The sequence below is a fragment of the Streptomyces sp. ME19-01-6 genome (assembly GCF_033793745.1).
GTDB lineage: Bacteria > Actinomycetota > Actinomycetes > Streptomycetales > Streptomycetaceae > Streptomyces.
Genome location: NZ_JARAXF010000024.1, coordinates 57,513 through 113,938 on the forward strand (window position 1 = coordinate 57,513; position 56,426 = coordinate 113,938).

Here is a 56,426-nt window from a genome sequence, read left to right on the forward strand (position 1 = left end):
CCAGGATCGGCAGGTGGGGGGCGAGATCGGCGCGCTCGCCACTGGCCGTGACCTCGGCCGCCTCGACCGCCTCGGACCAGTCCAGGCGGCCCGTGGCGAGGCGGATCCAGGTCAGCGGGGCCATCTCCACGACGTTCGGGGGCGTGCCGCGGGTGTGCCGCGGGCCCTCGACGCACTGCACGACCGCGTACGGCGGGACGCGGACCTCGACCGAGCCCCCGGGCGCCTTCGCCGCGAGCGCGTCGGCGAGCAGGCGCGTGGCGGCGGCCAGGGCCTGGCGGTCGTACGGGAGGGAGGCGCCGAGCGCGGCCGCCAGGTCGTCGGTGTGTACGACCAGCTCGACACAGCGTGTGACGAGGAAGTCGTCGAGCCGTATCGCCCCCACCCGGGCCGCCAGCAGCCGGTCGCCGGGGGCCTCGGGCACGAGCTCGGCGAAGCGCACGGCGGCCCGGTCCAGCAGCTCGGCCGGCTCGGCGCTCGCCGCCAGCGCGCGGGTGTCCTCATCGATGTCCTCGCCGAGCGCGGCCGTCGCGGCCGCCCAGCCGGTGGCGGTGACCTCCCGCGCGGGCGGCGGGGGCTGCTCCAGGTGGCGGCCGACCGCCCCCACGGCCATCGACAGATGCGCGACCAGCTCGCGGACCGTCCAGCTCCCGAGCCGGGTCGGCGCGCCCAGCCGCTCCTCGTCCAGGCCGCGCACCGCGTCCCGTACGTGCTCGAACTGCGCGGTCACGGCCGCGCGCGTCTTGGCCAGGTCATAGGTGCGGGCGCGGGCACGGGAAGGCATGCGGCGAGCTTACCGAGGAGCCCCGAGAAGCCCCGAGAAGCCCCGAGAAGCATGGACAGCCCGGGGGCGGCGGCACAGGATGGAAGGAAGGCAAGACAAGTCAGCACGAAAGGCGTGAAACGCCATGGCTGAGCACCCGGATTGCACTCTGGTCCGCCGTGCGTACGACAGGTTCACGCGCGGCGACATGGACGCCTTGGCGGAGCTGATGACCGGCGACGTGACGCACCACGTCCCGGGTGAGAGCTCCATATCCGGCCATCACAAGGGCCGTGAGGCCTGCATCCAGCTGTACCGCCGTAACTACGACGACACCGGCGGCACGCTGCGGGTCGAACTGGACACACTGCTGGCCGACGGGCGCGGGCACGTGATCTCCGCCCACCGGTGCCGTGCGGAGCGTGAAGGCCGCAGCCTCGACATGAAGGAAGGCCTGTTCTTCACCATCGTCGGCGGGAAGATCAGCGACATCGACGAGTGCCACGAGGACATCGACGTCGCGAACGAGTTCTGGCGCTGAACGAGACGGCCCCGCTCCCTGTGTGACGGCAGGGAACGGGGTCCAGTTCGTACGGGTCAGGCGAGCAGACCCGGGATCGTCGCCTCGTGGGCCTCCTTGAGCTCCGTCAGCGGGATGCTGAACTGGCCCTGGACGTCGATCGCGTCCCCGTCCACCACACCGATCCGGGCCGCCGGAAGCCCCCGCGCCCCGCACATGTCGTTGAAGCGGACCTCCTCGCTGCGCGGAACGGCCACCACGGCCCGGCCCGCCGACTCCGACAGCAGGAAGACGAAGGGGTCCATCCCGTCGGGCACAACGATCCGGGCGCCCGTGCCGCCGCGCAGGCACGACTCGACGAGGGCCTGGATCAGACCGCCGTCGGACAGGTCGTGCGCCGCGTCGACCATGCCGTCGCGCGAGGCCGAGATCAGGATCTCGCCCAGCAGCCGCTCACGCTCCAGGTCCACCCGCGGCGGCAGCCCGCCGAGGTGGTCATGGACGGTCTGCGACCAGGCCGAGCCGCCGAACTCCTCCTCGGTGTCGCCGAGCAGGTACAGCAGATGGCCCTCGTCCGCGAAGCCGATCGGGGTGCGGCGCGCCACATCGTCGATCACGCCGAGGACGGCGACGACCGGCGTCGGGTGGATGGCCACGTCCCCGGTCTGGTTGTAGAGGGAGACATTGCCGCCGGTGACCGGGGTGCCCAGGGTCAGACAGCCGTCGGCCAGCCCACGGGTGGCCTCCGCGAACTGCCACATGACCCCCGGGTCCTCGGGCGAGCCGAAGTTCAGGCAGTCGGAGATCGCCAGCGGCTTGGCGCCGGAGGCGGCGACATTCCGGTACGCCTCGGCGAGCGCGAGCTGCGCGCCCGCGTACGGGTCGAGCTTGGCGTAGCGGCCGTTGCCGTCCGTGGCGATCGCGACGCCGAGACCGGTCTCCTCGTCGATGCGGACCATGCCGGCATCCTCGGGCTGGGCGAGGACCGTGTTGCCCTGGACGAAGCGGTCGTACTGGTCGGTGATCCACGACTTCGACGCCTGGTTCGGGGACGAGACGACCTTGAGGACCTGCTCGCGCAGTTCCGCGGGGGTCGCCGGGCGCGGCAGCTTGCCCGCGTCGTCGGCCTGGAGGGCGTCCTGCCACTCCGGCCTGGCGTACGGGCGCTCGTACACCGGGCCCTCATGGGCGACCGTGCGCGGCGGGACGTCGACGATCTGCTCGCCGTGCCAGAAGATCTCCAGCCGCTCGCCGTCGGTGACCTCACCGATGACGGTGGCGATGACGTCCCACTTCTCGCAGATCTCCAGGAAGCGGTCGACCTTGCCGGGCTCGACGATCGCGCACATGCGTTCCTGCGACTCGCTCATGAGGATCTCCTCGGGCGAAAGGGTCGCGTCGCGCAGCGGCACGGTGTCCAGCTCGACCCGCATGCCGCCGGAGCCGGCCGAGGCCAGTTCGCTGGTGGCACAGGAGAGCCCGGCGCCGCCGAGGTCCTGGATGCCGGCGACCAGGTCCTCCTTGAAGATCTCCAGGGTGCACTCGATGAGCAGCTTCTCCTGGAAGGGGTCGCCGACCTGGACGGCGGGGCGCTTCGTCGGCTTTGTATCGTCGAAGGTCTCGGAGGCCAGTACAGATACGCCGCCGATGCCGTCGCCGCCGGTGCGTGCGCCGTAGAGGATGACCTTGTTGCCCGCGCCCGAGGCCTTGGCGAGGTGGATGTCCTCGTGCTTCATGACACCCACGCAGCCCGCGTTGACCAGCGGGTTGCCCTGGTAGCAGGCGTCGAAGACGACCTCGCCGCCGATGTTGGGCAGGCCCAGGCAGTTGCCGTAGCCGCCGATGCCCGCGACCACGCCGGGCAGCACCCGCTTGGTGTCGGGGTGGTCGGCGGCGCCGAAGCGCAGCGGGTCCACCACGGCGACCGGGCGGGCGCCCATGGCGAGGATGTCGCGGACGATGCCGCCCACGCCGGTGGCCGCGCCCTGGTAGGGCTCGATGTAGGAGGGGTGGTTGTGCGACTCGACCTTGAAGGTGACCGCATAGCCCTGGCCGACGTCGACCACGCCCGCGTTCTCGCCGATGCCGACGAGCAGCGCGTCGTTCGCGGGGGCCTTCTCGCCGAACTGCCGCAGATGGACCTTGCTCGACTTGTACGAGCAGTGCTCGGACCACATGACGGAGTACATGGCCAGCTCGGCGCCGGTCGGGCGGCGGCCGAGGATGGCGCGGACGCGCTCGTACTCGTCCTGCTTGAGGCCGAGCTCGGCCCAGGGCTGCTGGACGTCCGGGGTCTGCGCGGCGTGCTTGACTGTGTCGAGGGTCACGCTCGGTCGCTCCTTCGCGCGATGTGGATCTGTGGTCGCGTGCTGGGGCGCTCAGTCGCTCCCTCGGCTGTTCCGGTATCGAGGCTCATGCGTCGACCAGCTTCTTGAGGATCGAGGTGAAGAATCCGAGCCCGTCGGTGCGGCCGGTGCCGATCAGCGGCTCGACGGCGTGCTCGGGGTGCGGCATGAGGCCGACGACATTGCCCGCCTCGTTGGTGATCCCGGCGATGTCGCGCAGCGAGCCATTCGGATTGAAGCCGACGTAACGGAAGACCACACGGCCCTCCGCTTCGAGTTCATCGAGAACCCGCTCGTCGGCCACATAGCGGCCGTCGATGTTCTTGAGCGGGATGTTGATCTCCTGACCCTGCTCGTAGGAGCGGGTCCAGGCGGTCTCGGCGTTTTCCACTCGCAACTTCTGATCACGGCAGATGAAGTGCAGATGGTTGTTCCGCAGCATCGCACCGGGCAGAAGATGAGTCTCGGTGAGAACCTGGAAACCATTGCAGATGCCAAGTACGGGCATGCCCGCCTTCGCCTGCTCGATCACCGACTCCATTACCGGGGAGAAGCGGGAGATCGCTCCGGCCCGCAGATAGTCGCCATAGGAGAAGCCCCCCGGCAGCACGACCGCGTCGACCTGCTTGAGGTCCTTGTCGCGGTGCCACAGCGGCACGGCCTCCAGCCCGGCGACCCGGACCGCGCGCTGGGTGTCGCGGTCGTCGAGCGTGCCGGGGAAGGTGATGACTCCGACGCGTGCGGTCACGACTCCGCCTTCGCGGCGAGCGCGGCCTCGGCGGCCCGGTCGGCCTCGACGCGCACGGTGAAGTCCTCGATCACGGTGTTGGCGAGGAAGGTCTCCGCGATCTCGCGGATGCGGGCGAGGGCGGCGTCGTCGACCGGGCCCTCCACCTCGAGTTCAAAGCGCTTGCCCTGACGGACGTCGGCGATCCCCTCGAAACCGAGACGGGGCAGCGCGCGCTGCACCGCCTGTCCCTGGGGGTCGAGGATCTCCGGCTTGAGCATGACGTCGACTACGACGCGTGCCACTGGCACTCCCGGTGGTGTGGTGCTGGTGCGTAAGGCGGTGACGCCAGCGTACCCCGCAGAAAAGTCTACGCGGGTAGATAAGGCACGCCTTGCGTCACGTTTAAGCATCGGCGGCAGCATCCACTGGGGAAAGTTCCAGGAAAAACGTATGGTCCCGATTGTGGCGTGACACGCGGGCAGAATTAGCGGGGCTTCACAATGCATTGCCCGCCGCTGTACAAATGAAAAAGCATTGTTCACTAACAACAGGACAGCTGCCATCTTTGCACGTCAACGCATCGATGCAGCCCGAAAGGACCGATATCCCGTGGCGCAGCGCGTAGTAGTCACGCTCTCCGACGACATCGACGGCGGTCAGGCGCAGGAGACGGTCTCGTTCGGACTTGACGGCAAGGCGTACGAGATCGACCTCAACGCTGCCAATGCGACGAAACTCCGCGGCCTTCTCGAACCCTACGTGGAAGCGGGCCGCAAGCGGTCCCGCTCCGGCAAGGCCTACCGCCGCACCTCCATCGCCCCCGACCCGGCCGCGGTCCGCGCCTGGGCGCGGTCGCACGGCATGGAGGTCCCGCCGCGCGGCCGGATCCCCAAGAAGGTCTACGAGGCGTTCAACGCATCGAACTGAGCGGTCCCCACCACCGAGTTGCATACCCACCCTGGTGATCCGCTAGAGTCTGGATCACGCCGAGGGGCGAGGCCGAGAGGCAAAACCCCGAGGAACACGCGGGTGTAGCTCAGTAGTAGAGCGCCCTCTTTCCAAGAGGGAGGCGCAGTGTGCAATCCCTGTCACCCGCTCTCATCCCCTTGCCGAACCACTCCAGTGGATCGAGTAGGGTGATGGACACGCCGATCGGCGCGAGTCGATCGGATGCCACGCGGGTGTAGCTCAGTAGTAGAGCGCCCCCTTTCCAAGGGGGAGGCGCAGTGTGCGATCCCTGTCACCCGCTCTCATCGTCATCTCGACCACTCCGGTGGATGAGGTAGAGTGATGGTCGCGCCGGTTGGTGAAAGCCAGTCGGATGCATGCGGACGTGGCTCAGTTGGTAGAGCATCACCTTGCCAAGGTGAGGGTCGCGAGTTCGAATCTCGTCGTCCGCTCCATAGCCTGAAGGCGCCGGTCGAATCGACCGGCGCCTTCAGGCTTTTGTGGCCTTATGGTCGCGCGGCCCCGTCCTGCTGACATTTGTCATCCGGGCCCATGACAGCCCGCACTACCCGCGCCCCGCGGACGCCGGAAGCCTGGAGACATGGATCTCGGGGACAGTGCGCTGCGCGACAGCGCGATAGACGTCACAGAACTTCGGCGCAGGTACGGCCCCTCGTCGGCCCAGGGCTTCGAGGCCGTGCGCGGCGTCTCCTTCTCGGTGGAGCACGGCGAGCTGTTCGCCCTGCTGGGCACGAACGGCGCCGGGAAGACCTCCACCGTCGAGCTGCTGGAAGGCCTGGCCGCCCCGACCGGCGGCCGGGTGCGGGTGCTGGGCCGTGACCCGTACCGCGAGCGGGCCGAGGTCCGGCCGCGGATCGGGGTGATGCTGCAGGAGGGGGGCTTCCCGTCCGAGCTGACCGTGAGCGAGACCGTACGGCTGTGGGCCGGGTGCACCAGCGGGGCGCGGCCCGTCGGCGAGGCCCTGGCGCTGGTGGGCCTCGCCCGGCGCCGGGACGTACGGGTCAAGATGCTCTCCGGCGGGGAGCGGCGCCGCCTGGACCTGGCGCTCGCGCTGCTCGGCCGCCCGGATGTGCTCTTCCTCGACGAGCCGACGACCGGCCTTGACGCGGAGGGGCGGCGCGAGACCTGGGAGCTGGTGCGCGCGCTGCGCGACCAGGGCACCACGGTGCTGCTGACCACGCACTACCTGGAAGAGGCCGAGGCGCTGGCCGACCGGCTCGCGATCATGCACGAGGGGCGGATCGCCGCCTCCGGGCGGGTCGCGGACATCGTGGCCGAGCGACCCTCGCAGCTCTCCTTCGCGCTCCCGGCCCCCTTCTCGGCCACCGACCTGCCCTCGCTCGCAGCGCTCGGCGCCGCCGAGCGCGAGACGGACGGGCGGACGGTACGGCTGCGCACCCGGGACCTGCAGCGCACAGCGACCGAGGTGCTGATGTGGGCGCGGGACAAGGGGCTCGAACTCGGCGGGCTCGACGCCCGGTCGGCGTCGCTGGAGGAGGCGTTTCTGCATATCGCCCAGGGCCTGGAGAAGACCGAAACGGCGGAGGGGAACGCCCGATGACCACGACGCACACCACCAGCGCCACGACGACCGCCAAGCCCGGCACCACGACCGCGCGCGCCCGCGTCGCCTCCCTCGCCCGGGCCGAACTGACGCTGCTCGTACGGAACAAGGCCGCGCTGACCTACGCCCTGCTGCTGCCCGGCTCGCTCACCCTCAGCATGACCACCTTCACCAGCGACATCGACCTCGACCAGGCCGGTCTGTCCCTGGCCACGCTGGTCCTCCCCGGCTCGATCGGCCTGGCGCTGGTCCTCGCCGTCTATATGAATCTGGTGGGCGTCTACGTCATCCGGCGCGAGGAGCTGGTCCTCAAGCGGCTGCGCGCCGGGGAGCTGACCGACCCGGAGATCCTCGCCGGGGCGGCGCTCCCCGCCGTGCTGATGGGGCTGGTGCAGTGTGTGCTGATGGTCGCCGCGGTGGGCCCGACGCTTAACGCGCCGGTGCCCGAGGCGCCGCATCTGGCCGTGCTCGGGGTGGCGGCCGGTCTGGTCCTGATGGCCGCGCTGGCCGCCGCGACCGCTGCCTTCACCAAAACCGCCGAGTCAGCCCAGCTCACCCCCATGCCGATGATGCTGGTGTCGATGCTGGCCTCGGGTCTGTTCGTGCCGCTCGACGTCATGCCGGACCGGGTGGCGGCGGTGTGCGAATGGGCGCCGCTGACCCCGGTGGTCGACCTCGTACGGGCCGGGTGGACCGGCGGGATGGGCGCGGGCGAGGCGCTGAAGGCCCTGGCCACGGCGGCGGCCTGGACGGCCCTGGCAGGGTGGACCGTACGCCGGCGGTTCCCCTGGGAACCGCGGCGCTGACCGGTCTCCAGGGACCGAGGGGGAGGGACGGGGTTGGTGATACGCCGATGGAAGCGGCGCAGTCGGCAGGTGCGCGTGGAGCTGTCCACGCGCTGGACGCTGTACGCGCTGCCCTGGATCATGCTGTCCGCCATGGCGGGCCAGCTGCCCAGCAGGCTGCGGCTGGCCCCGCCGGCGAACGGACTGGCCTGGACGCACCTCGGCCTGGCGCTCGCCGCGTGCGCGCTGTCGGTGCCGCTGCTGCGGCGGGGGCTCGACCACCGGCTGCGCGGGGGCGGGCTGCCGCGGGGGCTGATGGCGCTCTCCGCGGTACTGCTGGCCGCCGGACTGGGCATCGCGGTGGCGCTCCTCATCCTGGCCGAGCAGCCCCGGGACCGGGCGTCGGTCGTCACGGCCGCGACGATGAACACGCTGCCGTTCTCCGTCGGCTGGTCCCTGCTGTTGTCCATTCGCGCGTTCTCCCTGGTGCACGCGGGGCTTGGCGCCGCGCTGTTCGGGGCGCCTGCCGTCGCGGGGGTGGACCCCTTCACATCGGTGGCGTCCGTCGCGGCGGTGTTCCTGATGGCGGCCCTGTCCCTGTTCTCGGTCCGCAGCTCGGTGTGGATGCTGGCGGTGATGTGGGAGCTGGACGCGACCCGCGAGGTGCAGGCGCGGCTCGCGGTCGCGGAGGAGCGGCTGCGGTTCGGCCGAGATCTGCACGATGTGATGGGCCGGAACCTGGCGGTGATCGCGCTCAAGAGTGAGCTCGCGGTGCAACTGGCGCGGCGCGGACGGCCCGAGGCCGCCGAGCAGATGGTGGAGGTGCAGCGGATCGCGCAGGAGTCGCAGCACGAGATCCGGGACGTGGTGCGCGGCTACCGGGAGGCGGATCTGCAAGTGGAGCTGGCCGGAGCCCGGTCGGTGCTGCGGGCGGCCCGGGTCGACTGCCGCATCGACTACCGGCTCCCGGAGGAGGGCGAGGGCGCGGAGCCGTCGCCGGCGGTGCGGTCGGCGCTGGGGTGGGTGGTGCGCGAGGGCACGACCAATGTGCTGCGCCACGCGGAGGCGGCCCGCTGCACGGTGCGGGTCCAGGTGAGGCGGGCGGCGGACGGGGCCCGTACGGCGGTACTGCTCATGGAGAATGACGGGGTGCCGGATCGGGGTGGAGCTGGTGGGCGCGGTACTGCCGGTACGTCGGGCAACGGGCTCAAGGGGCTGCGGGAGCGGCTGGCGCCGCTGGGCGGCACGCTGTGGTCGGGCCCCGGGGAGGGCGGGACGTACCGGCTGCGGGCGGAGCTCCCGCTGAACGGACACGACAAGCATCAGAGATATGAGGGGGACGGCGTATGAGCGGGGCGTCCGTGATCCGGGTGCTGCTCGCGGATGACGAGCATCTGATCCGGGGAGCCCTCGCCGCCCTGCTGGCCCTCGAAGAGGATCTGCTGGTGGTCGCGGAGGCCGCGACCGGGCCCGAGGCGCTGGCGATGGCCCGGGCGCACCGGCCCGATGTGGCGGTGCTGGATCTGCAGATGCCGGGGGCGGACGGGGTGTCGGTGGCCGCCTCGCTCCGGTCCGAGCTGCCCGGCTGCCGGTCCATGATCGTGACCAGCCACGGCCGCCCGGGCCATCTCAAGCGGGCGCTGGAGGCCGGGGTACGGGGCTTCCTGCCCAAGACCGCGTCGGCGCGGCGGCTCGCCGAGATCATCCGCACGGTGCACGGCGGCAACCGCTATATCGACCCCGACCTGGCGGCCGACGCGATCAGCGCGGGCGACTCCCCGCTGACCGCGCGGGAGGCGGAGCTGCTGGAGCTGGCGGCGGACGGCGCGTCCATAGCGGAGATCGCCCAGCGGGCCGCGCTGTCGCAGGGGACCGTCCGCAACTACCTGTCCTCGGCCGCCTCCAAGATCCCGGCCGAGAACCGACACGCGGCGGCCCGCATGGCCCGCGAGCGCGGCTGGATCTAGCGGGCAGCCGCCTCGCACAGGATCCGGGCCAGCTCCTGGGGCCGGGAGAACATCGGCCAGTGGCCGGTGTCCATCTCGACCAGCCGCCACCGCTCGCTCTTCAGCAGTTCGACCACGTCGTCGCTCGGCCGGGGCCAGTCGAGCAGGCACTTGACGTACGTCGTCGGCAGCTCGCCGAGCGGGCGCGACAGCCGGGCGGGTTCGGTCAGGGGGGCGCCCGGGTGCGGGGTCGAGCGGTCGAGGAAGTGGGCGATCTGCTCGTCGGTGAGGTCCTGGCCCGCGAAGTCGGCCGCGGCGGGCACCGCCCAGAAGCCGCCGTTCTCGGCTATCGCCGCCTCGACCGCCCGGCTCGCGAACGACTCCCCGTCGACCGGCACATTGGAGTCGACGAACACCACATGGGCCAGCCGGTCGCCGATCCGCTCGGCGGCCTGGCCGACCGGGACGCCGGAGTAGCTGTGCCCGACCAGGACGACATCGCGCAGATCGAGACGCTCGACCTCGCCGACGATGTCCGCCACGTGCGTCTGCTGCCCGGCGGGCACGCCCCGCTTCTCCGCGAGCCCGGACAGCGTCAGCGCATGGGCGCCGTGCCCGCCCGCCCGCAGCTCCGGCACCACCTCGTCCCAGGCCCATGAGCCCAGCCACGCACCCGCCACCAGTACGAATTCAGCCATGCGGGGAAACGTAACGCAGGGGTCCGACGGCCCGCAGCCGAACCATCAAATCGCACAAACATTCGGTAAGTCGGTTACCCTTGACCCATGCCCCCGTACCTCCAGGGCTCACTCTTCGACCAGGCCGACGACATCCGTCTCGGCCCGCTGGGCGATATGCGCAGGACGGTGCTCGGCGACGGGGCCTGGATCGATCTGCTGCCCGGGTGGCTGAGCGGGGCCGTCGCCCTGTTCGCGCGGCTCGCCGACGAGGTGCCCTGGCGGGCGGAGCGGCGGCATATGTACGACCAGGTCGTGGCCGTGCCGCGGCTGCTCGCCTACTACGGCGCCGACGACCCGCTGCCGCATCCCGCCCTGAACGAGGCGCGGACCGCGCTCTCCGTGTACTACGCCGACGAGCTGGGCGAGCCGTTCACCACGGCCGGGCTCTGCTACTACCGGGACGGCCGGGACAGCGTGGCCTGGCACGGCGACCGGATCGGCCGGGGCGCGCACGAGGACACCATGGTCGCGATCCTGTCCGTGGGCGCGCCGCGCGACCTCGTGCTGCGACCGCGCCGCGGCGGGGCCACCGTGCGGCAGCCGCTGGGACACGGCGATCTGATCGTGATGGGCGGCTCCTGCCAGCGGACCTGGGAGCACGCGATCCCCAAGAGCAGCCGGGCCACGGGGCCGCGGATCAGCGTCCAGTTCCGGCCGCACAACGTCGGCTGATGGCGGGAACCGGGCCCGCGCGAGGAACGAGGTAGTTCCGTCGTCTCGGGTTTGGTTATAGTGGAGGCGCGCCGGACGGAATTCGTCCCGAACCCGGACGGAAGAGAACGGCGCATGCGGACGTAGCTCAGTTGGTAGAGCGCAACCTTGCCAAGGTTGAGGTCGCGAGTTCGAGCCTCGTCGTCCGCTCGTGTGAGGAAGGCCCTGGCCATATCGGCCAGGGCCTTCGTCGTGCCGGGCCCGGCTGTGAGCCGTCAGCTCCAGCGGACGCCGGTCAGGCGCTCGTACGCCTCCACGTACTTCGCCCGCGTCCGCTCCACGACCTCCTCCGGCAGCGGGGGCGGCGGCTGCTCGCCGTGGCGGTCCCAGCCGGAGGCCGGGGAGGTCAGCCAGTCGCGGACGAACTGCTTGTCGAAGGACGGCTGCGGGCGCCCCGGCTGCCACTGGTCGGCGGGCCAGAAGCGGGAGGAGTCGGGGGTCAGCACCTCGTCGGCGAGGACCAGCTCGTGCCCGTCCTCGCCGTCCTCGGGGCCCGCGTGGCCGAACTCGAACTTGGTGTCGGCGAGGATGATCCCCCGGTCGCGCGCGATGTCACGGCCCCGGTTGTAGACCGCGAGCGTGGCCTGGCGCAGCTGGGCGGCGGTCTCGGCGCCGACCCGGCGGGCCACCTCCTCGTACGGCACGTTCTCGTCGTGCTCGCCGACCTCGGCCTTGGTGGCGGGGGTGAAGATCGGGGAGGGCAGCTCGGAGCCGTCGGCCAGCCCCTCGGGCAGGGCGATCCCGCAGACCGTGCGGCTCTCCCGGTACTCGGCCAGGCCCGAGCCGGTCAGATAGCCGCGGGCCACGCACTCCACCGGGAGCATGCTCAGCGACCGGCACACCAGCGTGCGGCCCGCCCAGTCGGCCGGGGCGCCCTCGGGCACCTCGGTGGCCAGGACGTGGTGGGGCACGAGGTCGCTCAGCTGGTCGAACCACCACAGGGAGAGCTGGGTGAGGACCTTGCCCTTGTCGGGGATCTCGGTCGGCAGTACCCAGTCGTAGGCGGACATCCGGTCGCTGGCGACCATGACGAGGTCGCCGTTCTCGTTCCGGTAGAGGTCGCGCACCTTGCCTGTGTGCAGATGCACAAGGCCCGGCACCTCCACCGGCTCGGGCTTCTCCACGAATCCGGACACGGTTCCTCCTGGTGGGTTTGTCCAAGACCCCCACGATTCTGCCCCACGCCCCGCCGCCCGGCCGAAGCGGGGCGCACCGGGCGTGGCCTGGGACTTCAGTCCCGTTTGCAGATGCGGTCCAGAAGGTTGGCGGTGGCCCGCTGCACTCGAAGGTCGGTGTGGCCGGGCCGGTCCAGCGCCGGGGTCCAGGCGAAGGTCCCGGAGGCGAAGACCAGGGCTCCGCTGGGCGCGCGGTACAGCGAGGTGTCCTGGTGCCGGACGCTCCCCTCGGCGTCCCGGTACGGGGAGTGGGCGAGCAGGATCCGGCGCAGGTGGGCGGGCAGGCAGGTGCGCGGGAAGTAGCGGTCGGCCTCGCCCGCGACCAGGCCGGGCAGCTCGTCGCCCTCGTCCGCGCCGGTCGCCTCCCACAGCCAGTGGCTCGCGTTCCGCACGATCAGCGGGGCCGGCTCGGGCACCGGGCCCGCGTACTGGATACCCAGCAGCTGCTGCTCGGGCGCCGTCTCCCGCCACAGCGCGGAGCGGCCGGGGCCGCGGCGCTTGCGGCAGGTCAGCAGGCGGTCCGGGCCTGAGGGCGAGGCCACGAGGCCCACCTGCCAGTACATGGTGTTGGCGGAGAGGAAGACGAGCGAGGTGCCGCCGTCGCGGGCCGCCTCGACGGTGCGCCGCAGCGGGGCCGACCAGTACTCGTCGTGGCCGGGGAAGACCAGGCCGCGGTAGCGGGTCGGGTCGATGCGGCCCGCGTGCAGATCGCGGGTCTCGGCGTACGCGAGGTCGTAGCCCATCCGCTCGGCCCAGCGGATGAAGTCGTACGCGTGGCCCACGTGCAGCGGCAGCCCGGCGCCCGCGTACGGCCGGTCGAAGGAGACCGTGACCGCCGCCCCCGACTCGCCGAGCAGCCGGCCGCGCTCGTCCCACGCGTGGTAGAGGCTGGCGCCGGTCCGGCCGTCCTCCGGGTAGAGGTTGTAGGCCTGCCAGGTGATGTCCGGGAGGACGAGGAGGAGATCGGCGGGGTGGGTGTCGCGGACGGTGAAGGGGATGTGGTTGCGGTAGCCGTCGGCGGTGGTCAGCACGGCGACATACGCGCCGGGGTTCCAGTACGAGGGAATCTGGAGCCGCCAGGACAGCCACCAGTGGTGACAGGAGACGGTGCGGTCGGCGGCCAGCGGGAGCGGCTGGACGATGCCGGCCAGCCGCGGGCTGCTGGTCATCTTGGCGGCGCCGTCGCCGCCGTAGTGGCCGATGCGGTAGACGTCCACGCTGAACTGCTGGGGCGGGTCGACGGTGATCCGGAAGTCGATGGCCTCGCCGGGGGCGGCGGCGGAGGCGGAGGTGAAGCCCTTGATCTGGCGGCGTACGTCGTCGGCGGTGCGGGCGGGCGGGATATGGCCGGGGCCCGGGTCGGCGGCCTCGGCGGCTGCCCTGAACTCCCTGAAGTCCCTTAACTCCCCGGCCTCCCTGGCCATCCTGGCCGTCCTGGCCGTCCTGGTGGTGGCCGTGGTGGCCGTGGTGGCCCCCATGGCCCCCGTCGCCGGGTCGTGGTCCACGTACCACGGGACCAGGCGGCCCGTCTCGCTGAAGTAGGTCTGCCTGCCCCGCAGCCAGGGCAGCGGGCCCTGGCCGAAAGGGTCCGTCACCGCGTGTGCGAGCGCTCCCGACTCCCAGCGCCGGACCGGTTCCGTGGCGTCGTCCACGACTGGCTCCCCTCCCTGCCTCCCCTGGCGACATGTCGCCACCAGCCCCAGCAGATCACATTACGCACTCAATTCATCACCGAACGTCGCGAATTTGCCGAACCCAGACGAACCAAGACCTAGGGTGTTCACGCCCCGTGTCAGCGCCGGGCGGCGCGACAGCGTCGGCGTCACACCAGCCTGACCGGCTTCTCCGGCCGTACCCCCATCTCGCCGAGCCAGGCCCGCAGCGGCTCGGCGTCCCCGTCCTCGACCAGGCTCAGCACGGGGTGCGCCAGATCCGCCCGCCGTCGCCCGCCGAACAGCAGCGCGGGCCCGTCCAGCCAGTCGAGCCCCGGCGCGGCGCCCGCGGTGTCTATGGCGGCGCAGCACACCATGGCCGTGACATGGTCGGCCAGCAGCTCACGGCCGGTACGGGGCGGCTGCAGCGGGAACAGCGGCGCGAAGCCGTCGATCCACGGGTCACCGCCCCCGGGCCCGGCCCCCGGGTCCGTACGGGCACCGGCCGGGCCGTGTGCCCGGGTGGCCGCCTGATGGACGGCCTCCTCGCGGGCCACCTCCACGCTGAGCCGGGCCGCGACCTCCTCGCCCAGCTCCCCGGTCGGGGCGAGGCCGGGGGCGGCGGTGAGCCGGTCCATGACGCGGGCGAGGGTGGGCGCGACGGGCTCGGGCTCCAGGACCGGCCCTTCCTCGACGGACGGCGCGGGGCCGGGGCCGCCGGGGCGGGTCTGCTCATCGAGCACGCGGTGGAGGCGGGCCGCCTCCACGCGCCACTTGCGGTCCACGACCTCCTCCGGATACTCACCCCAGTCGACCGGGGACCAGTCCGGGCCCGGCTCGCTCGGGCCGCCGTGGAACAGCCGGGCGGCCAGCAGGGACGTCGCCTCGTCGATCAGCCCCGGCTCCTCCAGCAGGTCGCAGGCGGGCCGCTCGCTGAGCCGGGAGGCGAACCCCTCGGCCAGCCGGTCGCGGCGGGAGAGCTCGGTGAGGGCCGCGACCACGCCCGCGTCCAGGCGGGACGGCCAGCGGCCCATCCGCCACGCGGGCAGCGCGACGCGGGTCAGCAGCCGGTCCCACCCCGCGTACGCCAGGCCGACCTGCTCCTGGGCCACGATCCGCAGGCCGTAGTCGACGGCCTGGGCGCGCTCGGAGGCGGCCGCGGCGACGGCCCGCTCCATCTCGGCGGCGTGGTCCCGGCAGCTGCGCAGCAGCAGCCGGGCGATCCAGCCGAGGAAGGCGAGGGCGGGGCGGCGGACCGCCCGGCCGAGGCCCGTGACGAGAGCCGCGCCGGGGGCCGTACGGCCCGTATCACCCGCGGGGCCGACGCCCCCAGCGCCCCGGGAGGCGACGGCGACGGCGGCGTCCAGGCCACGGACGAAGCGGCGGGCTGCCGCTATGTCGGGGTGCACGGAGGGGCCGGTGCCCGCTACGACGGGCGCGAGCAGGGCGCGCAGCTCGGCGACCCGCATCCACCACAGGAACGGCGAGCCGATGACCAGCACGGGGGCCTGCGGGACTCGCCGCTCGGCTCTCCCCACGACCGAAGCACCGGCGGGCGCGCCCCCCGCCGTACCCCTGCTCCTGGCACCGTGCGCCCGATGCGTACGGTCCTCCAGCCAGCTGTCGCAGTCCGGAGTGAGCGCTATCGCGGACGGGGCGGGCACCTCCAGGCGATCGGCCAGGTCACGCACGAGGCGGTAGAGGTCGGGGGCCGTCTCCTCGGCGATGGGCACCGTGGGGCTGAGCGCCGGTCTGGCCCGGACCACCACGGCGGCCACGGCCGCCGCCAGCAGCAGAACCACCACGGCCCCGCCGACCACCGCCCAGCGCAGGGCCGTCCAGCTCTCGCCATGGGAGCCGCCGAGCCGCCCCGTGGCGCCGCCGACCAGCAGCACGACGGCGACCGCCGCCGGGAGAAGCGCGACCGCGAGCGCGGTGCTCCGGATCCGCAGCACCGCGAGAGCGCGGGCGCGCGCTGAAAGCGCGCCTGCTTCCGGACCTGCCACGGTTCCATCACCCCCTGCTGTCCAGCCGATGAATGAACAGCGGACGACGGTGGTGTTGTGCCCTTACTCCCCCCACTGTCGCACCGGCCGCCCGCGCCGCAATGCCGGTGGGCCAGTTGCCGCACCGTGCCTGGCGGCACACTAGTTGGGGCCCGCGCGTGCGTCAGCAGGATGCCGGGAGGGCTCACCCGATGGAATGGCCTTGGCCAGAACCGGGAACTTCTCGAGGAACTTTCTGGACCCTTACAGGCCCTTCTCGACCGCTTCTCGACCCGTTCTCGACCCCTGTTTCGACGCCTGTTTCGACCAAGCCTCTCCTCGACCGGACCTCAGGTTGAGGTCACCCCGGGTCCGGCCTCCTCAGCCGCCTTGGCGGCGATGTCCGAGCGGTGGTGGGAACCGTCCAGCCCGATGCGGGTGACCGCGCGGTACGCCCGCTCGCGCGCCTTCCCCAGATCGGAGCCGGTCGCGGTCACGGACAGCACCCGGCCCCCCGCGCTCACCACGTCACCCGACGCAACGTCCCGCTTGGTGCCCGCGTGCAGCACGTACGCCTTCGGCGCGTCCTGCTCGGTCACCTCAGCCAGGCCCGTGATCGGGTCGCCCGTACGAGGCGTGCCCGGGTAGTTGTTCGAGGCGATCACGACGGTCACCGCCGCGCCCTCGCTCCAGCGCAGCGGCGGCAGCGCGTCGAGCCGCCCCGTCGCGGCCGCCAGCAGCACGCCGGCCAGCGGGGTCTTCAGCCGGGCCAGCACCACCTGGGTCTCCGGGTCCCCGAAGCGCGCGTTGAACTCGATCACCCGCACCCCGCGCGAGGTGATCGCCAGTCCCGCGTAGAGCAGCCCGGAGAACGGTGTCCCCCGGCGGCGCAGCTCGTCCACGGTCGGCTGCAGCACGGTCTCCAGCACCTCGTCGACCAGCTTGGGGTCCGCCCACGGCAGCGGGGAGTACGCACCCATGCCGCCCGTGTTCGGGCCCTCGTCGCCGTCGTAGGCGCGCTTGAAGTCCTGAGCGGGCTGGAGCGGGACGACGGTCTCGCCGTCGGTGATCGCGAAGAGCGACACCTCCGGGCCGTCCAGGAACTCCTCGATCACGACGCGACCGCAGGCCAGCGCGTGCTCCCGGGCGGCCTCGATGTCGCTGGTCACGACGACGCCCTTGCCGGCGGCCAGCCCGTCGTCCTTGACGACGTACGGCGCGCCGAAGGCGTCCAGCGCCTCGTCGATCTCGGCCTCGTTCGTACAGACGTAGGCACGGGCCGTGGGCACGGCCGCCGCCGCCATCACGTCCTTCGCGAACGCCTTCGACCCCTCCAGCTGCGCCGCCTCGGCGGACGGCCCGAACACCGGGATCCCCCGCTCCCGCAACGCATCGGCCACCCCCGCCACGAGCGGAGCCTCCGGGCCGACCACCACGAGCTCCGCCTCCAGCGAGGCGGCGAGCTCGGCGACGGCCGCGCCGTCGAGCGCGTCGACCGTGTGCAGCTCGGCGACCTCCGCGATGCCGGCGTTGCCGGGCGCGCAGTGCAGCGCGCTCACATCGGGGTCGAGGGACAGTGCGCGGCACAGGGCGTGTTCGCGGGCGCCGCTGCCGATGACGAGGACGTTCACGGTGTGCAGCCTATTGCCTTACCCCCGGCCCACTCCGCGCCGGGGGCCCGGCCGCGCCCACCGAGCGGCCGGGCGGGCGTGATCAGAGCTCGCCGGAGAGGACGCCCTTACGGAAGGCGTCCCACTCGGCGGCGGTGTAGCGCAGGGCCGGGAAGGCGGGGTTCTTCGAGTCGCGGATGGCGACGCCGCCGCCGGGGAGATCGGTGATCTCGACGCACTGGTTGCCGCCACTGCTGAACCGCGACTTGCGCCACTGCGCAGCGCTCAGGTCTATGGCGTAAAGGTCATCCTTGCGGCCAGGGGTGCTCACGTCATGTCCTTTCGAGCAGGGCCTTGATGGTCTCCAGGGAATCATCCACGGAAAGCGCCGCCGCGACGATACGTTCGAACGCCATCTCGAAGAGTCTCGCGTCCTCTGCGCCCTCCAGGAAGTAGCCGCCCTGGATGTTCTCGATGTTGACCACCGTGGGCCAGGGCTGCGGGAACCGCACCACCTCGAAGATCCCGAGCATCCCCGGGTGCGGGGTCGAGTTCAGCGGCATGATCTGGATGGTGATGTTCGGGAGCTCCGACATGTCCAGCAGATGCCGCAGCTGCTCCCGCATGAGCGCCGGGTACGAGGCGAAGCGCTGATACAGCGCGGCCTCGTGGATCACGGCCCACAGCTTCATCGGCTTGTCCGGCCGGGTGAGGATGGCCTGCCGCATCTTGCGGACCTCGGCGAGGGCCATCACCTCTTCCGTGGTGTGTGTCATGGCGGTGGCGGCGATGATCTCGCGCGCATAGGCACCGGTCTGCAGCAGACCGTGGATCAGGCCCGGGGCGTAGACGTGCATGCTCTCCGCGTCGGACTCCAGGGTCAGGAGGTCCTTGTACGACAGGCCCACCACATCCCCGTACGCCCGCCACCAGCCCTGCTTCCCCGCGTCCCGCGCCAGATCGATCAGCGCGGCGACGACTTCCGGGTCCGTCACCCCGTACTGCCTCAGCAGCTTCGCCACGTAATGCGGAGGCATCCGCGCCTTGGCGTTCTCGATACGGGACAGCTTGCTCTCGTCCCAGTCCATCCCCTCTGCGGCCTGTTCCAGGCTCAGGGACGCGCCGCGACGATAGGTTCGCAGAGCGTCACCGAGGCGGCGCCTGCGCAGGGTGGGCATGGCCCGAACATTCGGCATGGTGCTTATTTCCCCTCCAAGGTGCGCCAGAAGGCGACTTGGGTGCACCTTGGCATAACTGCGGTTTGCAATTCCATGGAACAGCTGTTCTTCATCCTGCGAATTTGGGTCTCAACCTTGCTCATCCCACTGCGACCAGGGCATTCTTCCTGAACGCTACGAGCAAACTCATGCCGCTGGAGCCGCCATGCCTGCGCCGCTGAACCCCCAACTCCCCACCCCCGGCACGGTCATCAGCAGCGCCATAGCGTCCGGGACCGGCCACCCCGCCTACAGCCAGACCCTCCCCTGCGAACCCGAATCCGCCCGCCGGGCCCGCCTCCTCGTGCGCACCGCCTGCGACACCTGGCACCTGCCCGAACTCGCCGACGCCGCGTCGCTGGTGATCTCGGAGCTGGTGAGCAACGCCGTGGCGCACAGCGGGAGTCGCCTCATGCGCGTGACCGTCTCCCGCCCCGCGCCCGGCCGCGTGCGGCTGTCCGTCGTCGACAGGTCACACGCCAAGCCCGCCGCCCGCGCGGCGTCCGAGGACGACGAGCACGGACGCGGGCTGGCAATCGTCGAGGCGGTCTCCGACCGCTGGGGCACGGACCCGCTCCGCTGGGGCAAGCGGGTCTGGTCGGAGCTGTGCACTGTGCATGCGAGCGTGCGCGAGCCACAGTGATTGCGGTGCCGACCTATTCCCTCGCTGCCGGCGTCAGGGAGATCTTCCAGAAGTCGGCGTAGCGGCCACCGCGGCGCAGCAGCTCGTCGTGGCTGCCTTCCTCCACGATCCGGCCGCCGTCCAGGAAGACGATGCGATCGGCGCGCTGGACGGTGCGCAGCCGGTGCGCGATCATCACCACGGTCCGGCCCGCCATCAGGCGCTCGATGCCTTCGTGGACGGCTGCCTCGTTGACCGGGTCGAGCGCGGAGGTGACCTCGTCCAGCAGCACGATGGGGGCGTTCTTCAACAGGGCTCGTGCGATCGAGACACGCTGGCGTTCGCCGCCCGACAGCAGTGCGCCGCCCTCGCCGACGTTCGTCGCCCATCCGCCGGGCAGTCGCTCGATCACCTCGTCCAATCGCGCCGCGGTCGCTGCCGCCCGCACTTCGGCTTCGTCGGCGTCGGGGCGGCCGAGGCGTACGTTCTCCTCGATGGTGCCGTCGAAGAGGTAGACGTCCTGGAAGACGATGGCGGTCCGCGCCATCAGCGCCTCGGTGTTGATGGCGCGCACGTCCACGCCGCCCACGCGCACCTCGCCCGCGTCCACGTCGTAGAAGCGTGCGAGAAGCTGCAGCAAGGTGGACTTGCCCGCACCCGAGGGTCCGACCACGGCAAGCCGCTGTCCCTGGGGCACGGACAGCGACACGTTGTCGATCACCGTGCGGTCGCCGTGCCGGAAGGTGACGGAGTCGAACTCCAGGTGATGGCGGTGCGGTTGGACCGGTTCGGGAGCTTCCGGCAGGGGCTCGGTGCGCAGGACCGTGTCGAGCTGGGCCAGCACGGAGCGCGCGGCGCGGAGTTTGCCGCCGATGTCCGTCAGCGACAGCAGAGGGTCCGCGCAGCGGGCGGCCAGCACCAGGATCGCCAGGACTTCTGCCGCGCCGATGTTCCCGTCGAGCGCGAGGTAGGCGCCCAGGGCCAGCAGCACGGTGAACATCGTCTGCACGGTGAGGGTCAAGCCCACCGCCCCGGGCAGTGCCGCCAGGGTGGAGCGGCGGGAGGTGCGCTGGACTTCGCGCAGCGAGTCGTCGAGCAGCCGGAAGCGTTCGACGGTCCGGCCGCCGGCCCGCAGCACCGGCTGGGCCTGCAGGTATTCGATGACCCGCCCGGTGGCCTCATGGTCGCGTTCGTGGCGCTCCGCATCACCTGCGGCCGTCGAGCGTCCCGTCCGGATCTGGACCGCTGCCACGACCGGTACGGCAACCAGCGCGGCCAGTCCCATCTGCCAGTTGTAGGCGAGCATCACGGCAACGATGGTCAGGGGAGTGACGCAGGCGGAGACGAAGGGTGCCAGCAGGTGTGCGATCACGCTCATGGCCTGCAGGACGCCGCGGCCGGCCAGGACGGACACCTCCCCGACGCGGCCCGTGCTGTACCAGCCCAGCGGCAGCCGAGCCAGGTGATCGCCGAGCCGGTGGTACATGCCACGCAGCAGCCCGGCCCCGACGCGGAAACCGGACAGGTCGCTGAGGTAGCGCAGCACGGCGTAGAGGGCGACCGCGGCCCCGAACGCGGCCAGCCAGGGCCAGGCGTCCCCTGGCGTGTCCCCGAACAGCGCCCGCAGCACGGGAACCAGCAGTGCGTAGGACAGACCCTCGGCTATCGCGGTGGTCGTCATCAGGGCCACGGTGCGGCGCATCGGCTGGGCGTACTCGCGTCCCAGCACGCGCAGCAGCATGCGGATCATCGCGGCTCGCTCTCGGTCTCGTCGGCCATCGCCGAGGTGTGGATTTGCCAGTACGCGGCGAACTTTCCGCCCTGTGCCAGCAGCTCGGCGGGGCTGCCGCGCTCGACGATCGACCCGTTCTCCAGCATCACGACGGTGTCGGCGTCGGCGACCGTCTCCAGACGGTGGGCGATGACCACGATCGTCCGATCGCCCTCCAGGGTCGCCAGGGCCCGGCGCACCGCCTGTTCGGTCTGCGGGTCGGCGAAGGCGGTCGCCTCGTCGAGGACCAGAACGGGCGCGTCGGCGAGCAGTGCGCGGGCGATCGCGATCCGCTGTGCTTCGCCACCCGACAGTCCGGCGTCTTCGCCGATCACCGACTCGTATCCGCGCGGCAGTTCCATAATCCGGTGGTGAATGTTCGCCAGTTGGGCGGCGCGCACCACGTCGTCGCGGTCCGCGTGCGGTACCGCCAGCGCGATGTTGTCCGCGACCGACGCGCGCAGCAGGCACACGTCCTGGAAGACGAAGGAGACCATCCGGTACAGCTGCCGGCTGCCGAGCTCGCGCAGATCGACACCGCCCAGGAGAACGGAACCGTGGGTGGGGTCGAAGAACCGCGGCAACAGCTGGACCAGCGTGGACTTTCCGCTTCCCGACGGCCCGACGATCGCGGTGACCGTCCCCGGCTCCAGCACCAGGTCGATCCCGCGCAGCACCTCGTGATCGTCTTCGTAACCGAATCGGACCTCACGCAGTTCCACCCGGTGCCCCTGGGGCGCGGCCGGGTGCGCGGGCTCCGGCACCGACTCCACCTGGAGGACGTCCCGGATCCGGCCGACCGCGCGGCGGGCGGCCTGCAGGTCGTCGAAGCCGTGGCCCAGGGCCGCCACCGGAGCGGTCAGACCCAGTCCCAGCAGCACAAAGGGCAGCAGGTCGGCCGAGGCCAGGCCACCGTTCGTGATCAGGGCCGTGCCGCCGGTCAGCACGACCAGCAGCACGAACGGCGGCGACAGCACCAGCTGCATCCCCGCCGCGATCCCGGAGATACCGCGCACCCACCGGTGGAAGACGCCGACGAAATCGTCCGCGGCCGTGAGGAATCTACGGTGGGCGCGCCCGGATCCGCCGAACGCCTTCACCACGGAGATGCCCTGCACGAACTCCACGACCGAACTGGAGATCCGTCCCATGGCCGCGTCGAACTCCTCCTGCTCGCGCAGCCGGACCGGAGTCATCATCAGCGGGACCAGCGCCACGGCCAGCACCACCGGTATCAGCGTGATCAGCGTGAGCCGCCAGTCGATGGTGAACAGGTAGATCAGCGACACCAGCGGCACCACGAACGCGGAGACGAGCTCGCCGGGGGCATGGGCGATGAACGGGTGCACGGCACTGACGTCCTCCCCCACCACCTTGGCCAGCTCACCGGTCCGACGCCGGGAGAACCAGCCGATCGGCACCCGCCCCAGCCGCGCGGCCAGATGCCGGCGAAACGCCAGCTGCACCTGGCCGTCGAGAAGATGCCCGATCCCGGACGACGCGGCCGTGAACAGCAGCCGGACGAACAGGCCGACCGCACCCGCGATCACCACGACCTGGACATGACCGTGATCGACCGGCCCGGGCGCGAGCAGAGCCCGGCCCAGTTCGACGACCGCCAGCAGCGGCGCCAGACCCGCGACAGCGCCGATCACCTGCAGGACGACAACGGCGGCGAAACGCCATACGTAAGGGCGCAGCAGCCCCGCCATGCTCTCGGTGGCGTTCATCGCCCTCCCGCCTTCGCCAAGAGGTCATCGGTGTGCTCGGCCGGTGACGGTGGGCCGGTCCGGCGCAGGACGGTGAGGGCGATGACGGCGGCGGCGGCCAGGAGCGCGGCGCCGAGGGTGAGGCCGAGCGCGTATCCGTCGTTGAGGGTCTCGGGTGTGGTGGTCCGGCCGGTGCGGTGCTGCGCAGCGGTGCCGAGGGCGGCGAGTCCGAGTGAGGCGCCGATCTGGCGTGAGCTGTTGAGCAGGCCGGAGGCGGTGCCGGTCTCGTGGGGCGCGACGCCGGCGGTGGCGGTGGAGACGACGGGTGCGAGGCAGAGCCCGAAGCCGACGCTGGTGACGATCGAGGGCCCGAGGACGTCGGTGGTGAAGGCGCCGTCGGGGCTGATCAGGCCGAACCAGGCGAGCCCGGTCGCGGTGAGGAGTCCGCCGATGATCAGCAGGGTGCGGGGGGCGAGACGGTAGCCGAGCTTGATGGCGAGCACGGAGCCGGCGACCACTCCGAGGGCGAACGGCAGGAACATGATCCCGGTCAGCGCCGGCCCGGTCCCGAGGACCCGTTGGAGGTAGAGGGACACGAAGTAGAAGGCCGAGGCCATGGCCGCGCCGACCAGGAGGTTGTAGGCGTTCGCGCCCGCGACCGAGCGGTTGGTGAACAGGCCGAGCCTGAGGAGCGGTTCGCGGGCGGTGGTCCGCTCGACGTGGACGAAGGCGGCCAGCAGCGCGGCGGCGACCACCAGGGTCGTCAGGGTGACCGGCGAGGTCCACGCGTACTGGTCGGTGCGGACGACGCCGAACACCAGCAGGGTCATGCCCGCCGTGGCCAGGACGGCACCGAGCACGTCCGGACGGCCGCCGCGAGCGGTCGGCGGGTCGGCGGCGATGCCGCGCCGGGCCAGGGCCAGCGCGCACGCGGCCATCGGCACGTTCACGAACATCACCCAGCGCCAGCTGGCGTATTCGGTGAGCAGGCCGCCCATCAGGACGCCGAGGGCGCCTCCCGCGGCGTTCATCGCGCTCCATATTCCGAAGGCCCGGACGCGGGCCCTGCCCGTGGGGAACGTCGCGGTCAGCAGCGCCAGCGCGGCCGGAGCCAGCGCGGCGGCCCCGACGCCCTGCGCGGCTCGGGCGGCGACGAGATGGCCGGGTTCCCGGGCGAAGCCGCCGAGGAGCGAGGCGAGGCCGAACAGGCCGAGCCCGAGCAGCAGGACCCTCTTGCGGCCGTACCGGTCGGCGGCCTTGCCGCCCAGCAGGAGCAGCCCGCCGAAGGTGAGGGCGTAGGCGTGGATCACCCAGGTCAGGCCCACCGCGCTGAAGCCGAGACCGGCGGCGATCTGCGGGAGTCCGACGTTCACGACCGACAGGTCCAGCGACACCATGAACTGCACGACGGCCACCACGGCGAGGGTGAGCCCTGGCCGAGCACCCGAACCATTCGTCATCGCGAACTCCCGTCCCCGACACTGACTCTCGACTTTCGGAACATGTTCCGAAAGTAGCATCGAGACCAGCCGCTGTCGAACAAGAAAGGCTGTCGAGGGAGAAAGGCCGCCCCGCACCGGTTTCGCGGCGGAGGACGGCGGGACGGCATGATGGGGCCATGTCCCGACCGCCCGCACCGCACGGCCGCACCGGCCGGCCACCCGTGACCTCACGTGCGCAGATCCTGGCGGCGGCCCGCAGGCTCATCGACCGGGACGGCTGGGAGAAACTGACCATCCGCCGGCTGGCCGCCGAGCTGGGCATCGGGGCGACGACCCTGTACCACCACGTTCAGGGCAAGGATGACCTGCTGATCCTCCTGCTCAACCACTACATCAACGAGACCGAGCGCCCCCCGCTGCCCAGTGACCCCCGGGACCGCATCGTCGCGGCCGCCACCGCGATGCACGACGCCCTCGCGGCCTGGCCATGGGCCGCGGAGGTTCTCTCGGCCGACGGGTTCGTCGGTCTCCTCGACGAATCGGCGATGTGGATGGTCGAAGCCATCGTGGCCGGCGCCAACGACTGCGGATGCACACCCGAACAGAGCGTCGACGTCTTCCGCAACATCTGGTACTACACCGTCGGCGAGGTCCTCGTCCGCGCCCACTCCGCCCGCCGACGGGACGAAGGCCGGCCCTTCGCCTACCGCGACGACCTGGACCCGTCCCATGTGCCCCACCTGGCCACCATCGGCGTCCGGTGGGCCGCGCTGGCCGCACGGGACATCTACCCCCATGGACTCCGCACGTTCGTCGACGGGCTGCTCGCCCAAGCCACGTCGGCTCGTGGCGCCGGCTGAGGCGCCTGCCACGCCCAGCCGCCGGTCGCCGGCTGTGGTCGGCGATGACCGGTCGGCTGTCGGTGCCGGGTGAAAGGCTGCGCCGCATGCTGGAATCGAACGCGAAAGCCAATCTTCACCGCTACCTGGGCACCGCCCGCGAAACCCTGCTGTGGAAGCTCGACGGGCTCTCCGAGTACGACATCCGCCGCCCTCTGACACCGACAGGCACCAACCTGCTGGGGCTGGTCAAACACGCTTCCGGTGTGGAGAAGGTCTACTTCGGCGATGTGTTCGGACGGCCGTTCGACGAGCCCCTGCCCTGGATGGCGCTCGACGCCGAACCCAACGCGGACATGTGGGCGACCGCCGACGAGTCGCGTGAGGACATCGTCGGGCTGTACCACCGCGTGTGGAAGCACTCGGACGCCACGATCGAAGCGCTGCCGCTCGATGCGACCGGCCACGTGTCGTGGTGGCCGGAGGAGCGGAGCGAGGTGACACTGCACCAGATCCTGGTGCATGTGATCGCCGACCTCCAGCGCCACGCGGGTCACGCCGATATCGTCCGGGAGCTCATCGACGGGGCCGTCGGGATGCGGGCCGGCAACGAGAACATGCCGTCGGGCGATCAGTCGTGGTGGGAGGACCACCGGAACCGGCTGGAGCGCGTGGCCGAGAAGGTCGGCACCCTGATGCAGGTGACGCTGCGAGAAGTGGAAGACGGCGACCTCTCCGCCTTCTGGGCTCAGTCCAACGAGCCCGAGGGGATTCACATGGCGGCCTTCACCGCCGAGGACCCATCGGACCGCGCCGCTTTCGACGCCCACTGGGCGCGCATCCGCCAGGACCCGGCGGTCGTCATGCGTACCGTCGTCGGCGAGAGCGGTGAGATCGTCGGGCACGCCGCCGTGTTCGGCCCGCCGGAGGAGCGCGAGGTCACGTACTGGATCGGGCGGCAGTACTGGGGCCGTGGAGCGGCCACCGCCGCACTGCGCGCGCTGCTCGCCGCCGTACCGGAGCGGCCGCTGCACGCCCGGGCGGCGGCGGACAACGGCGGCTCCGTCCGGGTCCTGGAGAAGTGCGGCTTCGTGGTGACCGGCAGGGAGCGTGGTTTCGCGAACGCGCGGGGTGAGGAGATCGACGAAGTGGTGTTCACCTTGGCCGACTGACGCGATCGCCACAGAGCGCACCGCAACGGGTACGTTCGCCGGTCATGGAAGAGACCTGGGACACCGTCCGCCGGCTCGTCGCATGGCTGGACGCGGAGAGCCGCCCCATGGCCCCGGAGGTCACGCGGCTGCTGCGGGTGCTGAAGATCAGCGAGGAGGCGGGGGAGGTGGCCGAGGCGATCCATGGCGTGATGGGTGGCAATCCCCGCAAGGGGGACAGCCACACCTGGGCGGATGTGGAGCGGGAGTTGTGCGATGTCATCCTGACCGCCATGGTCGCGCTGGCGAGCCTGACCCCGGAGGCGCGGAAGCGGTTCGAGGAGCATGTGTCGTCCGTCGCCGACCGTTCGCTGGGGTGAGAGCGCCGTCGGCCGCCCCGGCACTCTTTCGGGTGAGGGGCTGGACGCCCCTATATCCGATGACGCATCTCGTACGGGCGGATATTCTGCGATCTTCGCGGCGTGGCCAGCCGTTCAGCGGTAGGTATCGTGGTTGCGCATCAGCCGCGCGCCAGGAGAGATGCAGCGAGCACGCACATGCAAGCCGCAGAGGGAGATCACGGGTGAGTCAGCCGGAGATGCAGCCCGAGGGGCTTCCTCGGCAGGAAGGCGCGAAGAAGCAGGGGGACCTGCTCGGCCGGCCCTTCCCGCACGGCGACTGGGGGGAGCCCGCCGAGCGTCTCGACGAGCTCTACCGGTGGGTTGAGGAAGGCGCGTTGCAGGTCGCTCGGTGGTATCTCACCGACCGCGTGTGGAAGCGGCGGGTCGCGCGGGCACTGCGGGTCGGGGCTGCGGTCACGGGGGTCGTAGGGGCCATACTGCCGCTGCTGGATCTGAACGGGGTACTGAGCGGCGGGGCCGGTTGGGGCTGTCTGATGCTGCTGATCGCCGCCGCGTGTGTGGCGTGCGACCGGTTCTTCGGGCTGACGTCGGGGTGGATGCGGGACGTGGCGACGGCCCAGGCCGTGCAGCGGCGGCTGGAGACGCTCCAGTTCGACTGGGCGTCGGAGAGCGTGCGCGAGGTGCTCGGCCCGACCGAGGGCACCGCGGCCGAGGCCGTGGAGCGCTGCCTCGCCGTGCTGCGCCGCTTCTGCGAGGACGTGTCGGAGCTCGTACGGACCGAGACCGCGGGCTGGATGGTGGACTTCGGCTCCGGCTCGGCGCCGCTGTTCACCCAGGCCCTGGTGGCCCAGGGCTCCCGCCCGGAGGGCGGCAGCCCCGCCGGGCGCTTCCCGTTGCCGCCGACCACCCGCCCCAACATGCCGCGCCAGCGCCCGCCGGAGCCGCCGCGGTAGTGCTGTGAGTCCCGTCGGCGCGCGGCCGCTTTGACCGCGCCGAGGGCATTGGCCACCTCACTGGCCGGCCGAGACCACTCGCCCACTGCGTACGCTCTCGACCCGGCCGGCCCTGCTCCAGCGTCGACACAGCGCGCGACAGGCAGGCTGGGAACCGCGCTTCCGGTACCACCCACGCGGTGCACACCTCCGCGGCCAATGCCGCGCGATCGGCCCACACGTCGGACCGCGCTCGATTCAAGAGGCCGCCTCCGTGCGGGCGCGGGCCGCTCGCCACGCCTCGCGGAAGCGTTTCAACACCAGACGTGTACTGGTCGGCGAGACGGCAAGCTCGAGACGCGCGTCAGCGAGGCGTTGCAGATCTCCGTCAGTCCCTGCGTTCTTAAATTCCTCATGGCTTGGAAAGGGTTCTTTGCCGGCGAAGAAGTCGAGAAGCGTCAGGACGAAGTCGCCGTATGCACCAAGCTCGTCCCGATGCTGCCGTCCGCCGTCAGTCTGACTGGCCGTGGTGGTCTCTGTGGGTGCGGTGGTCGCCTCGATCAGGCGCTGGATGGCATCGCGTGCCAGCGACGCACGGTCGTTCTCTGAGCGTTCTTGCGGGAGCAGGAGGGCCAGGCGGGCGTCGTCCAGATTCGGCGCCCAGTCGATTAGGCTTTCTGTCCTGCTCAGCAGCGTCCGGAACCCCGATAGCGTCTCCTGGAATTCATCCAGGAGCAATTCACGTGCGACCTCCGTCAATCGCCCTTCCCCGAGACCCCGCCGATCAGGAATGGCAACCAGCTGACGCGTGTATCGAATCAGATCCCGCGTGATGCCACCAGAGAGGCAGTGCGCAAGCGCGATGAAGGGGGCAGTCAGTCCGGGTACCCGGTTCTGTAGTACGACTTGTGACTCGCTCAACGTCCGAGGCTTGAGATGGATGACGTCGTCCAGCGAACTGTCGAAGACATCCCGATCCGGGAGTCCCCGGCGCACGAATTCCGCACCGACGTCCTCGGCAACGGAAATAAGGAAATATACGTTCGGGATTCCGAATACAGCTTTCACTTCGGCAAGCAATGACCGCGCCTGCTCTGCCGTCCCAATTCGGTCGATCTCGTCAATGATGATGAAGATTCGACGATCATTACCATGATTCCCGTCCTCAGCTCTGCCCCATTCGGCCATCCGCTCCAGCAGATGCCGGAAATGGACTACGAGCTCGGGAAAGTTAAGCGTGCGCGACGAGAGCGTAGTGGTGCGACCGGCTCCCGCGGTGCCGGCGGCAAAGGGGGTCACTGCCGCACTGGTCGCAAGGCTTGTGCTCTGCGCGGTTCGAAGGAGGTAGAGATAGTTGATGCACTCCTTGAGCAGTGGTGACCTCCTCTGCCACCTCGGCAGCGAAGCCAACACGCCAAGGCCAAGCAGCACGAGGGGCATGCGCGTCAACCAGAGGTGGTGCTCCCACAGCCGCACGGCGAATCCGCTGGCGTCATCCCATGAACGCGTCAGCCACTCCTGAACGTCACCCTTCAGCGCCCGGTGCAGTGCCCGCGCCACCGGTGCCAGGGCGACGGACAGAAGAACCATGCCGACGAGAAGGCGGGCCCAGAACGGTGCCACTCCGCGCAGCCGTATGAGGACGTGCTTCCGCGGTTTGACCAGGAAGAGAGAGGAAGAATCGGCCGCGCGTCCGTGCCGTTCGATAAATCTCTCACACACCTGCTGGAACAAGGAGAGCAGGAATTCTTGAGGAATATAAGCGGCAGGGATCTGGACCGGGACCACGAGATGCCCGGCCGCCCATCGCTGCGCTTGTGTCCTCAGTAGAGTGGACTTCCCCACCCCGCGCGGACCCGAGATCGCAATGGTCCCACCGGCCATCAACTCCATCTTCGTGATGAGGCTCTGCTGTTCCCGGTACGGAACCACGTAGCGCAGGTCGTGCACGTCGATGAGCCCCAGGAGATCGGGAGTGATCAGCAGGGTGTCGTGATCGTCTCCAATGAGGCGTCTGAGCATCGGCGCCACCTGGGTGGGGAGGGCGGTCTGCAGAGACTTCTCCCATTGGCGACGCATGAACACGACTTGCAAGTGCAGAGTGGCCAGTAGGACCAACAAGAGGAGTCGTCTGGGCAATAACCGCGCCCGCTCATGCCGCCGGGCTGTGAGGTCACGCTGTTCCACTGCAGCCTGGTAATCGTCGTACTCCCGGAACCCTGAGACCAGCAACTCACTGATGAACCGAACCCCATGGAATTCCGCCATTACCTGTTGCTCGTTCACTCCGGTCACAAGGTGCCGTGCTAGGTAGCCCCCGAGCACGACGTCCTCCGAACGGAGCCTACGAACGGCGTTCCGGTAGATCGCCTCGTCCTCGGGACGGCTCCAGACCCACGGCGCCGGCTCCGGCTCCACCACTGCGCCTCCACCGCGTCGTCGGGCCATTGCAGGCACAAGGATCCCATCCGCCGTGCCGGCAACGACCGTAGGTCAGCGCCCCGGTTCAGCCGCCCGCACCCGCCTGCTGGATCGCGCACCGGACCGCCGCCACGGTCTCGGTGCGGTGCGCGATGTTGTGCCGCAACCACACCGGCATCCGCCAGCCGACAACACTGCTGCACTGGACACAGCAGTGATAGATGCAGTCGTCTTGCGATCAGTGGTCCTGGCCAAGCTGCGCGAGCAGCTGGACGACGATGTCCGCACAGCCATGACACCATCCGTCGGCGAAAAGCTCCCTTACGGCCGGGTGAAGCGCCTTCAGCTCCTCTTCGGCTATGAGGACAACAGCAACCTGTACCGGATGCGAGACCGCAGCATCCAACGTGCTGAGAAGTCGTTCACCGAGAACTCCGACAAGGACGACGACACAAAGCCATCGGTCGGGGATGATCAGAACGCCACCCCCGATCGGATGAAGCTAGCAGCAGCCTGACCGCGCCGCTGAAGGAACCCGCGCTCATGACCACCGCCAGCATCACAGGGGCCACCGTCCCCCCCATGCCCGAGAAGACGCCCAAGGCACTCCGCGCCGCCATCGCCCAGCACGCCCCGAAACTCCTCGTCGACTTCGAACGGCACTGGCGCCGGGACATCATGGACACCTACGACCTCGCCCCCGTCCCTGCCTTCATGGCCCGCTGGTGGGGCGAGTACGCGCTAGCCCGCGACCCCAGCCTCGAGGCGGAAGTTCACCGCTTGGAGGACGAGGCTGCCCTGGAACCCGACTACGCCCGCGCCAAGGCCATGATCGAAGAGGCCGGACGACTCCGCCGCGAAGCCGCAAAGGCGGAACCCGGCCAGTGACAAGCGAATTCATGGGGCCACCCTGGCAAACCGATTGGACTAAGGAAGCCGAGAAGAATCACAACGCCCTCCCCGAGGAGGCCCGCGCCCTGGTCCACGCCGCCCGCGCGGCGAACACGTCCTCTACTTCGACCACGGGCGCGGCTGGCTCCGGTACCACTTCGTACCCCGCACCACCGACCCGCAGATCGTGATCGATGAGTGCTACTGGCAATAGGCCCCCATGACCGTGCCCCCACAGACGGCCTTCCGTTCTGGTGGTCGTCGCAACAGCCCAGGCCAAGGGGGAGCGATGGACTTCGAGATAAACGGGCACCACTCACCCGGCCGGGCCGCGAGCTGCTTCCCGTTGCCGCCGGCCACCCGCCCCAACATGCCGCGCCAGCGCCCGCCGGAGCCACCCCGCTGAAGCTGGGCTCTCGACCCGTCCGTCAGCGCTTGGTTTTCGCGCTCATGCGCTTGCGGAGCAGGGCCTGGTAGTAGCGGGACCGCTCGTCGTCCAGGTCGATGCACTCGCAGATGTCCGCCGCCGTCTCGGCGTCGTCCGCGCTGCCGGCGAGCCCGATCCGCGCGATCAGCCAGTAGCCCTCGCGTGCCTTGAGGCGGCACTCGTCGCCGAGCCGTGTCCGTCCCCGTGCCTGCTCGGTGGCGTGGGAGTCACCGCTGACCAGGTGGCACAGCGTGTCCAGGAGGTGGTCTCGGGCCAGCGGGGACGGGTCTCCCGCCAGCGCGGCGAGGATCACGCCGACGGCGGGCACGGCTGCCTCGAAGAGGTTGGTGCCGATCTCGAGGTGGTTGTCGAGGGTGTACCCGATCATGTCCTGCGGTGTCCCGGCGGTGAGGATCGCCTCGAACATCAAGGGCACATGTTCCGCGGAATCACCGCAACCGCATCTCAGCGCCGCCCAGTCGTGGCGCATCAGCTCGGCTCGCACCAGCTCACTGACGCTCAACCGCGCGCCATCGACCGGTGATCGGCGCCCAGGAGCCGGTACACGACACTCCGGCGCAGCGGCCCCTCGGGCACGGTCAGGTCGTCGAAGTCGTCGGCCGGGTCGCGCGTCATACCGACGCGGCGCATCACCGCCTGCGAACGGAGGTTGGCGGCCGTCGTCAGCGCGAGGATCTCCGGGAGGCGGAGTGTGTCGAAGCCGTGGGCCAGCGCCGCGAGGGCGGCCTCGGTGGCGTAGCCGTGTCCCCAGTACGGACGGGCCAGGCGCCAGCCGATCTCCACTCCGGTGACCGGCATGTCCTCCTCCACCGGATCCAGCCCGGTGAAGCCGATGAACTCGCCGGTGGCCCGTACCTCCACCGCCCACCATCCCCAGCCCCGCTGGTCGAGGTCGGCCTGGAAGCGGGCCACGGACGCGTCGCTCTGCTCCCGCGTGAGGATGCCCGGGAAGTGCTCCCGGACCTCGGGATCGGCGTTCATCGCCGCCCACGGTGCGAGGTCGGACTCCCGCCATCCGCGGAGCACAAGACGATCGGTTCGCAGCTCTGACATCGCGCCAACCTAACGTGGCGCGCGAGCGCGGAGCGATCGAATAAATCAAGTGGGCGGCAACCTTCGGCGTGTTCGGCGCGACTATTCAGCGCCTGAGGAAAGGCGCTCGCCCCAGCACCCATGCCCGTAAGGACGCGAAAGCCCGAAGGGAGCCCCTGATGTCCGCATCACCCCCGCCCCCGCTCAGCCGCCGACGCCTGCTCACCGGCGCCGCCGCCACATCAACCGCACTGCTCGTGGGCGGCTCGCCCGCCTCCGCCGGGCAGCGAGCCGCCGTGGCCGCCGCGGGGCCCGACGGCTACGCCGGGATCAACGCGCTCGGCCAGAACGGCACGACCGGCGGGGTCGGCGGGCCCGTCGTCACGGTCAGCGACGCGGAGACGTTCCTGGACTACTGCGACCGCAACGAGCCGTACGTCATCCAGGTCTCGGGCACCATCCGCATCTCCAGCAAGCAGGGTGTCCGCTCGAACAAGACCATCGTCGGGCTCGGCAAGGGCGCGGAGATCACCGGCGGCGGTCTTGACATGTACCGCCGGCAGAACGTCATCATCCGCAATCTGCGGTTCACCGGCGCCGACGACGACGCCATCAGCATCCAGCAGTCCTCGCACCACATCTGGATCGACCACTGCGAGTTCTCCACGGGCGCCGACGGCCTCATCGACATCGTGCGCGGGGCGACCTACATCACGGTGTCGTGGAACCACTTCCACGACCACAGCAAGAACATGCTCCTCGGCCACTCCGATGCCAACGGCTCCCAGGACACCGGCGCGCTCCGGGTCAGCTTCCACCACAACTTCTTCGACGGCACCACCCAGCGCAACCCGCGTGTCCGCTTCGGCGAGCCGGTGCACGTCTACAACAACTACTTCCGGAACAACACCCTGTACGGCGTGGCCTCCACGATGGACGCCGGGGTGCTGGTGGAGGGCAACTACTTCGAGAACGTGCCGCACCCCATCTACTCGGGCTACGACGAGAGCGGGCCGGGCCGGGTGGTGGAGCGCAACAACGTGTACGTGAACAGCGGCACGCCGCAGACGCTGGGCACCGTGCAGGAGCCGTCCACGTACTACGCGTACACCCTGGACAACCCGTCGAGCCTGCCCAGCACCGTCCCCGCCGGGGCCGGGGTCGGCAAGATCTGAACCGGACCTCCGTGCCGGTCCGACCCGGTGGGCGGGACCGGCCGGGGGACGGGCGCCTAGCTGAAGACGATCATCGAGCCCTGGCCCAGGCTGCGCGTCGCCGCCGCGTGCAGGCCCAGCCAGACATGGCGCTCACGGGCGAAGGGACTGTCCTCGTACGGGATCGGCGCCGCCGGTTCCTCCAGGGTGGTGGGGCGGGCCGGGGGCGCGGGGGTGGCCGGGGGGTTGGCGGGGTCGATGCCGAGCGCCGGGGCGACCGCCTCCAGCTCTCTCAGCAGGCCGTGGCTCGACCCCAGGGGGCCACCGCCTTCGAGGAGTTCATCGTTGGACAGCGGATGTTCGAAGTCGACGGGGACATAGGCGCCGGCGTGGTCGTAGTGCCACACCAGGTGCGACTGCTGGGCCGTGGGCTCGAACATCTCCAGCAACTGTTCGTAGTCCCCGCCGAGTTCGTCCACCGGCGTGACCGCCAGCCCGCAGACCTGCAGCAGATGGGCGCGGCGCAGGAAGTGCAGCGCGTCGTAGTCGAAGGCCGCGACCGGGGCGACGTCCCCGGACAGGCCCGGCATATAGCCGAAGACGGGCACGGGCGGCAGTCCGGCTTCACCGAGCGCCTTGTCGTACGCCGCGATCTCCTCCGCGAAGGGGTTGTCGGGGCTGTGACACAGCACATCGACGAGGGGGACCAGCCAGAGGTCACATGCCACGCGATCTCACTCTCGTATCCGTACGGTCGATGGTCGGCCCAGCGTAATGCTCCCCGTACGCCGCGCGAAGAGCCCTGTACGTCAGGGGGGCGCGGTGGTGGTGGATGTCGTCCAGGACGGGCTCGCCGGGGACGTGAACGCGCCCGTCTGCGCGCCCGTTGGCACCCCCGTCGGCGTGTTCGGCGATCCGCTCGGCGGCTTGGTGGTCGGCGTGCTCGGCGATCCGCTCGGCGATCCGCTCGGCGATCCGCTCGGCGACGATTGAGCCGACCCCGTCGGGTCGGTGTCCTGGGACGAGGTCTCGGTGGGGCTCTGGTCCACGGTCGTCGTCGGCACGGGGCGGGGCGGGCCCGGGTCGGCCGGCGGGGCGTCGCGGCCGCCGGGCAGTACGCGTACGGCCATGGCCAGCGCCACGGCCACCAGCGCGACGACCAGTCCCGCGGCCACGGGCAGCGCCGCCCGGCGCGCCCGCACCCGCCGCCGGCCGTGCCGTACGGCCCGGGCCACATCAACCCCCGGCGCCTCGGGTCCCGGTTCGAGCCCGCGCAGCGGGGAGAGCAACCGCGCAGCCTCCCGGTCCAGCTCGTCGTCCCGCATGGCGGCTACTCCTTCCCCACAGGTGGCATCGGAACAAGTGGCCGGCCGCCGAGTTGGGCGCGCAGCCGGGCCAGGCCCCGGGCGGTCTGGCTCTTCACGTTCCCCTCGGAACAGCCGAGGACCGCGGCCGCCTCGGCCACCGGCAGATCGCACAGGAAGCGCAGCACCAGCACGGCGCGCTGGCGTGCCGGGATGCGCGAGAGCGCGGTGTGCACGACCGTCCGCGTCTCGATGTCCGGCACGCCCGCGACGGGCGGCAGCCCCGGCGTCTCGTGCGGCGCGCCCGAGAGCCGGACGACCCGGGCCCAGCCGAGGCGCTGCTCGTTGAGGAAGCACCGGACGAGGATCGTGTGGACGTAGCGGTCCAGGTCGTCGGCGGCGCGGGCGCGGCCCCAGTGGACGTACAGCTTGGTCAGGGCGGCCTGGACGACGTCGTCGGCACGGTGCGGGTCCTTGCAGAGCAGATGCGCGAGGCGGCGGAGCGCGGGCAGCCTCGCGGAGACGTACGCGGTGTACGCCCCCTCGGCCTCCGCCCGGTCCGCGGCCGCCCGGTCCCCCCTCATGTTCCTCCGTGCACCTCCCACACCCACACGCCCCCGATCCACTCCCCCTGCCACCCCAGCAGCCGCTCCAAGGTGACACGCAGCGCCTCGTCCCCCGGTTGCGGGGCGAGCACGACCGCGCCCGCGCGCCAGAATTCGAGGTCCGCGCGCACGGCGCGGCGCTGCTCCTGGCGGATGTGCGGGACCCGTCCGGTGCGGCGGACCTCGTCGAGGAGGGCGGAGGTGTAGCGGTACCGCGCACCGTAGATGCCCCTCCGGTCGGGGCCGTCGGGACCGTTGAAGTAGCCGCCGGGGAGCGGGAAGCCGAGCCCGGTGGCGGTCTGCCAGTGCAGGGCCTCGGCGTTTCCGGGGCTGGGCAGCGGCACGGGGACGAGGGAGCGGCCCTTGGGGACGTGCGCGCGCCAGGTGCCGTCGGCGATGAAGGACGGGACGGGGACGCGGTCGGCGGTGGTGAACGGCGTGGGCGCGAGGGGCAGCAGGGCGGCGATGACGGCGGCCCATCCGGCGATCCGCAACGCCCGGTCGACGCCGCCCGGCTCACCGGCCTTGTCGCCGCCCGGCGCCTTGTCGGTGCCCGGCGCCCCCAAGGCACACAGTTGGTCGCAGGCCAGGGCCAGCAGGATGCCGAGCGCGGGCACCGCCGCCATCGCCACCCGCGACTCGATGACCGACTCGAACAGCGGCTGATCGGCGAGCGCCCGCCACGGCCCCGGCAGCACGATCCCCGTCCAGGGCACGGGGATCGTGCGCCCGAGGGAGAGCACGGATGCCGCGAAGGCCACCCACCCGAGCGCCCGCACCCGCGGATCCCGCCACAGCCACACCACCACGGCGGCGGTCAGGGCGAGCAGCGGCCAGCCGAAGAAGGCGTTCTGCTCGGTGCGGTTCATGGCCAGCGCGTCGGCGGTGGCCTCGTCCCCGGCCAGCGAGCGGCCCGCGAACTCCACGAAGGCGCGCGGCGAGTTGCCGGCCGGGCCGTGCAGCACGCTGTGGTAGCTCTGGGCGCCGAAGAACTGCCACAGCAGCGGATAGGCGAGCAGCGGCACGCACACCGCGGTGGCGAAGGCCAGCCCCCGGGCCAGCGGGCGCACCGCCGCACGTGCCTCGGCCGGGCGTGAGGCCGCGTAGCCGACCGCGAAGAGGACGAGGCCGAGGGCGGCGAGCAGCAGCGCCTCCTCGCCGAGGAAGACCTGATAGGTGAGGAAGAGGCCAAGGACCACCCCGTCGCGCCTGACGCGGGTGCCCTCGCACAGCCGCAGCAGCCGGTCGGTGATCAGCGGCATCATGAACAGCACCGCGAAGTTGGGATGCGCGTTGGCGTGGGAGATCATCGGCGGGGCGAAGGCGCACAGGGCGCCGCCGAGCGCGGCGGCCCGGCGCGCGCGTACGAACCGCTTGCGCAATAGCCAGTACCAGGCGCCCGCGGTCCCGGCCAGCCCGCCGGTCAGCACCAGCGCCCAGGTCGCCCCCGGGCCGAAGAGCGCGGTGACGGGCGCGAGCGGGACGGCGAGGCCGAGCATGGCGGTGTTGGCCATCAGGTTCACCCCGAGCGGGGTGTTCTGCAGCTCGGTGAAGAAGGGGTCACTGAGGCTGGATACCCCGAGGACCTTGTCGGCGGTGACCGCGAAGAACCACTCCCACTGGTTCTGGTCCTGCCCGCTGTCGACGAGATAGCGGTGGCCGACGTCCGCCCACAGCCCCTTGTAGAGCAGCACCGACAGCAGCAGATAGCCGAGGACCACGGTCAGGGCGCCGGCGCTCAGCCGCTCCCGTACGCCCCGCCGCCACAGGCGCAGCAGTTCCAGGAGCACCCGGCCGTAGTCCAATGGACGGATCTTGGAGCCCGCTTGGTGCGCCCAGCGGACCGGCACCTCGGCGACCGGCCAGTTCGCGCGGCGGAAGGTGCGCAGGATCTCCACGTCGATGCCCCACCCGTCGAGCCGTGACCGCCCGAAGGCCGCGCGCGCCCGGTCGCCGTCGAAGAGCTTGAACCCGCACTGGGTGTCGCCGACGCCGGGCAGGGCGACCGCCCGGATCACGCGGTTGCCCGCCCGGCCCGCCAGCCGCCGCAGCGGGTGCTGGTCCACCTCGATCAGCGCGCCGGGGTGCGCGCGGGAGCCGATCGCGGCGGCGAAGCCCGCGTCAAGCCGGTCGTGCAGCGGCGCCAACTCCTCGATGGGGGTGGCGAGGTCGGCGTCGGTCACCAGCACCCGGCGCCCGCGCGAGGCGAGCACGCCCAGGCGCAGCGCGTGGCCCTTGCCGTGGTTGTGCGTGAAGGAGCCGGCCGCGGGCGAGGACGGGGGCGGGGCCAGCAGCCGGATGCGCGGCTCGGCCGCCGCCGCGTCGCGGACGACGGCCGCGGTGGCGTCGCTCGACCCGTCGTCGACGACGATCAGCTCCCACTCGTCGTGGCGGCCGGGCGAGGAGCGCAGATAGCGGCAGATCGCGTCGAGGGTCCGGGGCAGCCGGTGCTCCTCGTTGTACGCGGGCACGACGACCGTCAGGTCAACGGTGCCGGTGCCGGTCGCGGGCCGAGGGGCCAGGGAGCGGGCGGGCGGAGTGTGCAGCACATGAGGGTGACCGCCTCGGATCCCCGGCAGGTTGTGTGTCCTGCGTCACATCTGCGCCCGAGCGGCGGCTCAGCTCTTCTCGCGTCCGGTGGCCAGTTGCTCGATCAGCGCGACGGAGTGCGCGTTGTACGCGGCTATCAGCCGCTCGGAGGTCTCGGCGTCGCCGCGGGTGACGGCCGCGGTGAGCTCGCCGTGCCCGGCCCACAGCCGCCCGCGCAGATCCGGCACGCGCCGCAGATACGGCACGGTGAAGACCCAGGACTGCACCCTCAGCCGCTGCAGGAAGTCAAGTATGTACGGGTTGCCGACGAGCCCGCAGAGCTCGCGCCAGAAGCGCAGGTCGTAGCCGATGAGTATGTCGAGGTCGCCGGAGCGCGCGGCGCGCTCGGCCTCCTCGGAGCGACGCCGCACCGAGGCCAGGGCCTGCGGGGTCATGGTGCGCAGGGTCTCCTCGACGGAGTGCCGGAAGAGGCCCTCGATCACCATGCTGCGGGCGTTGACCATGTGCTGGAAGTCCTCGAACGTGAACTCGTGGACCTTGAAGCCGCGGTGTTCCTCGACGTCCAGCAGCCCCTGTGCGCACAGGTCCAGCAGGGCTTCGCGGACGGGGGTGGCGGAGACTCCGTACTGGTCGGCCATCTCCTTGACCGTGAACTGCCGTCCGGCCGGAAGCCGGCCCGCGAGCACCTCGTCACACAGCGCCTCGGCGATCTGCTGCCGCAGGGTGTTGCGCTTCACCGGGCTGGTGCCGGGCACGGGCATCGAGGACCGTCTCCTTCCGCGGCCGTCGTGTCGTACGGATGCGGACGGCCCTCGCATCACGATATGCGAGGGCCGTTGCGCGAAGTACGCGAAGAGTGCGCGGGTGAAGTCGTCTACACCGTTATTTGATCTCTTTCTGAGCCTACGACGACCAAAACGACGCGGTTTTTGGTGGCGCTGGGCGGGCCGCCGTCAGGCGGTGGTGTGGGCGTCGGCCGCGGACAGGGCCTCGTCCAGGATCGCCAGCCCCTCCTTGGCCTCGGCCTCGGTGACGGTGCACGGCGGCACCACATGCGTGCGGTTCATGTTCACGAACGGCCACAGGCCGCCGCGCTTGCAGGCCGCCGCGAAGTCGGCCATCGGCTGATTGGCCGGGCCGCTCGCGTTGTACGGGGTCAGGGGCTCGCGGGTGTCCTTGTTCTTGACGAGTTCGAGCGCCCAGAACACGCCCAGGCCGCGGACCTCGCCCACGCAGGCGTGGCGCTCGGCGATCTCGCGCAGCCCCGGGCCGATGACCTTCTCCCCGATCTCGGCGGCGTTCTCCACGATGCCCTCCTCCGCCATCGCGTTGATCGTGGCGACGGCGGAGGCGCAGGCGAGCGGGTGGCCGGAGTAGGTGAGGCCGCCGGGGTAGGGCCGCTGGTCGAAGTCCGCGGCGATCTCGGCGCTGATCGCGACCCCGCCGAGCGGGACATAGCCGGAGTTGACGCCCTTGGCGAAGGTCAGCAGGTCCGGGGTGACACCGAAGTGGTCGGCGGCGAACCAGCGGCCGGTGCGGCCGAAGCCCGCCATGACCTCGTCGAGGATGAAGACGATGCCGTAGCGGTCGCAGATCTCGCGGACCCCGGCCAGATAGCCGGGCGGCGGCACCATGATCCCCGCGGTGCCGGGGACGGTCTCCAGGATGATGGCGGCGATGGACTGCGGGCCCTCGAAGGCGATGGTCTCCTCCAGGTGCGCGAGCGCGCGCTCGCACTCCTGCCGCTCGTCGGTGGAGTGGAACGGCGAGCGGTAGAGGAACGGCCCCCAGAAGTGGACGACGCCGGCCGAGGCGGTGTCCGAGGCCCAGCGGCGCGGGTCGCCGGTCAGGTTGATCGCGGCGGCGGTGGCGCCGTGGTATGAGCGGTAGGTGGAGAGCACCTTGGTGCGGCCGGTGTGCAGCCGTGCCATGCGGACGGCGTTCTCGACGGCCTCGGCGCCGCCGTTGGTGAAGAAGATCTTGTCCAGGTCGCCGGGCGTGCGCTCGGCGACCAGCCGCGCCGCCTCCGACCGCACGTCCACGGCGAAGCCCGGCGCGATGGTGCACAGCTTGGCGGCCTGCTCCTGGATGGCGGCGACGACCTTGGGGTGCTGGTGGCCGATGTTGGTGTTGACCAGCTGGCAGGAGAAGTCGAGGTAACGGTTTCCGTCGTAGTCCCAGAAGTACGAGCCTTCGGCGCCCGCGACGGCGAGGGGGTCGATGAGCCCCTGGGCCGACCACGAGTGGAAGACATGGGCCCGGTCCACCGCCTTGACGGCGGCACCGGTGGCGGGGTCGGGCGTGGGGCTGGGGGTCGGGACGGAGTGCGCGGGCTGTGCGGACACGTTCGCTACCTCGGATCGCTCGCGGGTCGGTGGGGCCCAGCGTACGGACCGGTGGCCGGGGCGCGGCACCGACAAGCTGTCGGGCGGCCGGCCGACCCCATAGGCAGAGTGGCCAGAGTGGCCAGAGTGGACGAAGTGGCCAGAGGGGACGGAGTGGGCAGACTGCCGGGCGGCCGGGGGGGCACCGCCTTTTGTCCAGGTACCGATGGAGAATCGACACGGCCAGATACGGAACCGATAACGGATCCCCCGCGTCGTCCACTTCGCCCTCAGCCCCCTCTATTCTTCGGCGAGGGGCTGATCAGGGGACCAGGGGAAAGGACAGCGACGCATGGAAGACCTGGGGGTCGAGGACCCTCGTTGGATCGGCGAGTACCGGTTGATCCGTCGGCTCGGGGCGGGTGGTATGGGACGGGTGTTCCTGGCCTACTCGCCGCGCGGCCGTACGGTCGCGGTCAAACTCGTGCAGACCGAACTCGCGCAACAGGCCGAATTCCGGCGTCGCTTCAAGCAGGAGGTGCGGGCCGCACAGCGGGTCGGGGGTGAGTGGACCGCGCCGGTGCTCGACGCGGACACCGAGGCCGCCACCCCCTGGGTCGCCACGGGCTATATCGCCGGGCCGTCCCTGCACTCGATCGTGGCCGAATCGGGACCCCTGCCCGAACGGTCGGTGCGCATCCTGGGTCACGGTCTGGCCAAGGCGCTGCAGGCCATCCACGGCGTCAACCTGATCCACCGCGACCTGAAGCCCTCCAACGTCCTGATCACGATCGACGGGCCCCGCGTCATCGACTTCGGCATCGCGCGCGCTCTGGAGACCGTCACCGACGGAATCCTCACGCGCAGCGGCGCCGTGGTCGGCTCGCCGGGCTTCATGTCGCCCGAGCAGGTGCGCGGCGAGCGGGTCACCCCGGCCAGCGATGTCTTCTGCCTCGGGTCGGTGCTCGCGTTCGCGGCCATCGGCCGCCAGCCGTTCGGCACCAGCGACAGCGGGGTGCACGCGGTGATGTACCGCATCGCCCAGGAGGAGCCCGACCTGGAGGGGCTGCCCGAGGGGCTGCGGGAGCTGGTCACCGACTGTCTGCGGAAGGACCCGGCCGCCCGGCCGACCGTGGAGCAGCTGCTGGCGCGTACGGCCGGACCCGAAAACCCAGACGGTGCGGACGACGCCGACGAGCCCTGGCTGCCGGGCAGCCTCGTCGCTCAGCTCGGGCGGCACGCCGTACAGCTCCTGGACGCGGAGACCCCGGCCACGCCGCTGGCGCCCGGCCTGCCCGCGCCGCCGTCCACGCCGCCCGGCTTCACGGGGGTCAAGCCGTCGATTCCGGCGCCCCCGGCTACGCCGCCGACGGCCACGTCGTACCCGCTGGCGCCGGCCGAGCCGCCGACGCCCCCGCCGCCGACCAACCCGCCGCCGCAGGCGGCCCCAGCCACTCCTCCGGCCACTCCTCCAGCCACTCCCCCGGCCGTTCCTCTTGCCATGCCCGCCGCACCGCCGGTGGCGCCCGTGGCGCCCGCCGCCGCGGCCCCGCAGACGCCTCAGCCGCCCGCCACCCCGCCGCAGGGCGCTGCCGCCGCACCCGGGGGCGAGGCCGAGACTCCTGCCGCGGGCGCGGTGCCCGAGCCGCGGGCGGAGAACGCCGCCGCCACGCCGGCCACACCGGCCACACCGGCCCCGGAGGCCGCCAAGCCGACGCCGGCCGCGGGCCCGGGTGAGACCCCGCCGGGTGCGACACCGCAGGCCGCGGAACCGGTGCCCACGCCTCCGCATGCCTTCGGGCCGCCGGAGGTCACCTCCTTCGACGCCACACCCAGCACACCCCCCGCGGGCCTCGGCTCCGTCGGCCTGGGTGGACCGGGCGGGCCTGGTGGACCGGGCGGACCAGGCGGCCCCGGTGGGCCGTTCGGGCCCGCGCCCACACCCACGCCCCCGCCCCCACCCGCGAAGCGCAGCAGGCGCAAGCCGGTCATCATCGCCTCAGCCATCGTCGCGACCCTGGTCATCGCGGGCGCGGCCGCCTTCGCCTACGTCGCCTCCAACGACGACAAGGACAAGAAGCCGGACTACAGCAAGATGACCCACACGCCCCCCACCAAGTCCTCGCCCTCGGACGCGAACTCACCGTCCAGCGGCGACGACTCGGCCTCGCCCGAGCCGTCCTCGACGTCCCTGGGCTCCGGCGGCGACGTCCCCAACGAGTACCTGGGCTCCTGGGAAGGCGAGATCATGAACGGTGACACGGCCACCGGGAAGATCCGCCGCGTCGTCATCTCCCAGGGCGCGATCGGCTCGAAGACCATCGAGACCTTCACCGCCGCCTCCGACTCCTTCTGCTCGAGCAAGGCAACCCTCAAGGACGTGAAGAGCCTTCTGGTCATCGAGGACGAGGAGGTGAACACCAGCATCCCCGCGGACAGTTGCAGCGCCGTCGGGGAACAGACCCTGAAGCTCGGCAGCAACGGCCGCATCGCCTGGAACAACTCGGACGGCTCCTCGTCCGCCACGCTGCGCCCCTCGAAGCCCAAGGACAACCCCATCCCCGACAAGTACCTGGGCACCTGGCTGGCCAAGGACGCGTTCGGGGAGTCCGGCGCCACCTTGAAGATCACCATCAAGCAGGGCGCGATCGGCACGGTGGTCACCGAGGACCTCGGGGAGAGCGAAAGGTACCAGTGCGAGACCAAGCGGATTCTGGTCTCGGTCGACAACGGACTGGTCCTGAGCCTGGGCGAGGTCGTCGACGAGACCCCGGCGGACTCCTGCCCTTCGAGCGAGATGCTCACCTTCACCGCCGACGGGTCTGACAAACTCCGTGTGGAATACGACGATCCGAACGACTACAGCGATGAGACTCAGACGCAGACGTTCACTCGCGTAGGCTGATCGCCCGTCAGTCGACCGCACGTCACTCGATCGCCCCGTCGTCGACCGAGCGCACACGGACAGGAGCCGTACGGCAGTGACTCCACCTACCGCTAAGGCGGCGGGTTTCCTGCGTCGCTGGCCAGGCAGCTTCGCAGAGGGCCGGCCCGGCCCTGTGCAGGACGTTGAGCGCGCCGACATGATCCGCGTTCGCGGTGAAGCCGCACGCCGTGCACTCGAACTTCGCTTGGGTGACGCGGTTCTCCCTCGCGGCGTGCCCGCAGTCGGGGCAGGTGCGGGAGGTGTTGCGGGCGTCCACCGGGATCACTCGGCGACCGGCACTCTCAGCCTTGTTCGCCAGGATCCTCAGGAACTGCCCCCAACCCGCGTCGAGGATGCTGCGGTTGAGCCCGGCCTTGGCGGCGGCACCGTTGGGAAGGAACACGCCGCCATGGTCGGGGTCGGGCTTTGGGTTCGGGGTACGGGTCATACCCGCTGTTGTCAGTCGTTCGTGTCCGATCACATCGTGTTCGCGGACCAGGCCGAGGGCGGTCTTGTGGTGATGGTCGAGCCGCTGCCGCCGGACCGCCTGGAGGAAGCGCGGGTTCTCCTTGTGGCGGCCGCCCGAGTCGGTGAGGAAGTGCACCGTGTCCATGTCGTCCCGACCATCGACCCCGTGGCCGCAAACGGCTCGGCCGGAACGTCGTCGCAGGCGAGGACCACGTACCAGCGGCGGCCTTCGCGCTTGATGCTGATCGTCTTGACCTTGCCCTTGACGGGCCGGTGCTGATGAACACGGACGTGCCCGACACGCTTGAAGCGCGGGTACCCCGGCTTCTCGCCGCTCTTCACACGGCGGAAGAAAGCCTGGAACGCCTTGTCCAGACGGCGCAAAGTCGCCTGCTGCGAGCTGAACGACCAGCGCCCCTGGCGCTCGGGGCCGAACGCCCGGATTTCCTTGAGCTGGGCAGACTGGTCGCCGTACCGGACAGTGGTTTTCGAGCTGTGCCGGTACGCGTCCCGACGCTCTTGGAGCGCGCCGTTGTACAGCGACCGCCGCTCTGCGGCTCCGGTCCAAGAATTCGATCCCACCACCGGACCAGGCCGGTGGTCCCCCGAAAGAAGGTCTGATGGAGAACCTCGGGGCCCAGGACCCGCGGTGGATAGGCGAGTACCGGCTGCTCGGCAGGCTGGGCGAGGGCGGAATGGGCCGGGTCTACCTGGCCCGTTCCGCCCGCGGCCGCACTGTCGCCGTGAAGCTTGTGAAGTCCGAGCTCGCCCGACACGCCGACTTCCGCGGCCGCTTCCAGCGTGAGGTCGCGGCCGCGAGACGGGTGGGCGGGCAGTGGACGGCACCTGTCCTGGACGCCGACACCGAGGCCGAGGTCCCCTGGGTGGCCACCGGCTACATCGGCGGTCCGTCCCTGCACGACGTCGTCGCCGAGCAGTTCGGGGCGCTGCCCGAGCAGTCCGTACGGACCCTCGCGCACGGACTGGCCCTCGCGCTCCGTGACATCCACGGCGCCGGGCTGATCCACCGCGATCTGAAGCCCTCCAACATCCTCATCACCATCGACGGGCCGCGCGTCATCGACTTCGGCATCGCGCGGGCCCTGGAGACCATCACCGGGGTGGGCACCAGCCTGACGGTGGCGGGCGCGGTCGTCGGCTCACCCGGCTTCATGTCGCCCGAGCAGGTGCGCGGCGAGGCCGTGACCACCGCGAGCGATGTCTTCTGCCTCGGGTCGGTGCTGGCGTTCGCCGCCACCGGCCGTCAGCCGTTCGGCAATGTGACCAGCGGGGTGCACGCCCTGCTGTACCGAATAGCCCAGGAGGAGCCCGACCTCGTGGGGCTGCCGGAGGGGCTGCGCGAGCTGATCACCGGCTGTCTGCACAAGGACCCGGACGTCCGGCTCTCGGTCGAGGACGTGGTGGCGCGTACGGCCCCGGACGCGCAGGCGGCCACCACCGGCCCCTGGCTGCCGGGCGAACTGCTCGCCAAGCTCGGACGGGACGCGCTCCAGCTGCTGGAGATGGAGGCGGACACAGACGCGGCCTCCGACACCGACACCGCCACCCTGCGGACGTCCGGCATGGCGGCCATGGGCGTCGCGGCACCCGGCGGGCCCGGCACACCGAGTGCCTACGCGACACCCTCGGGGCCCGCCACACCCGGAGCACCGGGAACACCCGGGGCACCGGCCGCCGCCTTCCACGCTTCCGGCGCACAGCCCGCGTACCCGATGGCCGGCGGGTCCGGGCAGCCCTGGCCGGACCCGCACCACGGGTTCCCGGGCCGCGTCTCCTCCCCGCCCGCCAGGAGCCTGCGGACCTCGCGCGGCCTCGGCGCCACCCTGATGTGGCTGTTCGGCGCCTTCGCGCTGCTGAGCGTCGCGCATTTGGGCCTGAACGGCACGCTGTTCAGCGCGTACGACGACTACCTGGGCGACTCGGGTACCAAGGACGCGATCGGCAGCGCCAAGGACTCCTTACAGATCTTCGAGGTCTTCACCGGGCTGCTGTGGATCACGCTCATGGTGCTGTTCCCGGTGTGGTTCCGGCGCGTGTACCTCAACGCCACGTTCCTCGCGCCCGGCCGCCAGCGGTACGGCGGCGGCCTCGCGGCCGGCTCATGGTTCATCCCGGTCGCCCAGCTGTGGCTGCCCAAGCAGATGGCCAACGACATCTGGGCCTCCAGCACTCCCCCGAACACCCGGCCCGCCTCCCGCGCGGTGCTGCACTGGTGGTGGGCGCTGTACGTGCCGATGCTCGTCGTCTTCTTCGTCCAGTCGGCGGTGGAGGCCCTCGCCAGGACTGACACGGACAGTCAGATGGCCGTCGGCCTGTCCATCCTCGAGGATCTGCTCTCGATCCCCGCGGCCGTGCTCGCGATGGTCGTGGTGTCCCGCGTCACCAAGATGCAGCAGCCCCAGCACTGGCAGCCGGAAGGAGGGGCCTTCGGGCCTCCCGCGATGCGCTAGGAGGCCCTCGGGCCGTGCCTCATATGACCCAGAGGCTCAGAGGAACGAGTTGATCTGGATCGTCTCGTCGCGGCCCGGACCGACGCCGATCGCCGAGATGGGCGCTCCCGACATCTCCTCCAGCGCCTGCACGTACTTCTGCGCGTTCTTCGGCAGCTGGTCGAAGGACTTGGCCTGGGTGATGTCCTCGGACCACCCCGGCAGCGTCTCGTAGATCGGCTTCGCGTGGTGGAAGTCGGTCTGGCTGTACGGCAGCTCGTCGACCCGCTTGCCGTCGATCTCGTACGCGACGCACACCGGGATCCGCTCCCAGCCGGTCAGCACGTCCAGCTTGGTGAGGAAGAAGTCGGTCAGGCCGTTGACCCGGGTCGCATAGCGCGCGATGACCGCGTCGAACCAGCCGCAGCGCCGGTCACGGCCGGTCGTCACGCCCCGCTCGCCGCCGATGGTGCGCAGCTTGTCGCCGTCCTCGTCGAGGAGCTCGGTCGGGAACGGGCCCGCGCCCACGCGCGTGGTGTAGGCCTTCAGGATGCCGATCACGCGGTTGACCTTCGTCGGGCCGACCCCGGTCCCGGTGCAGGCACCGCCCGCGGTGGGATTCGAGGAGGTGACGAAGGGATACGTGCCGTGGTCGACGTCGAGCAGCGTGCCCTGGCCGCCCTCGAAGAGGACCACCTTGCCCTCGTCGATGGCGTCGTTCAGGATCAGGGTGGTGTCCGCGACAAAGCCGCGGAGCTGGTCGGCGTAGCCCAGCAGCTCCTCGACGACCTGCTCGATGGCGATGGCGCGCCGGTTGTAGAGCTTGGCGAGGACCTGGTTCTTGAAGTCGAGGGCCGCCTCGACCTTCTGCCGCAGGATCGACTCGTCGAAGATGTCCTGCACCCGGATGCCGACGCGGTTGATCTTGTCGGCGTAGGCCGGGCCGATACCCCGACCGGTGGTGCCGATCTTCCGCTTTCCGAGGAAGCGTTCCGTCACCTTGTCGAGGGTCGTGTGATACGGAGTGATCAGATGCGCGTTACCGCTGATCAGCAGCTTGGACGTGTCGATTCCGCGCGCGTTCAGCCCACTCAGCTCGGAGAGCAGGACCGCCGGGTCCACGACGACGCCGTTGCCGATGACCGGGGTGCACCCCGGGGAGAGGATTCCGGAAGGGAGGAGGTGGAGCGCGTACTTCTGGTCGCCGACGACGACCGTGTGGCCGGCGTTGTTGCCGCCCTGGTAGCGCACCACATAGTCCACCGAGCCACCGAGCAGGTCGGTGGCCTTTCCCTTGCCTTCATCACCCCACTGAGCACCGAGCAGCACAAGTGCGGGCACAGGCGTACACCCCTTCCGGGCGGGGCATGTCCAACGTGCGTGGTGGCTTGTGCCACCACAAGAGCCGTCGAACCGGTGCCCCGGATAGACGAAGCCCCTGGCGCAACAGCGACAGGGGCTCTTGCACCGAGAGATTACCTGAGGAAGGACCGAGGTGTCGGCTCCAGATCCCTGGCAGATTTCCCCGGACGCCGTCCGGGGGCGCCCCCTGCTCGTGCTCATCGACCCCACCGCCCGTCGAACCGACGGGGAGTCGGTGCGGATCGCGAAAGATGTGCTGTGTGCGGGCGCAGCCACGAAAATCTGCCTGCCGGAGGGGCCCGAGGAGGTCGAGCGGGCACTCGCCCGCCGCGGCAGCCGCCGCCCCGTCGTCGTCGGTGACCACCGGGCCCTGCTGCGGACCGTCGAGCTGCTGCACCGCAAGCGGGAGCTGGCGGACGCGGCGCTGGCGGTGGTGCCGGTGGGCGGATCGGCGACGGTGGCCCTGGCCCGCGCCCTGGGCCTGCCCACGGACGCGGTGAGCGCGGCGCGGACGGCGCTCGACGGCACCGCGCACCGGCGTGACCTGCTGGTCGACGAGAGCGGCGGGGTGGTCCTCGGCGGTCTGCGGATCTCCGGCGGGGAGCAGCCGGGGAGCGGGAGCGCGAGCGGGGACGGGAGCGGTGACGGGCCCGCGAGCAGGGACGGCGGCGGTACGGGGAGCAGTGCGGGTGGGTACGACGGCGGCCACCAGCCGTGGTGGACCCCCGCGGCCCGCACCGCGCGCAGCGCGCTGACGCTGCTGTCGCTGCCGGGCGTCGGTCTGGGCGGCTCCCGGCGACGGACGCGGCCGCCCGGGCAGCGGCTGCGGGTGGAGGCGGACGGCGTGCTGCTGGCCGACCTGGACCGGCCGGTCGAGCGGGTCTCGGTGTCCACGGCCACGGCGGGCCGCGGGGGCCTGGCCGACGTCGTGGTGCACCCGTGTGCCGGGTCCGGCCCGGTCCGCGCCCGGGCCCGGGCGGTCACCGTCTCGGGTCCGGACTTCCGCTACCACGCGGACACCCTGACCCGCGGCCCGGTGCGCACCCGCACCTGGACGGTCCTCACCGAGGCCTGGCGCCTGATGCTCCCCCGAGGGGGCTGAGCGGCACGTGCCGCCGGGTTACGTTTTTCCGGTCTTCTGTTCGCCCACGCGGGGAATCTCCTGGTGGGCGCCCTCCTCGTGGGCCCGCCAGCGCGCCAGCATGCCGACCAGTTCCTTCTGCATGAACTCGTAGAACTCCGCGGACTTGGCCGCCCGCGCCCCCGCCGGGGTGTCCAGGCCGAGCGCCCTCGCGCCGTCCCGCATCGTGTTCGTCCAGCGCGTGAGGATCTGGTCGCGGTGGGCCACCGCCTCGTACCAGACCTCGTTGTAGAGGCGGTACGAGTCGCGCCGCGAGCCCGGCTCGCGCTCGCGTGTGATCAGGTCCACCTGGGCGAGGTAGCGGACCGCGCCCGAGACCGCGGCCGGGCTGATCTGGAGCTGCTCGGCGATCTCGGCGGCGCTGAGCTTGCCGGAGTCGGAGGCGAGAAGGGCGGCGAAAACCCGGGCGCCCATCCGCTGCATCCCGGCCTCGGCCATGTCCGCGCCGAACCGCTCGACGAACCGCGATACCGCCTCGTCGTCGCGCGCGGCGTCTCCGCCCGTGCCCTCGTGTGCGCTCTCCTGCCGCGTCACCTCCGTCACCACCTCATCATCTCCCCTCGTTCATCCGTTCAATATCAGTTTATACACTTCGCTAACTTCACAATTTTGTGAAACTAGCGTAGCTTCAAAAGAATGACAACGGCAATCTCCACCTCCGGCCTCCACAAGTCATTCGGCCGCACCCATGCCTTGGATGGCCTCGACCTGGAGGTCGAGACAGGCGAAGTCCACGGCTTCCTCGGGCCCAACGGAGCCGGGAAGTCCACCACCATCCGCGTCCTGCTCGGCCTCCTGCGGGCGGACAGCGGAGCGGTCCAGCTCCTGGGCAAGGACCCCTGGCACGACGCGGTCGAGCTGCACCGCCGCATCGCCTACGTACCGGGCGACGTCACCCTGTGGCGCAACCTCAGCGGAGGCGAGGTCATCGACCTGTACGGGCGGCTGCGCGGCGGCCTCGACCTGGACCGGCGGGCGGAGCTGCTGGAGCGGTTCGAGCTCGACCCCACCAAGAAGGGACGCACCTACTCCAAGGGCAACCGGCAGAAGGTCGCGCTGGTCGCCGCCTTCGCCTCGGACGTCGACCTGCTGATCCTGGACGAGCCCACCTCCGGGCTCGACCCCCTTATGGAGGAGGTCTTCCGCGACTGCGTGGTCGAGGAGCGGGAGCGGGGCCGCACGGTGCTGCTGTCGAGCCACATCCTCAGCGAGGTCGAGGCGCTCTGCGACCGGGTCAGCATCATCCGCAAGGGCCGCACGGTCGAGACGGGCTCGCTCGTCGAGCTCCGCCACCTCACCCGCACCTCCGTCACCGCCGAACTGTCCGACTCGCCGAACGGTCTTTCCGCCCTCCCCGGCATTCACGACCTCGACGTCCAGGGCAAGCGCGTCAAGCTCCAGGTCGACACCGACAAGCTGGACGCCGTGGTGCGGCAGCTCAGCGCGGCGGGCGTGCGCAGCCTCATCAGCACCCCGCCCACCCTGGAAGAGCTCTTCCTGCGCCACTACCAGGACGACATCCGTGACGAGGCAGAGGCGGTCGCCCGATGACCGCCGTAGCCGACACCCGCGTCGCGGCCCCCGAGCGCACCGGCTCCCGCGACCTGGCCGGCACCGGCACGCTGCTGCGGCTCGCGCTGCGCCGCGACCGGGTCATGATCCCGGTGTGGGTGCTGGTCATCGGACTGACCGGCAACAGCACGCTCACCCGGCTCAAGAGCACCTACGACACGGCCGCCGACCGGGCCGAGGTCGTGAGCGACATGAACGGCAACGGCTCGATGCGGTCGATGCTCGGCACCGCGTTCGGCGACTCGTACGGCGCCCTCACCGCCTGGCGCGTGGGCGTCTTCCTCGCCGCCTTCGCCGGGATCATGAGCCTGCTCCTGGTGATCCGGCACACCCGCGAGGAGGAGGAGTCGGGCCGCCAGGAGGCGCTGTCGGCCGGCATGGTCGGCCGCCGCGCCGGACTGACCTCCGCCCTGCTCACCGTGGCCATCGCCAACGCCGCCCTCACCTTACTGATCACGGCCACCCTCGCGGGCGAGGGCGGTGGCGGTGCGCTCGCCATGGGCCTGGGCGTCGGGCTCACCGGCATGGCCTTCGGCGGTGTGGCCGCCATCACCGCCCAGATCACCGAGAACGCGCGGCTGGCCAGGGGCCTGGCCGCCGGCGCCGTCGGCGTCGCGTACATGCTGCGTCTGATCGGCGACGCCGCCAAGGACGCGTCGGAGGGCTCCAGCCATTGGATGGTGTGGCTCTCGCCCATCGGCTGGGCGGAGAACGCGCGGCCGTTCGCGAACGAGCGGTGGTGGGCCCTGCTGCTGCTGGCCGCCTTCGCCGCCGTCACGTTCGGCGCCGCCTACGCCCTCGCGGGCCGCCGCGACGTCGGCGCCAGCTTCCTCGCCTCCCGCCCCGGGCCCCCCGCCGCCGGAAGCTCCCTCCAGGGCGTGTACGGCCTGGCCTGGCGCCTCCAGCGCGGCACCCTGCTGGGCTGGGTGCTCGGCATCGCCCTCTCCGCCGCCGGCCTCGGCGGCGTCGCCAACGGCGCCGACGACATCGTCGGGGACAGCGAGAAGAACCGCGAGATCATCGAGCGCATGGGCGGGGCGCAGAACCTCTCCGACGCCTTCCTGGCCGCCATGGTCGCCATCCTCGGCGTGATCCTCACGGTCTACTCCGCGAGTGCGGTGCTGCGGCTGCGCAGCGAGGAGACCGACCAGCGCGCCGAACCGCTGCTGTCCAACGCCGTCAGCCGGCTGCGGTGGGCCGCGAGCCACCTCGTCATCGCCTACCTCGGCCCGGTCCTCGTCCTGGCCGCCGGCGGCCTCGCCATGGGCCTGGTCTACGGGGCCGCCACCGACGACATGGGCGGCCAGCTGCCGCGCGTCCTGGGCGCCTCGATCGCCCAGGTCCCGGCGGTGTGGGTCGTCACCAGCGTGCTGGTCTTCCTGTTCGGCCTGCTGCCCTCGTACACGACGTCCGTCGGATGGGGCGTGGTCGGGGTGGTCGTCACCGCCGGCTGGCTCGGCCCGGCGCTCGACGCGCCCCAGTCCGTCCTGGACATCTCCCCCTTCGGCCATCTGCCGAAGCTCCCGGGCGAGAGCGCCTCGGCGACGCCCTTCGTCTGGCTGCTCCTGCTGTCGGCGGTGCTAACGGCCGCGGGGCTGTGGGGGCTGCGGCGCCGCGACATGACCAACTGACCCTTCCCAGCGGAATCCGGACCCCCGCCGTCGCCCACAGGCTGTGGACGACGGCGGGGGTTTCGCGGTTCGGGGTCAGACCTCGACCAGCAGCTCCCGCAGCCCCCGGATGACAAACCCGGGATTCCACCGCGGCTCCGCGACCAGCCGCAGCCCGGGCGCCTTCCGCAGCAGCGCGCCGAAGGACGCGGCCAGTTCGAGGCGGGCGAGCGGCGCGCCCAGGCAGTAGTGGATGCCGCCGCCGAAGCTGAAGTGGGCGTTGTCCGTACGGGACAGATCGAGGCGGTCGGGGTCGGGGAAGCGCTCCGGATCCCGGTTCGCCGAACCGAAGAGCAACGCGACCTCACTGCCGCGCGGGATGACCGTCCCGCCGACCTCGATGTCGTCCAGTACCCACCGCTCGAACAGCTGCAGCGGCGTGTCGTAGCGCAGCAGCTCGTCGACGGCGGTGGGCAGCAGCGCGTCGGGGTCGGACCGCAACAGGGCGAGCTGGTCGGGGTGGCGGAAGAGGGCCAGCCAGCCGTTGCCCGTGGAGTTGACCGTGGCCTCATGGCCGGCGTTCAGCAGCAGCACACAGGTGGAGATCATCTCCTGCTCGGTGAGCCGGTCCCCCTCGTCGTACGCCGCGACGAGTCCGCTGATCAGATCCTCCCCGGGGGCTTGGCGGCGGGCGGCGATCAGCTCGCGCAGATACGCGGAGAACTCGACGGAGGCCCGGACCGCGCGCCGCGCGGTCTCCTCGCCCGGGTTGAGCTCGAACATCCCGCAGATGTCCGCCGACCAGGGGCGCAGCGCCGCGCGATCCGCCGGCGGAATGCCCAGCATCTCGGCGATGACCGCCACCGGCAGCGGCTCGGCGACCGCCGCGACGAGATCGCCGCCGCCCTCGGCGACGAACGACTCGACCAGCTCGCCCGCCAGCCGCTCCACGACCGGCGCGAGCCGCTCGACCGTACGCGGCGTGAACGCCTTGGACACCAGGCGGCGCAGCCGGGTGTGGTCCGGCGGCTCCAGGTCCAGCATCCCGTGGTCGTTGAGCGTGTGGAACGGCTCGTGCTCGGGCGGCGGGGCGGTGCGGCCGAACTCCTCGTGGCTGAAGCGGTGCAGATAGGTGCGGCCCAGACGGCGGTCCCGCAGCAGGGCCCGGACGTCCTCGTGGCGCGGGATCAGCCACTGCCGGGAGGGCGCGTAATAGTGCGCGCGGCCACGCTCGCGCAGCGCCGCGTACGCCGGGTAGGGGTCGGCGACGAACGACGGCTGCCAGGGGTCGAAGGCGGGGGAGGCCGGGGCGGGCGTGGTGCTGCTGCTCATGCCCGGACGCTACCGCCCCGCCGAAGCGGCGGCCAGGGCCTGTTCAACCGCCCGGTGTGACCCGGTTACCGGCGTTGTGGGCATCGTGGGCGCTGTGGGCATGGCGGGCGACATGGTCGATCTCGTCGGCGGCCGTGCGCGCGGCGGCCGCCGTGGGGTCGATCAGCGGGAAGTGCCCGGTGGAGGCGAGGCGCACCGCCCGGACCGGCTGCCCGGCGCGCCGCGCGGCCGCCGTGAACGCGTCCGCCACCTGCGGCGGGACGTCGATGTCGGTGGCGCCCTGCACGATGGTGGTGGGAACGGCGGTGGGGAGCAGCGCGGCGGGATCGGCGAGCGGCAGCCGGTCCGGGTGGTGCGCCTCGCCGTCAGGGATGGCGGGGATGTCGGGGATGCTGAGGAATTCGTCGACCGCGTCGGAGCACACCCGCAGCGCGCGGGCGGTGGCGAAGTCCGCGATGGGGGCGAGGGCGACCACGCCGCACACGGGGGGAGGCGAGGGGAGATGCCAGGGGCAGTCCGGCGGCAGGACATGGCGGGCCGCCGCCCACAGCGCGGCATGCCCGCCCGCGGAGTGCCCGGCGAGCACCACGCGCGCCGGGTCCACGGGCAGCGACAGACCCCGCGCGAGCCCGGGCACGGCGTCCACGGCGGCCGCGATGTCGTCCAGCGTCTCCGGCCACCGCCCGGCCCGCGGCTTGGGGCCGTCGCCCTCGTCCGGGCCGCCCCGGCGGTACTCCACCGACGCCACCACGAACCCGCGCCCCGCCAGATACGCGGCGAACGGCGAGAGGTGACGCCGGTCGTACGGGGCGCGCCAGGCGCCGCCGTGGAACAGCAGCACCAGCGGGGCGGGCGGCGCCGCCGCGCCCGCCGCCGCCTCGGGCAGATAGAAGTCGACCACCTGGTCGCGGTGGTCGCCGTACGCGGCGACGCGGTCAGGGGACACGGGCGCGAGGCCGAAGAGGGACGCCTCCTCGGCCTCGGCGGACGCGGCCGGGTCCGCCCGGCCGCCCGCCGGCTCACCCGGACGTACGACGTGAAGCCCCACACACGACCGGGCGCGGCGGCGCGGCACGGCTCAGGCCACCTCCCCCGGCGCGCCCGCCAGCACCGCGGCCAGCACCCGCGCCGCGCGTTCCGTGTCGGCGAAGCCCGTGTAGAGCGGGGTGAAGCCGAAGCGCAGCACGTCGGGGTGGCGGAAGTCGCCCACGACGCCGCGGCGGACGAGCTCGGCCATCACCTCGCCCGCGTCGGCGCAGCGCAGCGCGACCTGGCTGCCGCGCCGCTCGTGCGCGGCGGGGGTGATGGACTCGACGCGCCCCGCCGGGACGTAGGCGTCGACGCAGCGCAGGAAGAAGTCCGTCAGGGCGAGGCTCTTGGCCCGCACGGCGGCCGGCGAGACGTCGTCCCAGACGTCCAGCGCGGCCTCCAGCGCGAGCATGGACAGGATGTCGGGGGTGCCGACACGGCCGCGGAGGGCGCCGTCGGCCGGGGCGTACGCGGGCGCCATGCCGAACGGGTCGGCGTGGGAGTTCCAGCCGGGCAGCGGAGAGTCGAAGCGGGGCTGGTGCTCGCGCGCGACGTACAGGTAGGCGGGCGAACCGGGCCCGCCGTTGAGGTACTTGTACGTGCAGCCGACCGCCAGGTCGACCCCGTGCGCGTCGAGCCCGACCGGCAGCGCGCCCGCGCTGTGGCACAGGTCCCAGACGACGAGGGCGCCCGCGGCGTGCCCGGCCGCCGTGGTGCCGGGCAGGTCGTGGAGGCGGCCGGTGCGGTAGTCGACGTGGTTGACGAGCGCGACGGCGGTGCGCGGGCCGACGGCGGCGGCCATCTCGGGGGCCGGTACGGGCCGCAGGGCGCAGCCGGTCAGCCGGGCGGCCGACTCGGCGATATAGCCGTCGGTGGGGAAGGTGGACTCGTCGACGAGGATCTCGTCGCGGGCCGCGTCCCGCCCCGCCGACCGCCCCTGAGCGATCCGTACGGCTCCGACGACCGCCTTGAAGACATTGACGCTGGTCGAGTCGCCGACCACCACCTGCCCGGGCGCGGCACCGACGATCCGCCCCACGCGGTCGCCGATCCGCTCCGGCGCGGTCCACCAGCCGCTCTCCTCCCAGGAGCGGATGCGCAGCCGCCCCCACTCGCGGGCCACGACGTCTGCCAGCCGGGCGGGGACGGCGGCCGGCAGGGCGCCGAGCGAGTTGCCGTCGAGGTAGATCGTGTCGTCGAGGACGAAGTCGGCGCGCTTGGCGCGGAGCTCGTCGGCGGCGTCCAGCTTCGCCGCCTCCTCGGCCAGGGAGGCGGTGACGGGCGCGTTCGGCTCAGACATGGCTGCGCGCCGTCCACAGCTCGGGGAAGACGTTCTTCGTCGCCCGCTTCTCCAGCCAGGCGACCCCCGCCGAACCCCCCGTCCCGGTCTTGGCCCCCATGGCCCGCCGGGTCGCGACGAGATGGTCGTTGCGCCAGCGCCACACCAGCTCGGCGACCTCCGTGAGCGCCTCGCCGAGGCGGGCGGCCGGCGCGCTGTCGTCGGGGCCGGAGTAGATCTCCTGCCACACCCGCTCGACCGCGGGGTCCGGCTCGTACCGCAGCGTGGGGTCGCGGTCCAGCACCGACTCGGGGACCGCGAAACCCTGGCGGACGAGATAGCGCAGCACCTCGTCGTAGAGGCTGGGCTCGGTCAGGGCCTTCTCCAGCTCCGCGTGCACGCGCGGCGCGCCCCGGTGCGGGACGAGCATGGACGCGGACTTCTCGCCGAGCAGGAACTCCAGCCGCCGGTACATCGCGGACTGGAAGCCGGAGCCCTCGCCGAGCGCGGAGCGGTAGGCGTTGAACTGGCCGGGCGTGAGGTGCGCGAGCGGCTTCCACGACGCGTTGAGCGATTCGAGCTCGTAGGTGGAGCGCTTCAGCGCGGCCAGCGCGGTGGGCAGATCGTCCTCGCGCAGCGCCTGCGCGGCGGTGTGCCACTCGTGGACGATGACGGTGAACCACAACTCCATGACCTGGGTGGTGACCAGGAACACCATCTCTCCGGGGTCGTCGGAGAGCGGGTGCTGGAGGTGGGTGAGCACGGACGCCTGGACGTAGTCCTCGTACGGGGTCGTGCCTTGGAAGTCGAGATTCGGGGCCTCCGGCTCGACTTCGTACGGGGCAGGCTGATGCGACATCGCTGTCTCCTGAGTACTCCTGCTACCGGGTAGCGGTCCGCCCCTTCGTCATCGGCATGGAGCCCCGGTCCCCTCGGGACCCGCCGTGGGCGGGCCCCGAAGCGCATCATGCGTGTCATGCGCACTCAT

The 56,426-nt window shown here is 71.4% G+C and carries 49 protein-coding genes, 4 tRNA genes and 2 pseudogenes (1 of these 55 only partly in view); 25 read left to right on the top strand and 30 right to left on the bottom strand.

Features of this window, described 5'->3' with window-relative positions:
- Positions 1–784 carry the 5' portion of a maleylpyruvate isomerase family mycothiol-dependent enzyme gene (locus PV419_RS37530; RefSeq protein WP_319696667.1) on the bottom strand. It extends 5 nt beyond the left edge of the window, so 784 of the gene's 789 nt are visible here — the first part of the coding sequence; it begins with the start codon at positions 782–784; its stop codon lies beyond the left edge, outside the window.
- A gap of 124 nt (positions 785–908) precedes the next feature.
- Here PV419_RS37530 and PV419_RS37535 point away from each other — a divergent pair, with 124 nt between their 5' ends.
- Positions 909–1,304 carry a nuclear transport factor 2 family protein gene (locus PV419_RS37535; RefSeq protein ID WP_319696674.1) on the top strand — a complete coding sequence of 132 codons (396 nt, stop codon included), beginning with the start codon at positions 909–911 and terminating at the stop codon, positions 1,302–1,304.
- Positions 1,305–1,360: 56 nt separating this feature from the next.
- Here PV419_RS37535 and purL read toward each other — a convergent pair whose 3' ends face one another.
- From purL to purS, 3 genes are all read right to left on the bottom strand, one after another.
- Complete coding sequence (purL, locus tag PV419_RS37540) at positions 1,361–3,610, bottom strand: phosphoribosylformylglycinamidine synthase subunit PurL (RefSeq protein ID WP_319696679.1); 2,250 nt, start codon at positions 3,608–3,610, stop codon at positions 1,361–1,363.
- Between the two features lie 85 nt (positions 3,611–3,695).
- A complete protein-coding gene (gene purQ / locus PV419_RS37545) occupies positions 3,696–4,376 on the bottom strand; it encodes a phosphoribosylformylglycinamidine synthase subunit PurQ (protein WP_319696686.1) in 681 nt (226 codons plus the stop codon).
- On the bottom strand, positions 4,373–4,666 hold the full coding sequence (gene purS / locus PV419_RS37550) for a phosphoribosylformylglycinamidine synthase subunit PurS (RefSeq protein ID WP_319696700.1): 294 nt from the start codon (positions 4,664–4,666) through the stop codon (positions 4,373–4,375). Before purS ends, purQ begins: the two co-directional genes overlap by 4 nt.
- 301 nt (positions 4,667–4,967) lie before the next feature.
- On the opposite strand from purS, the gene PV419_RS37555 reads away from it, so the two are divergent.
- The 8 genes from PV419_RS37555 to PV419_RS37590 all read left to right on the top strand — a co-directional run bounded on the left by PV419_RS37555 (position 4,968) and on the right by PV419_RS37590 (position 9,643).
- Entirely contained in the window at positions 4,968–5,285 is a 318-nt protein-coding gene (locus PV419_RS37555) for an Lsr2 family protein (protein ID WP_319696702.1), read from the top strand.
- A 98-nt stretch (positions 5,286–5,383) separates the two neighbouring features.
- Positions 5,384–5,455, top strand: a tRNA-Gly gene (locus PV419_RS37560).
- 80 nt (positions 5,456–5,535) lie between these two features.
- A tRNA-Gly gene (locus tag PV419_RS37565) sits at positions 5,536–5,607 on the top strand.
- 78 nt (positions 5,608–5,685) lie between these two features.
- Positions 5,686–5,761: transfer RNA gene (locus tag PV419_RS37570), tRNA-Gly, on the top strand.
- Between the two features lie 146 nt (positions 5,762–5,907).
- Positions 5,908–6,888, top strand: coding sequence for an ABC transporter ATP-binding protein (locus tag PV419_RS37575; RefSeq protein WP_319696703.1), 981 nt, complete (start codon positions 5,908–5,910; stop codon positions 6,886–6,888).
- Complete coding sequence (locus PV419_RS37580) at positions 6,885–7,697, top strand: ABC transporter permease (RefSeq protein WP_319696704.1); 813 nt, start codon at positions 6,885–6,887, stop codon at positions 7,695–7,697. The genes PV419_RS37575 and PV419_RS37580 overlap by 4 nt, the downstream gene beginning before the upstream one ends.
- Before the next feature lie 75 nt (positions 7,698–7,772).
- A complete protein-coding gene (locus PV419_RS37585) occupies positions 7,773–9,026 on the top strand; it encodes a sensor histidine kinase (protein WP_319696706.1) in 1,254 nt (417 codons plus the stop codon).
- Positions 9,023–9,643, top strand: coding sequence for a response regulator transcription factor (locus PV419_RS37590; protein WP_319696708.1), 621 nt, complete (start codon positions 9,023–9,025; stop codon positions 9,641–9,643). Before PV419_RS37585 ends, PV419_RS37590 begins: the two co-directional genes overlap by 4 nt.
- On the opposite strand, the gene PV419_RS37595 is transcribed toward PV419_RS37590, so the two are convergent.
- A complete protein-coding gene (locus PV419_RS37595) occupies positions 9,640–10,320 on the bottom strand; it encodes an alpha/beta hydrolase (protein WP_319696709.1) in 681 nt (226 codons plus the stop codon). The two genes, PV419_RS37590 and PV419_RS37595, sit on opposite strands and share 4 nt — an antisense overlap.
- Before the next feature lie 87 nt (positions 10,321–10,407).
- Between PV419_RS37595 and PV419_RS37600 the strand changes: the two genes are divergently transcribed.
- Both PV419_RS37600 and PV419_RS37605 read left to right on the top strand, forming a co-directional pair.
- Positions 10,408–11,034, top strand: coding sequence for an alpha-ketoglutarate-dependent dioxygenase AlkB (locus tag PV419_RS37600; protein WP_319696710.1), 627 nt, complete (start codon positions 10,408–10,410; stop codon positions 11,032–11,034).
- Positions 11,035–11,150: 116 nt separating this feature from the next.
- Positions 11,151–11,223, top strand: a tRNA-Gly gene (locus tag PV419_RS37605).
- Between the two features lie 65 nt (positions 11,224–11,288).
- On the opposite strand, the gene PV419_RS37610 is transcribed toward PV419_RS37605, so the two are convergent.
- From PV419_RS37610 to PV419_RS37635, 6 genes are all read right to left on the bottom strand, one after another.
- Positions 11,289–12,209, bottom strand: a complete 921-nt coding sequence (locus tag PV419_RS37610; protein WP_319696712.1) for a phosphoribosylaminoimidazolesuccinocarboxamide synthase — start codon at positions 12,207–12,209, stop codon at positions 11,289–11,291.
- A 95-nt stretch (positions 12,210–12,304) separates the two neighbouring features.
- The gene (locus PV419_RS37615) at positions 12,305–13,900 is read right to left on the bottom strand and encodes a N,N-dimethylformamidase beta subunit family domain-containing protein (protein ID WP_319696714.1); all 1,596 of its coding nucleotides are present in this window, start codon (positions 13,898–13,900) and stop codon (positions 12,305–12,307) included.
- Between the two features lie 170 nt (positions 13,901–14,070).
- A complete protein-coding gene (locus PV419_RS37620; RefSeq protein ID WP_319696716.1) occupies positions 14,071–15,906 on the bottom strand; it encodes a hypothetical protein in 1,836 nt (611 codons plus the stop codon).
- Between the two features lie 329 nt (positions 15,907–16,235).
- Positions 16,236–17,516 (bottom strand): phosphoribosylamine--glycine ligase, encoded by a 1,281-nt coding sequence (purD, locus tag PV419_RS37625; RefSeq protein ID WP_319696718.1) that lies wholly within the window; start codon positions 17,514–17,516, stop codon positions 16,236–16,238.
- An 82-nt stretch (positions 17,517–17,598) separates the two neighbouring features.
- Positions 17,599–17,826, bottom strand: a complete 228-nt coding sequence (locus PV419_RS37630) for a DUF397 domain-containing protein (protein ID WP_319696720.1) — start codon at positions 17,824–17,826, stop codon at positions 17,599–17,601.
- 1 nt (position 17,827) lies between these two features.
- A complete protein-coding gene (locus PV419_RS37635) occupies positions 17,828–18,691 on the bottom strand; it encodes a helix-turn-helix transcriptional regulator (RefSeq protein ID WP_319696721.1) in 864 nt (287 codons plus the stop codon).
- 187 nt (positions 18,692–18,878) lie between these two features.
- Here PV419_RS37635 and PV419_RS37640 point away from each other — a divergent pair, with 187 nt between their 5' ends.
- Positions 18,879–19,355 carry an ATP-binding protein gene (locus PV419_RS37640; protein ID WP_319696723.1) on the top strand — a complete coding sequence of 159 codons (477 nt, stop codon included), beginning with the start codon at positions 18,879–18,881 and terminating at the stop codon, positions 19,353–19,355.
- A 13-nt stretch (positions 19,356–19,368) separates the two neighbouring features.
- On the opposite strand, the gene PV419_RS37645 is transcribed toward PV419_RS37640, so the two are convergent.
- Genes PV419_RS37645 through PV419_RS37655 form a run of 3 tightly spaced genes read right to left on the bottom strand, consistent with a single transcriptional unit; the run spans position 19,369 to position 24,274 of the window.
- A complete protein-coding gene (locus tag PV419_RS37645) occupies positions 19,369–21,084 on the bottom strand; it encodes an ABC transporter ATP-binding protein (protein WP_319696725.1) in 1,716 nt (571 codons plus the stop codon).
- Positions 21,081–22,835 (bottom strand): ABC transporter ATP-binding protein, encoded by a 1,755-nt coding sequence (locus PV419_RS37650; protein ID WP_319696726.1) that lies wholly within the window; start codon positions 22,833–22,835, stop codon positions 21,081–21,083. The genes PV419_RS37645 and PV419_RS37650 overlap by 4 nt, the downstream gene beginning before the upstream one ends.
- Positions 22,832–24,274: an MFS transporter gene (locus PV419_RS37655; RefSeq protein ID WP_319696727.1), complete on the bottom strand. Its 1,443-nt coding sequence runs from the start codon at positions 24,272–24,274 to the stop codon at positions 22,832–22,834. Before PV419_RS37655 ends, PV419_RS37650 begins: the two co-directional genes overlap by 4 nt.
- A 158-nt stretch (positions 24,275–24,432) precedes the next feature.
- Between PV419_RS37655 and PV419_RS37660 the strand changes: the two genes are divergently transcribed.
- The 5 genes and pseudogenes from PV419_RS37660 (at position 24,433) to PV419_RS37680 (ending at position 27,561) form a co-directional block, all read left to right on the top strand.
- The gene (locus PV419_RS37660) at positions 24,433–25,116 is read left to right on the top strand and encodes a TetR/AcrR family transcriptional regulator (RefSeq protein WP_319696729.1); all 684 of its coding nucleotides are present in this window, start codon (positions 24,433–24,435) and stop codon (positions 25,114–25,116) included.
- Positions 25,117–25,202: 86 nt separating this feature from the next.
- Positions 25,203–25,784: pseudogene (locus PV419_RS37665) on the top strand (DinB family protein); the annotation flags it as partial.
- A 6-nt stretch (positions 25,785–25,790) separates the two neighbouring features.
- Entirely contained in the window at positions 25,791–26,267 is a 477-nt protein-coding gene (locus PV419_RS37670) for a GNAT family N-acetyltransferase (RefSeq protein ID WP_319696810.1), read from the top strand.
- A 44-nt stretch (positions 26,268–26,311) separates the two neighbouring features.
- Positions 26,312–26,626: a MazG-like family protein gene (locus tag PV419_RS37675; RefSeq protein ID WP_319696731.1), complete on the top strand. Its 315-nt coding sequence runs from the start codon at positions 26,312–26,314 to the stop codon at positions 26,624–26,626.
- A gap of 203 nt (positions 26,627–26,829) precedes the next feature.
- The gene (locus tag PV419_RS37680) at positions 26,830–27,561 is read left to right on the top strand and encodes an SLATT domain-containing protein (protein ID WP_415925463.1); all 732 of its coding nucleotides are present in this window, start codon (positions 26,830–26,832) and stop codon (positions 27,559–27,561) included.
- A 237-nt stretch (positions 27,562–27,798) separates the two neighbouring features.
- Here PV419_RS37680 and PV419_RS37685 read toward each other — a convergent pair whose 3' ends face one another.
- A complete protein-coding gene (locus PV419_RS37685; RefSeq protein WP_319696732.1) occupies positions 27,799–29,961 on the bottom strand; it encodes a P-loop NTPase fold protein in 2,163 nt (720 codons plus the stop codon).
- Between the two features lie 52 nt (positions 29,962–30,013).
- Between PV419_RS37685 and PV419_RS37690 the strand changes: the two genes are divergently transcribed.
- Together PV419_RS37690 and PV419_RS37695 are read left to right on the top strand one after the other, a co-directional pair.
- Positions 30,014–30,478, top strand: a complete 465-nt coding sequence (locus tag PV419_RS37690) for a hypothetical protein (protein ID WP_319696734.1) — start codon at positions 30,014–30,016, stop codon at positions 30,476–30,478.
- A gap of 26 nt (positions 30,479–30,504) precedes the next feature.
- Positions 30,505–30,849, top strand: a complete 345-nt coding sequence (locus tag PV419_RS37695; protein WP_319696736.1) for a DUF6247 family protein — start codon at positions 30,505–30,507, stop codon at positions 30,847–30,849.
- A 431-nt stretch (positions 30,850–31,280) separates the two neighbouring features.
- Here PV419_RS37695 and PV419_RS37700 read toward each other — a convergent pair whose 3' ends face one another.
- Both PV419_RS37700 and PV419_RS37705 read right to left on the bottom strand, forming a co-directional pair.
- Positions 31,281–31,802, bottom strand: coding sequence for a hypothetical protein (locus PV419_RS37700; RefSeq protein WP_319696737.1), 522 nt, complete (start codon positions 31,800–31,802; stop codon positions 31,281–31,283).
- Entirely contained in the window at positions 31,799–32,353 is a 555-nt protein-coding gene (locus PV419_RS37705) for a GNAT family N-acetyltransferase (RefSeq protein ID WP_319696738.1), read from the bottom strand. Before PV419_RS37705 ends, PV419_RS37700 begins: the two co-directional genes overlap by 4 nt.
- Positions 32,354–32,511: 158 nt before the next feature.
- Between PV419_RS37705 and PV419_RS37710 the strand changes: the two genes are divergently transcribed.
- Positions 32,512–33,507 carry a polysaccharide lyase family 1 protein gene (locus PV419_RS37710; protein ID WP_319696740.1) on the top strand — a complete coding sequence of 332 codons (996 nt, stop codon included), beginning with the start codon at positions 32,512–32,514 and terminating at the stop codon, positions 33,505–33,507.
- A gap of 56 nt (positions 33,508–33,563) precedes the next feature.
- On the opposite strand, the gene PV419_RS37715 is transcribed toward PV419_RS37710, so the two are convergent.
- The 6 genes from PV419_RS37715 to PV419_RS37740 form a co-directional block, all read right to left on the bottom strand.
- Complete coding sequence (locus PV419_RS37715; RefSeq protein ID WP_319696742.1) at positions 33,564–34,214, bottom strand: hypothetical protein; 651 nt, start codon at positions 34,212–34,214, stop codon at positions 33,564–33,566.
- Positions 34,215–34,295: 81 nt separating this feature from the next.
- Entirely contained in the window at positions 34,296–34,811 is a 516-nt protein-coding gene (locus tag PV419_RS37720) for a hypothetical protein (protein WP_319696744.1), read from the bottom strand.
- A 5-nt stretch (positions 34,812–34,816) separates the two neighbouring features.
- Positions 34,817–35,374, bottom strand: coding sequence for a SigE family RNA polymerase sigma factor (locus tag PV419_RS37725; protein WP_319696745.1), 558 nt, complete (start codon positions 35,372–35,374; stop codon positions 34,817–34,819).
- The gene (locus PV419_RS37730) at positions 35,371–37,944 is read right to left on the bottom strand and encodes a glycosyltransferase family 2 protein (protein ID WP_319696746.1); all 2,574 of its coding nucleotides are present in this window, start codon (positions 37,942–37,944) and stop codon (positions 35,371–35,373) included. The genes PV419_RS37725 and PV419_RS37730 overlap by 4 nt, the downstream gene beginning before the upstream one ends.
- 69 nt (positions 37,945–38,013) lie before the next feature.
- Positions 38,014–38,706 carry a GntR family transcriptional regulator gene (locus PV419_RS37735; protein WP_319696748.1) on the bottom strand — a complete coding sequence of 231 codons (693 nt, stop codon included), beginning with the start codon at positions 38,704–38,706 and terminating at the stop codon, positions 38,014–38,016.
- A gap of 192 nt (positions 38,707–38,898) precedes the next feature.
- Positions 38,899–40,290, bottom strand: coding sequence for an aspartate aminotransferase family protein (locus tag PV419_RS37740; RefSeq protein WP_319696749.1), 1,392 nt, complete (start codon positions 40,288–40,290; stop codon positions 38,899–38,901).
- 331 nt (positions 40,291–40,621) lie between these two features.
- Between PV419_RS37740 and PV419_RS37745 the strand changes: the two genes are divergently transcribed.
- The gene (locus tag PV419_RS37745) at positions 40,622–43,174 is read left to right on the top strand and encodes a serine/threonine-protein kinase (protein ID WP_319696751.1); all 2,553 of its coding nucleotides are present in this window, start codon (positions 40,622–40,624) and stop codon (positions 43,172–43,174) included.
- A gap of 124 nt (positions 43,175–43,298) precedes the next feature.
- Here PV419_RS37745 and PV419_RS37750 read toward each other — a convergent pair.
- Positions 43,299–44,248: pseudogene (locus PV419_RS37750) on the bottom strand (RNA-guided endonuclease InsQ/TnpB family protein); the annotation flags it as partial.
- Between the two features lie 35 nt (positions 44,249–44,283).
- Between PV419_RS37750 and PV419_RS37755 the strand changes: the two are divergent.
- A complete protein-coding gene (locus PV419_RS37755; protein WP_319696753.1) occupies positions 44,284–46,134 on the top strand; it encodes a protein kinase domain-containing protein in 1,851 nt (616 codons plus the stop codon).
- 36 nt (positions 46,135–46,170) lie between these two features.
- On the opposite strand, the gene PV419_RS37760 is transcribed toward PV419_RS37755, so the two are convergent.
- Positions 46,171–47,454: an adenylosuccinate synthase gene (locus PV419_RS37760; protein WP_319696755.1), complete on the bottom strand. Its 1,284-nt coding sequence runs from the start codon at positions 47,452–47,454 to the stop codon at positions 46,171–46,173.
- Positions 47,455–47,608: 154 nt separating this feature from the next.
- On the opposite strand from PV419_RS37760, the gene PV419_RS37765 reads away from it, so the two are divergent.
- The gene (locus PV419_RS37765; protein ID WP_319696757.1) at positions 47,609–48,577 is read left to right on the top strand and encodes a hypothetical protein; all 969 of its coding nucleotides are present in this window, start codon (positions 47,609–47,611) and stop codon (positions 48,575–48,577) included.
- Between the two features lie 18 nt (positions 48,578–48,595).
- Here the strand turns inward: PV419_RS37765 and PV419_RS37770 are convergent, their stop codons facing one another.
- Positions 48,596–49,159, bottom strand: coding sequence for a GbsR/MarR family transcriptional regulator (locus tag PV419_RS37770; RefSeq protein ID WP_319696759.1), 564 nt, complete (start codon positions 49,157–49,159; stop codon positions 48,596–48,598).
- 93 nt (positions 49,160–49,252) lie between these two features.
- Here PV419_RS37770 and PV419_RS37775 point away from each other — a divergent pair, with 93 nt between their 5' ends.
- Together PV419_RS37775 and PV419_RS37780 are read left to right on the top strand one after the other, a co-directional pair.
- Positions 49,253–50,167, top strand: a complete 915-nt coding sequence (locus PV419_RS37775) for an ABC transporter ATP-binding protein (protein WP_319696761.1) — start codon at positions 49,253–49,255, stop codon at positions 50,165–50,167.
- On the top strand, positions 50,164–51,819 hold the full coding sequence (locus PV419_RS37780; RefSeq protein WP_319696762.1) for an ABC transporter permease: 1,656 nt from the start codon (positions 50,164–50,166) through the stop codon (positions 51,817–51,819). The genes PV419_RS37775 and PV419_RS37780 overlap by 4 nt, the downstream gene beginning before the upstream one ends.
- 75 nt (positions 51,820–51,894) lie before the next feature.
- On the opposite strand, the gene PV419_RS37785 is transcribed toward PV419_RS37780, so the two are convergent.
- The 4 genes from PV419_RS37785 to PV419_RS37800 are packed head-to-tail and all read right to left on the bottom strand — an operon-like array spanning position 51,895 to position 56,297.
- Positions 51,895–53,130, bottom strand: a complete 1,236-nt coding sequence (locus tag PV419_RS37785) for a cytochrome P450 (RefSeq protein WP_319696763.1) — start codon at positions 53,128–53,130, stop codon at positions 51,895–51,897.
- A 43-nt stretch (positions 53,131–53,173) separates the two neighbouring features.
- Positions 53,174–54,178 carry an alpha/beta hydrolase family protein gene (locus PV419_RS37790; RefSeq protein ID WP_415925467.1) on the bottom strand — a complete coding sequence of 335 codons (1,005 nt, stop codon included), beginning with the start codon at positions 54,176–54,178 and terminating at the stop codon, positions 53,174–53,176.
- 30 nt (positions 54,179–54,208) lie between these two features.
- Entirely contained in the window at positions 54,209–55,459 is a 1,251-nt protein-coding gene (gene kynU / locus PV419_RS37795) for a kynureninase (RefSeq protein WP_319696765.1), read from the bottom strand.
- Positions 55,452–56,297, bottom strand: coding sequence for a tryptophan 2,3-dioxygenase family protein (locus PV419_RS37800; RefSeq protein WP_319696767.1), 846 nt, complete (start codon positions 56,295–56,297; stop codon positions 55,452–55,454). The genes kynU and PV419_RS37800 overlap by 8 nt, the downstream gene beginning before the upstream one ends.
- Between the last annotated feature and the right edge of the window lie 129 nt (positions 56,298–56,426).

Bases quoted from the DNA above. Each gene is read 5' to 3' on its own strand.
- PV419_RS37535 (WP_319696674.1), top strand. From the start codon at position 909: ATGGCTGAGCACCCGGATTGCACTCTGGTCCGCCGTGCGTACGACAGG.
- PV419_RS37575 (WP_319696703.1), top strand. From the start codon at position 5,908: ATGGATCTCGGGGACAGTGCGCTGCGCGACAGCGCGATAGACGTCACA.
- PV419_RS37580 (WP_319696704.1), top strand. From the start codon at position 6,885: ATGACCACGACGCACACCACCAGCGCCACGACGACCGCCAAGCCCGGC.
- PV419_RS37590 (WP_319696708.1), top strand. From the start codon at position 9,023: ATGAGCGGGGCGTCCGTGATCCGGGTGCTGCTCGCGGATGACGAGCAT.
- PV419_RS37595 (WP_319696709.1), bottom strand. From the start codon at position 10,320: ATGGCTGAATTCGTACTGGTGGCGGGTGCGTGGCTGGGCTCATGGGCC.
- PV419_RS37600 (WP_319696710.1), top strand. From the start codon at position 10,408: ATGCCCCCGTACCTCCAGGGCTCACTCTTCGACCAGGCCGACGACATC.
- PV419_RS37635 (WP_319696721.1), bottom strand. From the start codon at position 18,691: ATGCCGAATGTTCGGGCCATGCCCACCCTGCGCAGGCGCCGCCTCGGT.
- PV419_RS37640 (WP_319696723.1), top strand. From the start codon at position 18,879: ATGCCTGCGCCGCTGAACCCCCAACTCCCCACCCCCGGCACGGTCATC.
- PV419_RS37645 (WP_319696725.1), bottom strand. From the start codon at position 21,084: ATGATCCGCATGCTGCTGCGCGTGCTGGGACGCGAGTACGCCCAGCCG.
- PV419_RS37650 (WP_319696726.1), bottom strand. From the start codon at position 22,835: ATGAACGCCACCGAGAGCATGGCGGGGCTGCTGCGCCCTTACGTATGG.
- PV419_RS37655 (WP_319696727.1), bottom strand. From the start codon at position 24,274: ATGACGAATGGTTCGGGTGCTCGGCCAGGGCTCACCCTCGCCGTGGTG.
- PV419_RS37660 (WP_319696729.1), top strand. From the start codon at position 24,433: ATGTCCCGACCGCCCGCACCGCACGGCCGCACCGGCCGGCCACCCGTG.
- PV419_RS37670 (WP_319696810.1), top strand. From the start codon at position 25,791: ATGCAGGTGACGCTGCGAGAAGTGGAAGACGGCGACCTCTCCGCCTTC.
- PV419_RS37675 (WP_319696731.1), top strand. From the start codon at position 26,312: ATGGAAGAGACCTGGGACACCGTCCGCCGGCTCGTCGCATGGCTGGAC.
- PV419_RS37695 (WP_319696736.1), top strand. From the start codon at position 30,505: ATGACCACCGCCAGCATCACAGGGGCCACCGTCCCCCCCATGCCCGAG.
- PV419_RS37705 (WP_319696738.1), bottom strand. From the start codon at position 32,353: ATGTCAGAGCTGCGAACCGATCGTCTTGTGCTCCGCGGATGGCGGGAG.
- PV419_RS37710 (WP_319696740.1), top strand. From the start codon at position 32,512: ATGTCCGCATCACCCCCGCCCCCGCTCAGCCGCCGACGCCTGCTCACC.
- PV419_RS37720 (WP_319696744.1), bottom strand. From the start codon at position 34,811: ATGCGGGACGACGAGCTGGACCGGGAGGCTGCGCGGTTGCTCTCCCCG.
- PV419_RS37725 (WP_319696745.1), bottom strand. From the start codon at position 35,374: ATGAGGGGGGACCGGGCGGCCGCGGACCGGGCGGAGGCCGAGGGGGCG.
- PV419_RS37735 (WP_319696748.1), bottom strand. From the start codon at position 38,706: ATGCCCGTGCCCGGCACCAGCCCGGTGAAGCGCAACACCCTGCGGCAG.
- PV419_RS37745 (WP_319696751.1), top strand. From the start codon at position 40,622: ATGGAAGACCTGGGGGTCGAGGACCCTCGTTGGATCGGCGAGTACCGG.
- PV419_RS37755 (WP_319696753.1), top strand. From the start codon at position 44,284: ATGGAGAACCTCGGGGCCCAGGACCCGCGGTGGATAGGCGAGTACCGG.
- PV419_RS37775 (WP_319696761.1), top strand. From the start codon at position 49,253: ATGACAACGGCAATCTCCACCTCCGGCCTCCACAAGTCATTCGGCCGC.
- PV419_RS37780 (WP_319696762.1), top strand. From the start codon at position 50,164: ATGACCGCCGTAGCCGACACCCGCGTCGCGGCCCCCGAGCGCACCGGC.
- PV419_RS37785 (WP_319696763.1), bottom strand. From the start codon at position 53,130: ATGAGCAGCAGCACCACGCCCGCCCCGGCCTCCCCCGCCTTCGACCCC.
- kynU (WP_319696765.1), bottom strand. From the start codon at position 55,459: ATGTCTGAGCCGAACGCGCCCGTCACCGCCTCCCTGGCCGAGGAGGCG.
- PV419_RS37800 (WP_319696767.1), bottom strand. From the start codon at position 56,297: ATGTCGCATCAGCCTGCCCCGTACGAAGTCGAGCCGGAGGCCCCGAAT.